The organism is Pseudomonas sp. CYM-20-01 (assembly GCF_023169845.1).
In the GTDB taxonomy this organism is placed as follows: Bacteria; Pseudomonadota; Gammaproteobacteria; order Pseudomonadales; family Pseudomonadaceae; genus Aquipseudomonas; species Aquipseudomonas azotoformans.
This window is the reverse complement of sequence record NZ_AP025169.1, coordinates 55,872-113,542: the sequence shown is the minus strand read 5'-3', so window position 1 is coordinate 113,542 and position 57,671 is coordinate 55,872. Positions and strand designations below refer to the sequence as shown.

Here is a 57,671-nt window from a genome sequence, read left to right as displayed (position 1 = left end):
CTTCAGCGGGACCAAGCGTGGGGCAATCATGTTTTCGGGGCGCAGGATGTCGTCGAGCATGGCGTCGTCGAGCAAGCCTTCTTCGCGCACCAACTCCAGCACGCCACGCCCGCTTTCGAGGGCGATACGGGCGATGCGGGTGGCGTTTTCATAGCCGATGTACGGGTTCAGCGCAGTGACCAGGCCGATGGAGTGCTCCACCAGTTCGCGGCAGCGGGCTTCGTTGGCGGTGATGCCGACGATGCAGTGCTCGCGCAGCATGTCCATGGCGCGTTGCAGCAGGCGGATCGAGTCGAAGATCTTGAACGCGATCAGCGGCTCCATCACGTTCAGTTGCAACTGGCCGCCTTCGGCCGCCATGGTCAGGGCCAGGTCGTTACCGATGACCTGGAACGCCACTTGGTTCACGGCTTCCGGGATGACCGGGTTGACCTTGCCGGGCATGATCGAGCTGCCTGGCTGGCGTGCCGGCAGGTTGATCTCGTTGATGCCGGTGCGTGGGCCGCTGGACAGCAGGCGCAGGTCGTTGCAGATCTTCGACAGCTTCACCGCGGTGCGCTTGAGCATGCCGGAGAACAGCACGAAGGCGCCCATGTCGGAGGTGGCTTCGATCAGGTCGGCAGCCGGCACGACCGGCTGGCCGCTGATCACCGCCAGGCGCTGTACGGCCAGGGCCTGGTAGCGCGGGTCGGCGTTGATGCCGGTACCGATGGCGGTGCCGCCCAGGTTCACTTCGGTCAGCAACTCAGGCGCCAGGGTTTTCAGGCGCGCCAGGTCTTCCCCCAGGGTGGTGGCGAAGGCGCGGAATTCCTGGCCGAGGGTCATCGGCACGGCGTCTTGCAATTGGGTGCGGCCCATTTTCAGCACATGGCTGAATTCGACGCCTTTGGCGGCGAACGCCTGGATCAGGCTGTCGAGGCTGGCCAGCAGCGCGTCATGGCCCAGCAGCAGACCCAGGCGGATCGCGGTCGGGTAGGCGTCGTTGGTCGACTGCGCCATGTTCACGTCGTTGTTCGGGTGCAGGTATTGGTACTCGCCCTTGTTGTGGCCCATGGCCTCCAACGCGATGTTGGCGATGACTTCGTTGGCATTCATGTTGGTTGAAGTGCCAGCGCCGCCTTGAATCATGTCCACCACGAACTCTTCGTGGAAATCGCCGCGGATCAGACGGGCACAGGCTTCGCTGATGGCAGCGTGCTTGGCTTCGCTGAGCTGGCCCAACTCGCGGTTGGCGTCAGCCGCCGCTTGCTTGACCATTGCCAGACCGACCACCAATTTCGGGTAATGCGAAATCGGAACGCCCGAGAGGCGGAAGTTGTTCACCGCTCGCAGGGTCTGGATGCCGTAATACGCTTGAGCCGGTACTTCGAGTACGCCAAGCAGGTCTTTTTCGGTACGGAAAGATGCAGCGGAGGACATGACGGAAATCATCTCGATATGGACCCGGAACTGGCCGGAACGCTGCGAATGCTAGGCTTGTAGAACTTTTTGGGCCAATGCTGTTAAGCACTGGCCTATGCACAAACGGCATAATGTGAGTGTGACCCGGTTATCATGGCGGGCGTGTGTGCCAAAATGGTGCGTACCCACGGGAGGCAGTAATGAACCTTGAGAGCAAATGGCTGGAAGACTTCAGCGCCTTGGCGGCGACCCGCAGTTTTTCCCAGGCAGCGGAGCGGCGCTTCGTCACCCAGCCGGCGTTCAGCCGACGCATCCGCAGCTTGGAGGCCGCGTTGGGCCTGACCCTGGTCAACCGCTCGCGCACGCCGGTGGAGCTGACGGCGGCGGGCCAGTTGTTCCTGGTCACCGCGCGCACCGTGGTCGAGCAGCTCGGTGAAGTGCTGCGCCATTTGCATCACCTGGAAGGCGGGCAGGGCGAGGTCATGCAAGTGGCGGCGGCGCATTCCCTGGCCTTGGGCTTCTTTCCGCGCTGGATCGCGCAACTGCGCAACGAAGGCCTGAACATCGCCACCCGGCTGGTGGCTACCAACGTTGGCGACGCCGTGCATGCGCTACGCGAAGGCGGTTGTGACTTGATGCTGGCGTTCTACGACCCCGACGCCGCGATGCAGATGGATTCGGAAATCTTCCCGTCGTTGCACCTGGGCAACACCGAAATGCTCCCGGTGTGTGCCGCCGACGCCGACGGCAAACCGCTGTTCGACCTGGAAGGCGAGGGCAGCGTGCCATTGCTGGCCTACAGCGCCGGCGCGTTTCTCGGTCGCTCGGTGAATTTGCTGCTGCGCCAGCGAGCGCTGCGCTTTACCACCGTGTACGAAACCGCCATGGCCGACAGCCTCAAGAGCATGGCCCTGGAAGGCCTGGGCATCGCCTGGGTGCCGCAGTTGAGCGTGCGCGCCGAGCTGGCGCGGGGTGAGCTGGTGGTGTGCGGCGGGCCGCAATGGCATGTGCCGCTGGAAATCCGCCTGTACCGCTGTGCCTTGGTACGCAAGGCGAACGTGCGGTTGCTGTGGCGCAAGCTCGAAGGCGGGGCGGCGAGCCCCGCCGTATAGCCGTCCGTCAATCGAACTGGCTCAGGTAGGTGCGGATATTGTCCCGGTTCTTGTCGCTGAACCGGTAGGCGTTGCCCCTCAGGAACGAGAAAAAGTCACGATTCTTCATCAGGGTTTCGTGCCACCAGCCATTGAAAATATTGTCGCCGTCTTTATGCAGCGCGCCGAGCATATGCCCGACTTCATGGGCTGCGATGCGGTATGACGTTGTCGCGGCAATGCCGAAGCTTCCACGCACATTAGCAATGCCGGCGACTCTACTGTTGATGTTGTCACCTGTCAGCAGTAGGTACAGGTCAAGCGGTGAATGGGTGGTCGAAAGGTTTTGCAGGTACTGGAGCACCGTTTTTTTCCAGGCAGAGCTTCTCTTTTGTTCGTCCCCTTTGTAATTGAAATCGATTAAAGCAACTGGCCCGGTTTCCTGATGGAAGGTGATCATGACTGTCCGGCCGGACAGGTCTTCCAGCTCGGTTTGCAGCCAGGAAAAATAATCTTCGCGCAGGGACGACAGCCGGCTATCGCCGTGCAAATCACGATGGATGTAGACGTTCAGGTTGATCGGCTTCGGCGCGGCAGGTTCAGGAATGGGCGCTGGGCGGGGCGGCAGTTTTCGTTCAAACGCCGCGATGGCGGGTGTCGTGTGGTCTTTGAAGGTGCTTTCAAGGGTCATCAATGACCTGAGGTCCGAGGCGGCCTCGATGTGACGGTTGATCCAATTGGCCTCCTGGAAATGCCGAGGCTGCGCCCATACCCACGCGTGCCGGATGTCTCGGCGTTGCTGGTTGATCAGCGCCAGGGTCACGTCCTCATAGAAGTGCGGGCTGAACACCATCGGTGACAGGCTGACGTGATCGTCCCGCAGCCCGTGCCTGGCCAGCTCTTCCAAGCGCTGGAGTTGATTGCGGTCGATACACGGCAGCAGACGGTGGAGGCTGGTCTCGCTCAACTCGGCAATCAGGTGGGCCCTGAGCAGGGCCGGCGAGTAGAACGCCTGCAACTTGAGCCCGGGCACGTAAAGGACACAGGGGTTTTGACCGGGTACTGCGCTGGCAGGAGTGCGGGTCATCAGGAAGGCGCCGTACAGAGGGATGTGCGCCTGTTGTTCTTCATCCTGAAACGCGATGCGGTAGAGATGGCAACCGGAAATATGCCCAGGCGACGCCAGAAGCGTGATCAACGCGACACTTTCATGGTCCAGCGAACCATCTGCCAGCCTGAGCGATGCCGCACACTGAAGTTGGGCCGCGAAGGCTCGGGCCACGTACGCCTGGTTGGTCATGTCGGCGTAGGGGTGCTGGGCTTGCCAGAAGTCGGCGAGGTCACTCAGGTAGAACTCGATACCCTGGAGGTTCTGCAGGGCTATCTTTAATCGCGTCTGGCAGTCGGACGGCAGGGCTTGCAAGGCGTCTGCTCCGGGGGTGTAGAACACTGCCGTACTGGCGTCGTAGGTCGAGGGCAGCGCGTTGAACAGAACGAGGTTGTGGTAGAGCTCGTACAAGGTTTGTTGCGGGGTAGCGTCCGATGGCGGGCAGGCGAAGAAGATGCAGTCCAGTTCGGGCGTGGGCAGGGAGTGCGTGAGTACCTGGGTCAGCAGCTTAAGCGCACTGACTGGACGGGTTGGCATATGACCAAGGGTGTAAGTGACGTTTTTGTTCAGCGACCTCAGCAATGTGGCCGTTTCGGGCGGTGTCAGGTTGAGGATGTCGTGGGGCGCGGGTAGGGTGCGGTAATACTCGACCGATGCAGGCATGGGGCAGTCCTTGTCCTTGGGGAAGTCAGTGGGGTGTGTCGCTGCCCACGATAAGGCTGGGTCCTGCCATTGCCTGTCGGTGTCATAGGCAAATGCGGTAGTGGCATTCGATGTTGGCGGGGTGAAGTTTCCATGTTCTTGAAAGTCCGCCGGGTTGACCTGCAAGTCAGTAAATCTGCCGCTTTGGCGCTTAAGACAGATGGTCATCCCAGGGGCTGTTTATCTGGATTATTACGGTATACTGCGCGGCCTTCGGCCGGTCCAACCGGCCTTAATTCGTACACCAAGCCACGCCGGATTTCCCGCGTGGCTTGTTGTTTTTTGACGCGCCTGCGGGCGCCCAGAGAGAAGAGGCACGACGATGAGTGCATTGGTTGGCGTGATCATGGGCTCCAAGTCCGATTGGTCCACCCTTAGCCACACCGCCGATATGCTGGAAAAACTCGGCATTCCCTACGAAGTGAAAGTGGTCTCCGCCCACCGCACTCCGGATTTGCTGTTCCAGTATGCCGATGAAGCAGAATCCCGTGGCATCGAGGTGATCATCGCCGGTGCCGGTGGTGCAGCGCACCTGCCGGGCATGTGTGCGGCCAAGACCCACCTGCCGGTGCTCGGTGTGCCGGTGCAGTCGGCGATGCTCTCGGGCGTGGATTCGCTGTTGTCCATCGTGCAAATGCCGGCCGGCATCCCGGTGGCGACCCTGGCGATTGGCAAGGCCGGCGCGATCAACGCCGCCCTGCTGTCCGCCAGCATCCTGGGCGCCAAGCACCCGCAGTTCCACGCGGTGCTGAAAAAATTCCGTGCTGAACAGACAGACAGCGTGCTGGACAATCCAGACCCACGCATCGCCTGAGGTGGTTGACGATGAAAATCGGTGTAATCGGTGGCGGCCAACTGGGCCGCATGCTGGCCTTGGCGGGAACCCCGCTGGGGATGGACTTCGCTTTCCTGGACCCGGCGCCGGACGCCTGCGCGGCGGCCTTGGGTGAGCACTTGCGCGCTGACTACAGCGACCCGGACCACCTGCGCCAACTGGCCGACGAAGTCGACCTGGTGACCTTCGAATTCGAAAGCGTCCCGGCCGAAACCGTCGCGTTCCTGTCGCAGTTCGTCCCGGTGTACCCGAGCGCCGAAGCCCTGCGCATCGCCCGCGACCGCTGGTTCGAGAAGAGCATGTTCAAGGACCTGGGCATTCCGACCCCGGCCTTCGCCGATATCCAGTCCCAGGCGGACCTGGATGCCGCCGTCGCCAGCATTGGCCTGCCGGCTGTGCTGAAAACCCGTACCCTGGGTTATGACGGCAAGGGCCAGAAAGTCCTGCGCACCGCTGCCGATGTGGTCGGCACCTTTGCCGAGCTGGGCAGCGTCGCCTGCCTGCTGGAAGGTTTCGTACCGTTCACCGGTGAAGTCTCGCTGATCGCCGTGCGTGCCCGTGATGGCGAAACCCGCTTCTACCCGTTGGTGCACAACACCCACGACAGCGGCATCCTCAAGCTGTCCGTGGCCAGTACCGATCACCCGTTGCAGGCCCTGGCCGAAGACTATTCCAGCCGTGTGCTCAAGCAGCTGGATTACGTCGGCGTGATGGCGTTCGAGTTCTTTGAAGTCGACGGTGGCCTCAAGGCCAACGAAATCGCCCCACGCGTACACAACTCCGGGCACTGGACCACCGAAGGCGCCGAGTGCAGCCAGTTCGAAAACCACCTGCGGGCGGTGGCGGGCTTGCCGTTGGGCTCCACGGCCAAGGTCGGTGAGAGCGCCATGCTCAACTTCATCGGTGTGGTGCCACCCGTGGAAAAAGTCATCGCCATCGACGACTGCCACCTGCATCACTATGGCAAGGCCTTCAAGGCCGGGCGCAAGGTCGGTCACGCCAACCTGCGCTGCAAGGACCGCGCGACGCTGCAAGCGCAGATCCTCAAGGTTGAAGCGCTGATCGCCGAGCAATAAGGCAAGTCCGACGGGAACCATTGGTGACCGTCGTCTCTCTGATTGCAGGATGCCAAAGCCTGACTAGGCTTTGGCATAGCTCACCTACATTCAGAGGGAAATGCCATGGGTATCATCGGAACCATCTTTATCGGCTTGATCGTCGGCCTGCTCGCGCGTTTCCTGAAACCAGGCGACGACAGCATGGGCTGGATCATGACCATCCTGCTGGGCATCGCAGGTTCGTTGGTCGCCACTTACGGTGGCCAGGCCCTGGGCATCTACCAGGCAGGCCAGGGCGCCGGCTTCCTCGGCGCGCTGATCGGCGCCATCGTGCTGCTGGTGATCTACGGCCTGCTGAAAAAGAAATGATCTAAGCGACGAAGCTCTCTGCGCTGCGCAGGCGCAGGGAGCTAGAATGCTCGCCACCTGTACTTGTCGAGCCTCTCCATGCGCCGTCTTTTGTTAACACTCCTCCTGCTGGGCCCTGGCCTGGCGCACGCTGGCGAACTGCCGGAAACCGACTGGCTCGACCTGATGCCGCTGTCGGATCAAAAAGCCCTCGAAGCCATGCCCGAGATCGACCACAACTCTCCCGAAGCCCAAGGCACATTCACCGACAAGGGTGGCCTGAAGCAGAGCAAGGGCTTGCCGGCGGTGATGTACTCAACCAAGACCGTGGCGGCCATGAATGGCAAGGACATCCGCATCGGCGGCTATCCGGTGCCGTTGGAAACTGATACCAAAGGCCGCAGCACGTTGTTTTTCCTGGTGCCGTACCCAGGCGCGTGCATCCACGTTCCGCCTCCGCCGCCGAACCAACTGGTGTTGGTGCGCTATCCCAAGGGGCTGAAGCTGGATGATATCTACACGCCGCTGTGGGTCACGGGCACGTTGAAGGTGGAGAAGGTCAATAACGATCTTGCCGATGCGGCCTATGCGCTGGATGCGGGGAAAGTGCGGGTGGTCAAGGAATCCGATCTTTAAAGGGCAACATATAACCAATGTGGGAGGGGGCTTGCCCCCGATAGCGGTCTACCAGTAGCCGTTGTGCTGACTGATCCACTGCTATCGGGGGCAAGCCCCCTCCCACATTTTGATTGGCGTTCTTACAGGGCGACAGCGCTGATCCTCACACCCAAGGTGTGGCTTTCGCCGGGCGCCAGGCTCACCACATCGTCCAGCACATTCGCCGTCTCGATGCACAGCATGCCCGGCCAGCCATCATCGGCCATGTCATCAAACGCCTTGGCACGTTCGGTCCAGGGGTTCCAGATCACCGTCGACTTTGAGCCCTCGGCAGTGAGCTGGATGCGGCGCTGCCAGTCTGTGTCGACGATGTTCAACTGGGACGGCGTATCGAGGTAGATGCGATCGGTCTCGGCAGTGAAGCGCAGCTGGCCGGATTGCACCTTCTCGGCCCAGCCGTCCGCGGTATCGATATACGTCACGCCGTCCAGCCCATCGACCTCTACATTGCGCACATCGCTCACCGCAAAGTAGGTGTGCAGCGCCTGGCTGAGGGTTACGGTGTCAGCGCCACGGTTATGACTGGTCAGGCGGATATGCAACTGATCGTCCAGCAGCAGGCTCAGTTTCAGGTCGACCTGGTGCGGCCAGCCCGGAAAACCGCCCGTCGGCACCGGCAGTAGCAAATCCACCCGTAGCGCATGGCCTTCGAGTTCCGTCGCAGCCAATTCCCAGAGTGCCGTACGCACAAAACCGTGGGCGCCGGCCGGCTGGTCGCTCTGGCGCATCGCCTTGACGCTCTGCGGGTTGCGGTCGAACACGCCAAACCACGGCCAGCACACCGGTACGCCGGTGCGAATGCCCTTGCCCTGCTTGAACACCGCTTCAGGGTTCGGCCAGATCAGCGGCTGCTCGCCGTCGCGCTGGTAACTGAATATATGCGCGCCCTGTTGGGCCACCATCAGTTCCGCGCCGTTGTGGCGGATGCGCCAGCAGTCCAGCTCGTCGATTTTCACGGTTTCAACGTGGGGCGTCGGCATAACAAAGCACTCTCAATAGCAGGCAGTGGGGCAGTTGACCGTCAAAACCCGGCGAGGTTTAACGTGCGCGCGATGGAACCGAGCGCGTGCGGCCGCTGCCGTCGATGGCGACGAATACAAATACCGCCTCGGTCACCTTGCGCCATTCGCTGGACAGCGGGTCGTCGCTCCACACTTCGACCATCATCTGGATCGAGCTGCGGCCGATTTCCAGAGCCTGGGTATAGAAGGACAACTGCGCGCCGACGGCCACCGGCACCAGGAACGCCATGCGATCAATGGCCACCGTGGCGACACGCCCGCCTGCAACCTTGCTGGCCATCGCGGTGCCGGCCAGGTCCATCTGCGCGACCAGCCAACCGCCGAAGATATCGCCGAAACCGTTGGTTTCACGCGGCAGGGCGGTGATTTGCAGGGCGAGATCGCCTTGCGGGATAGGATCTTCTTGTTCGAGTTCGATCATGCCAAGGGTGCCTCTGACCCGTAACGCTTCATGGGTATTTCAAGTGGATAGCCGTCTTCGAAAAAAACGTTTCAGCACCAACATACACCGCGTGATGCGTTTCTCGTAAGGCGTACTAAAGGGAAACTCTGCCAAATCGGCTGGTGGGTGCCCAACGACGTTTTGGCACAGCAGCCCCTCAAGACTGGGGGTCTTGCGCTTGCACGGGCCGAGTATATCGAGACCCCGGCGCCACGACGACCTCTGGGCGCTCATTTGGTCGGCAAATAACGGCTGTATCGCGGCTTTTTCCGGCAACTGTGCTTCTGTGCGCAGATAAAGCGTAAAAATGCGGAATATTTCGCGCTGTTGAACTGTTATTCGCTCAACGCTGTGCTTTTTCGAGCGATTTGCTATCTTGCCAAGCCTGCCGCAAGTCCCGGGCTTGCCGTCCCGACTACTATAAGAGAAGCCTTGCCATGTCCTCCGTGCCCGCAAGCAGTGCGCAACCGTCGCGCCCGCTGACCCGCAACGACTACAAAACCCTGTCGCTGTCTGCCTTGGGCGGGGCGTTGGAGTTTTATGATTTCATCATTTTCGTGTTTTTCGCCACCGTGGTCGGAAAACTCTTCTTCCCGGTCGACATGCCCGAATGGCTGCGCATGATGCAGACCTTCGGCATCTTTGCCGCCGGTTACCTCGCGCGCCCCTTGGGCGGCATCATCATGGCGCACTTCGGCGACCTGCTGGGCCGCAAGAAAATGTTCACCCTGAGCATCTTCATGATGGCCGTGCCGACCCTGATCATGGGCCTGCTGCCGACCTACGCGCAGATCGGCCTGTGGGCACCGGTACTGTTGCTGCTGATGCGCATCATCCAGGGCGCGGCGATCGGCGGTGAAGTGCCAGGCGCGTGGGTGTTCGTCTCCGAACACGTACCGCCACGGCATATCGGCTATGCCTGCGGCACCCTGACCAGCGGCCTTACCGCCGGGATCCTGCTGGGGTCGCTGGTGGCCACCGCCATCAATACTATCTATAGCCCTGAGCAGGTCTCGGATTTCGCCTGGCGTATCCCGTTCCTGCTCGGCGGTGTATTCGGCCTGCTGTCGGTGTACCTGCGCCGCTGGTTGCATGAAACGCCGATCTTCGCCGAGATGCAGCAACGCAAGACCCTGGCCGCTGAGCTGCCATTGCGCGCGGTGCTGCGCGACCACCGTGGCGCCATCGTCTTGTCGATGTTGCTGACCTGGTTGCTGTCCGCTGGTGTCGTGGTGGTGATCCTGATGACCCCGACTGTGCTGCAAACCGTCTACCACTTCAGCCCGACCGTTGCGCTGCAGGCCAACAGTCTGGCCATCGTCACCCTCAGCCTCGGCTGCATCGCTTCGGGCGCCCTGGCCGACCGCTTCGGCGCGGGCCGTGTGCTGGTCGCTGGTTGCGCACTGTTGCTGGCCACATCCTGGACGCTGTATCACAGCCTCATGGCCCACCCAGACTGGCTGTTCCCGCTGTACGCACTGACCGGCCTCTTTGTGGGCACCATCGGCGTGGTGCCCTACGTGATGGTCAAGGCTTTCCCGCCCGTGGTGCGTTTCAGCGGTCTGTCGTTCTCTTACAACGTGGCCTACGCCGTATTCGGCGGGCTGACGCCGCTGGCGGTGTCGCTGCTGATGAAGGAGAGCCCGATGGGCCCGGCCTACTACGTTGCCGCCCTGTGCTTGATGGGGATGGTGGTGGGTAGGTATCTGTGGAAGCGTTCGCGCTAAGCCATGGGTGATGATCGTTCCCAGCCCTGGGAACGATCACGTTTCAACGTATTTCCAAGCCTTCACCTCTCCCTCCCAGGCCCCGTGCCTGCGCGCTTTTTTGTGTTGTCGTTGAATAGTGGCCTTTCATCTAATTGTCACATTCCAGACATAGAGTGTTCACACGGCCTCCCGATACTTGGCCCCGATCCAATTATCCCAATCTGCTAGGAGCAAGGCATGAAACTGAAACGTTTGATGGCGGCAATGACTTTTGTCGCTGCTGGCGTTGCGACCGCCAACGCGGTGGCCGCTGGTGTTGATCCGGCAATCCCGGCGTACGTCAAGACCACTGGTGTGTCGGGCAACTTGTCCAGCGTTGGTTCCGATACCCTGGCTAACCTGATGACCCTGTGGGCCGAGGGTTACAAAAAGGAATACCCGAACGTCAACATCCAGATTCAAGCTGCCGGCTCGGCCACCGCGCCACCTGCGCTGACTGAAGGCACCTCCAACCTGGGCCCGATGAGCCGCAAGATGAAGGACACCGAACTGGCGGCCTTCGAGCAGAAGTACGGCTACAAGCCAACCGCGATTCCGGTTGCCGTGGATGCCCTGGCGGTGTTCGTGCACAAGGACAACCCGATCCAGCACCTGACCATGGAACAAGTCGACGCGATTTTCTCCTCGACTCGCCTGTGCGGTGGCAAAGCCGACGTGAAAACCTGGGGCGACCTGGGTGTGACCGGCGATCTGGCCAACAAGCCGGTGCAACTGTTCGGTCGCAACTCGGTGTCCGGCACCTACGGCTACTTCAAGGAAGAAGCCCTGTGCAAAGGTGACTACAAGCCAAACGTGAACGAACAACCCGGCTCGGCGTCGGTCGTGCAGTCGATCAGCTCCTCGCTGAACGGCATCGGTTACTCGGGCATCGGCTACAAGACCGCCAGCGTGAAGACCGTGGCCCTGGCCAAGAAAGGCAGCACTGACTTCATCGAAGACAGCGAAGAAAACGCCCTGAACGGCAAATACCCGCTGTCGCGCTTCCTCTACGTGTACGTCAACAAAGCTCCGAACAAGCCTCTGGCCCCGCTGGAAGCCGAGTTCGTGAAGCTGGTTCTGTCCAAACAGGGCCAGGAAGTTGTCGTGAAAGACGGCTACATCCCACTGCCAGCCAAAGTCGCCGCCAAGGCCCTGGCTGACCTGGGTCTGAAAGAAGGCAACTGATTGCCTCTGCGGGGCCGGCGTACCGGCCCCGCATCCGAATTTTCTAGTCCGCTGCCAGCCTTGCTTCGCGGCGGATTTGTTGCGTCACTGCACTGTCATCTTTCTGTCATACAGGATCGCTAGGGTGTGCGCATGAATGATCTGGCCAATTCCACCATGACGACGACTTCTCCCCCCAAGCGCATTGACTTCAATACGCCTGAGTTGCAACGCAAGCGCCGCATTCGCGCGCTCAAGGATCGCCTGACCCGTTGGTACGTGCTGGTCGGCGGCCTCGCCGTCCTCGGCGCCATCACCCTGATTTTCTTCTTCCTGGCTTATGTGGTCGCGCCACTGTTCCAGGGCGCCTCGTTGACCAAGGAAGACGCCCTGACCCCGGCCTGGATCCAGGACGCCGGCAAGCCGCTGATGATCTCCCTCGAAGAACAGAACCAAGTCGCCATGCGGGTTTCCGACAAGGGCCAGGCGCTGTTCTTTAATGTCGAGACCGGTGCCGAACTCAAGCGTGTCGACCTGCCCCTGCCCGCCGGCACCAGTGTTGCTTCTATCGGCGAAGACCAACCCGGCAGCCCGCTGGTGATCCTCGGTCTGTCCAACGGCCAGTCCCTGGTGTTCCGCCACACCTATAAGGTGTCCTACCCGGACGGCAAGAAAACCATCACCCCCGCGATCGAATACCCCTACGGTGAAACGCCGATCGTGCTGGATGACGCCGGCCGCCCGCTGGAACACGTGGCCCTCAACGCCACGGACTCCTCCCTGGTGGTGGCAGGCTCCGCCGGTTCGCACTTGAACGTGCTGTCCCTGAGCCGCGAAGAAAACATGATGACCGGCGAAGTCACCAGCGAGCAGAAGCGTATCGAGCTGCCGCAAATGACCGAGCCGGTGAAGGCGATCTTCATCGACCCGCGTCAGCAATGGCTGTACGTGATCAACGGCCGTGCTTTGGCCGATGTGTTCAGCCTGCGCGACAAGAGCCTCAATGGACGCTACAAACTGCTGGAAGATGGCAATGCTGAAGTCACCGCGAGCACCCAGCTGGTGGGCGGTATCTCGCTGATCATCGGTAACTCCAAGGGCGGCCTGGCCCAGTGGTTCATGGCCCGCGACCCGGATGGCGAGCAGCGCTTCAAGCAGATCCGTACCTTCCAGATGGGCGCCACGCCGATCATTGAAATCACCGCCGAAGAGCGCCGCAAAGGCTTCACCGCCCTCGACGCGTCCGGCAAGTTCGGCGTATTCCACAGCACCGCTCACCGCACTTTGCTGGTGGACCCGGTGGTCGACGGCCAGGGCGTGTTCGGCCTGTCACCACGAGCCAACCGCGTGATCGTGGAGGCGGGCGGCAAGCTGCAACCACTGATGCTCGACAACCCGCACCCGGAAGTGTCCTGGAGCGCGCTGTGGAGCAAGGTCTGGTACGAAAACTACGACGAGCCTAAATACGTCTGGCAGTCGACCGCCGCCAACACCGACTTCGAACCCAAGATGAGCCTGGCCCCGCTGACCTTCGGCACCTTGAAGGCCGCGTTCTACGCCATGCTGCTGGCCGCGCCACTGGCCGTTGCCGCCGCAATCTATACCGCCTATTTCATGGCCCCGAGCCTGCGCCGCAAGGTCAAGCCGGTAATCGAACTGATGGAAGCGATGCCGACGGTGATCCTCGGCTTCTTCGCCGGCCTGTTCCTGGCGCCGTATGTGGAAGGGCATCTACCGGGGATTTTCAGCCTGTTGATGCTGTTGCCGATCGGCATCCTGGTGGCCGGCTTCATCTTCAGCCGCTTGCCTGAATCCCTGCGCCTGCGTGTACCGGATGGCTGGGAAAGCGCGATTTTGATCCCGGTGATCCTGTTCGTGGGCTGGCTCTCGTTGTACATGAGCCCGTACCTGGAAACCTGGTTCTTCGGCGGCGACATGCGCATGTGGATCTCCCACGACCTGGGTATCACCTACGACCAGCGCAATGCCCTGGTGGTCGGCCTGGCCATGGGTTTCGCGGTGATCCCGAACATCTACTCCATCGCCGAAGACGCCGTGTTCAGCGTGCCACGCGGCCTGACCCTGGGTTCCCTGGCCCTGGGCGCCACGCCGTGGCAGACCATGACCCGCGTGGTCATCCTCACCGCCAGCCCGGGCATCTTCTCGGCGCTGATGATCGGCATGGGCCGTGCTGTCGGTGAGACCATGATCGTGTTGATGGCCACCGGTAACACCCCGGTGATGGAGATGAACCTGTTCGAAGGCCTGCGCACACTGGCGGCCAACGTCGCGGTGGAAATGCCCGAGTCGGAAGTGGGTGGCAGTCACTACCGCGTACTGTTCCTCTCGGCGCTGGTACTGCTGCTGTTCACTTTCATCATGAACACCCTCGCCGAGCTGATCCGTCAGCGTCTGCGCAAGAAATACTCTTCGCTTTAAGAAAGGTAGAAGTCTGTGAAACAGAACTCCCTGAATGGATGGTTCAAGAGCGGCGCCCCCGGTGTCTGGATCAGCGGTGGCGCGGTGTCCATCGCGGTCATCATGACTATTGGGTTGCTGGCGGTGATTGCCGTGCGTGGCCTGGGCCACTTCTGGCCGGCCGACCTGATCCAGGCCAACTACAGCGTGCCGGGCCAGGCAAACCATATCGTCATCGGCGAAGTGGTGCAGAAGGAAGAAGTGCCCCGCGAGCGCCTGAAAAGCGCCGGCCTGCCGGTGCCGGACCAAGGCCCGGAGTTCATGACCCGCGAGCTGATCAAGGTCGGCAACCGTGACCTGAACGGCAACGACTTCACCTGGATCGTCGGCGAGTGGCTCAAGGACCAGACCACGCCAGCGAATCTCATGACCATCGAGCGGCGTGAGTGGGGCAACTTCTACGGCACCCTGGTCAACGTCAAGCAGGATGGCAAGGTCATTGCCGAAGGCGAGGCTGCCTGGCCGGAGCTGCAGGCTCGTGTGGACCGCGTCAACAAGCTGGCTGCCCAGCTCAAGACTCTGGAGAAGTCCGACATCGGCGCGATCAACGCCGGCCTCGAACGTATCCGCCTGCATGGCCGCAAACTGGAACTGGAAGGCAAGCTCGACGCCGCCGCCCAGGCCGATATGGACGCCGACCGCGCCGAGCTGAATGCCCGTTATCAGGACATCGAAGCCCGCCTGGCCGACCTGCACGCCCAGTTCAACCGCGACGCCCTGACGGCACGCGATGCGAACGGCAAGGAAGTGGAAATCGGCATCGGCAAAGTGGTGCACGCCTACCAGCCAAACGCCATGGGCACCATCACCAAGATCGGCTTCTACTTCAGCAAGGTCTGGGAATTCCTCAGCGATGACCCACGGGAAGCCAACACCGAAGGCGGGATCTTCCCGGCCATCTTCGGCACCGTGATGATGACCCTGATCATGGCGATGATCGTCACTCCGTTCGGCGTGCTGGCGGCGGTGTACCTGCGTGAATACGCCAAGCAGAACGCCCTGACGCGCATCATCCGTATCGCCGTGAACAACCTGGCCGGTGTACCGGCCATCGTCTACGGCGTGTTCGGCCTGGGCTTCTTCGTGTATGTATTGGGGGGCTCGGTTGACCGGCTGTTCTTCGCCGAAGCCCTGCCGGCACCGACCTTTGGTACGCCGGGCCTGTTGTGGGCCTCGCTGACCCTGGCGCTGCTGGCGGTGCCGGTGGTGATCGTGGCCACCGAAGAAGGCCTGGCGCGGATTCCCCGCACCGTGCGGGAGGGCTCCCTGGCGCTGGGTGCGACCAAGGCGGAAACGCTGTGGAAGATCGTGCTGCCGATGGCCAGCCCGGCAATGATGACCGGCATGATCCTCGCTGTGGCCCGCGCCGCCGGTGAAGTGGCGCCGCTGATGCTGGTGGGCGTGGTGAAACTGGCGCCGTCGCTGCCGCTGGACGGCAACTACCCGTACCTGCACCTGGACCAGAAGATCATGCACCTGGGCTTCCATATCTATGACGTCGGCTTCCAGAGCCCCAACGTCGAAGCCGCGCGGCCGCTGGTGTACGCCACCGCGCTGCTGCTGGTGCTGGTGATCGCCACGCTCAACTTGTCGGCGGTGTGGATCCGTAACCACCTGCGCGAAAAGTACAAGGCGCTGGATAGCTGATTTATAAGTGAACGCAGAATAAATGTGGGAGGGGGCTTGCCCCCGATAGCGGCGGATCAGAAACAGATGTGCTGACTGACACACTGCCATCGGGGGCAAGCCCCCTCCCACACAACAGCACAGGGAGCATCCCATGCAACAAGACACCCACACCCACGGCATCAACATGTCTGCCCTGGGTCGCGACAAGCAGAGCCTGAGCCTGGCCCAGGAAACCGTGGCCATCGAAGTACCGGGCCTGAGCCTGTACTACGGTGAAAAACAGGCGCTGTTCGACGTCAGCATGAACATCCCCAAGCAGCGCGTGACCGCCTTCATCGGCCCGTCGGGCTGCGGCAAGTCCACGCTGCTGCGTACCTTCAACCGCATGAACGACCTGGTGGACGGTTGCCGCGTGGACGGTGCCATCAACCTCTACGGCACCAACATCTACCGTAAGGGTGAGGATGTGGCCGAGTTGCGTCGCCGCGTGGGCATGGTGTTCCAGAAGCCCAACCCGTTCCCCAAGACCATCTACGAAAACGTGGTCTACGGCTTGCGCATCCAAGGCATCAACAAGAAGCGCATCCTCGACGAAGCGGTTGAGTGGGCCTTGAAAGGCGCGGCGTTGTGGGACGAAGTGAAGGACCGCCTGCACGACTCGGCCCTCGGCCTGTCCGGCGGCCAGCAACAGCGCCTGGTGATCGCGCGCACCATCGCCGTGGAGCCGGAAGTGTTGCTGCTCGACGAACCCTGCTCGGCACTCGACCCGATCTCGACGCTGAAAGTCGAAGAACTGATCTACGAGCTCAAGTCCAAGTTCACCATCGTTATCGTGACCCACAACATGCAACAGGCGGCGCGGGTTTCCGACTACACCGCGTTCATGTACATGGGCAAACTGGTGGAATTCGGCGACACCGATACCCTGTTCACCAATCCGGCGAAGAAGCAGACCGAAGACTACATCACCGGTCGCTACGGCTAGGAAGCTGTGGTTCTGATTGCACTGACGCTGCGGTTCTCCGCACCTTACCGGACGCTCCAAGGACGCCAACATGATTAGCAAAGAAGGCCTTACCCACCACATCTCCGCGCAGTTCAACGCCGAGCTCGAGGAAGTGCGCAGCCACCTCCTGGCGATGGGCGGGCTGGTGGAGAAGCAAGTCAACGATGCGGTCACCGCGCTGATCGAGGCCGACTCGGGCCTGGCCCAGCAAGTGCGTGAGATCGATGACCAGATCAACCAGATGGAACGCAATATCGACGAAGAATGCCTGCGCATTCTCGCCCGTCGCCAGCCGGCGGCGTCCGACCTGCGGTTGATCATCAGCATCTCCAAGTCGGTGATCGACCTGGAACGCATCGGCGACGAAGCCACCAAGATCGCCCGCCGCGCTATCCAGCTGTGCGAAGAAGGCGAAGCGCCACGCGGTTACGTGGAAGTGCGCCACATCGGTGACCAGGTGCGCAACATGGTGCGCGATGCGCTCGACGCCTTTGCCCGCTTCGACGCCGAACTGGCCCTGTCGGTGGCCCAGTACGACAAGGTCATCGACCGTGAGTACAAGACCGCGCTGCGTGAGCTGGCCACCTACATGATGGAAGACCCGCGCTCTATCTCGCGGGTCTTGAGCATTATCTGGGTGCTGCGCTCCCTGGAGCGGATTGGCGACCATGCGCGCAATATCTCCGAACTGGTGATCTACCTGGTGCGCGGCACTGACGTACGGCACATGGGCCTCAAGCGCATGAAGGCCGAAGTTGAAGGTTCTGTCGATCAAATCCCTAATGTTCCGGGCGTACCTGACGATAAGTAAGGTTGCCCGAGAAATTAACGCCCGGCCTTTGGTCGGGCGTTTTTGTTTGCGGGCGCGAATTTTTCAGCGAGGGGACACAAGAAAGTCCCAACGTGACTGCAGAGTTTTTGGCAAAATGCCATCAGTCAGGCGTCTTGCGTGCCGAAGTTTTTATAGGATGAAGGGTCGATGAGTAAAGTCAGTGTATTGGTGGTGGATGACGCCTCGTTTATCCGCGACCTGGTGAAGAAGTGCCTGCGCAATTACTTCCCCGGGATCAAGCTTGAAGACGCGGTGAACGGCAAAAAGGCCCAGGCCATCCTGATGCGCGAGACCTTCGACCTGGTGCTGTGCGACTGGGAAATGCCGGAGATGTCCGGCCTTGAGCTGTTGACCTGGTGCCGCGAGCAGCCTCACCTCAAAGCCATGCCGTTCGTGATGGTCACCAGCCGTGGCGACAAGGAAAACGTAGTCCAGGCTATCCAGGCCGGGGTTTCAGGCTACGTCAGCAAACCGTTCACCAACGAACAGTTGCTGAACAAGGTCAAGCAGGCCCTGCACAAGATCGGCCGCCTCGACGCCCTGGTCGCCAGCGCGCCGACCAAGATGAACTCGGCGTTCGGCAACGATTCCTTGAGCGCCCTGACCGGCGGCAAACCCGAAGTGGCACGTGCGGCTCCTGTTGCTGCTGCGCCTGCGCCTAACAAAGGCTTGCTCAACAGCCCACCGGTGCAGGCCCCGGTAGCGGCTGCGCCGGCGGGTGGTCGTGGCCAGGGCCAATTGCGCCTGTCCAGCGGCACCCAGCAATGCGTGATCAAGGCGCTGAGCATCAAGGAAGCGCTGCTGGTGGTGCGTCGCGGCGAAGTCCTGCCCCAGGTACTGGAAAGCGCCGTGCTCGACCTGGAACAAGGCGACAACGCCGAAGTGGCCCGCCTCAATGGCTACCTGCACGCCATCGTCGCCTTTGAACCGAAGCCGGACAGCGATTGGCTGCAACTGACCTTCCGGTTTATCGACCAGGATGCGCAGAAGCTCGACTACATCTCCCGCCTGATTGCGCGCGGTACAGCACAGAAGCATTTTGTGCCGGGTGCGTGACTCCCTGATTGCCGGGAATCGACCGACTGTCTGATTCCCGGTGCCTGTCTTGATTTATATCTGTTTCGATATAGTCTCTCGATAACGCTCCGGTGTTATCGAGCCTTTGCTATGCCTTGAAACAAACCTCCACGTCCCTTGGCCGAATCGTCGATTACGCTTTTTCTTTCCATGAAAGGAGAAGAGAAGCCAATGCCAAGGCACAAGGATGTGGTGTTTCTAGGAAGCTCGCTCAAGGATCTCAAAGCGTTTCCGCTCGATGCTCGGAGGGCAGTGGGTTTTCAGTTGGATCTCTTGCAGCAGGGTGAGCAACCCTTTGACTGCAAGCCGATGAAGACCATTGGGAGGGGCGTCAGTGAGATCCGGATCACTGAAGAATCGGGTGCTTTTCGGGTGTTCTATGTGGTCAACCGGCCAGAGGCCATCTATGTGTTGCACGCGCTGCGCAAGACCTCACAGAAAACCGAAGGGCGTGATATCGAGCTGGCTCGCGCCAGATTGCAGGAGTTAGGGTGAGCCCATGGCAAATCAAAAAGTTTACGGCGAGCGTTTCAGCTCTGTTTGGGACGCTCTGGAAGAGACACCCCAGCAAGCTGCCAATATGCGGCTGCGTTCAAAATTGCTTTTGGAGCTGTGCCAAACCATTCGCAGCTGGGAGCTTTCTCAAAAAGATGCGGCGCAAAGACTGGGGATCAGTCAGCCCCGACTTAACGACGTTCTCACGGGCAAGATCGACAAACTCTCCCTGGATGCCTTGGTCAATTTGTCGGCGGCTGCCCAAATGAACGTGGATATTTGTTTCAACGGGCTGCCTGCCTGAAGTTGTCATCAAACCGCGCTAACCTGCCGTTCAGTCATCCCGGCAGGTTCACGCCATGCTCATGCGCTTTTTGCTGTGCTGCGGGCTGGCAATGGTCGCTATGTCGGCCCAGGCCATGACCCTCTACAAATCCGTCGATGCCAATGGCCTGGTGTTTATCAGCGACCGGCATACGCCTGGCGCCCAGGTGTTTGTGATCCAGGAGCGCAAGGTTGAGCGACCGATGCTTGTCGTGCCCGGGCCCAATCGTGCACAACAAGCCTACCGCTACCCCTTGCCCTGGCGTGGCGGCCCCTTCCGCATGACCCAAGGCCCCAACGGCAGCTTCAGCCACACCGACGCCAAAAGTCGCTACGCCATGGATATCGCCATGCCCGAAGGCACGCCGATCATTGCGGCGCGCAGTGGAATGGTGGTGAAGACCGAAAACGCGCAGGCCGGGCGAGGCAGCGATGCGTCGGGGAATTTCGTGAGGGTGCGCCACGACGACGGCACCGAGGGCGTGTACCTGCACCTCAAGCAAGGTTCGGTCAGCGTCCGGGTCGGTCAGCGTGTGGCGGTGGGCAGTCCGCTGGCGCTGTCGGGCAATACCGGCAACAGCAGCGGGCCGCATCTGCATTTTGTGGTGCAGCGCGCCACCGAGGCGGGGCTGGTCTCGATTCCGTATGAGTTCAACCAGCCGGTCGGTGCATTGCCCAACTTTGCATTGGGCAATTGACGGTCAATCCAGCAGCAGCACCTTGGCCAACACGATCTTCGGCCCTTTCATCTTCTTGATGATGATGCGCAAACCTTCAACCTCCAGCACTTCCTCCTCTTCCGGCACCCGCTTGAGGGTGTCGTAGATCAGGCCGGCGAGGGTTTCGGCTTCGATGTGGTCCAGGTCCACGCCCAGCAGGCGTTCGACCTTGAACAGGGGCGTATCGCCACGTACCAGCAGCTTGCCCGGCTGATAGGCCAGGATGCCGCGCTCGGCCTTGCGGTGTTCGTCCTGGATATCGCCCACCAGTACTTCCAGCACGTCTTCCATGGTGAGGTAGCCGATGATCTTGCCGTCGGCTTCTTCCACCAGGGCGAAGTGCGCGCCGCCTTTGCGGAACTGCTCCAGCAGCTGCGACAACGGCATGTGCCGCGACACACGCTCCAGTGGGCGGGTCAGCTCGGCCAGGTTGAACGACTCGGGGATGTGGTCCAGGGCCGCCAGTTCCAGCAGCAGGTCCTTGATGTGCAGCAGGCCTACGAACTCGTTGCGCACTGCGTCATACACCGGGTAACGGCTGAACTTGTGACGACGGAACAGCGCGAGGATTTCCTTGAGCGGGGCGTTGAAGTCCAGGGTCACCAGGTCTTCCCGGGAGTTGGCCCAGTCCACCACTTCCAGCTCGCCCATTTCCACGGCGGAGGCCAGTACACGCATGCCTTGGTCGCTCGGGTCCTGGCCACGGCTGGAGTGCAGGATCAGCTTGAGTTCTTCACGGCTGTAATGGTGCTCATGGTGTGGGCCGGGCTCGCCTTGGCCGGCGATGCGCAGGATGGCGTTGGCGCTCGCGTTGAGCAGGTAGATCGCCGGGTACATGGCCCAGTAGAACAGGTACAGCGGCACTGCTGTCCACAGCGACAGCAACTCGGGCTTGCGAATCGCCCAGGATTTGGGCGCCAGCTCGCCGACCACGATGTGCAGGTAGGAAATCACGAAGAATGCGGCGAAGAACGACACGCCCTTGATCACTTCCGGCGACTCGACGCCCACGGCGCCCAGCAGCGGCTCGAGGATATGCGCGAAGGCCGGCTCACCGACCCAGCCCAGGCCCAGGGAGGCGAGGGTGATACCCAGCTGGCAGGCCGACAGGTAGGCGTCGAGCTGGCTGTGCACGGTGCGCAGGATCTGCCCGCGCCAGCCGTTTTTGTGGGCGATGGCCTCGACCCGGGTGGCGCGCAGCTTGACCATGGCAAATTCCGCCGCAACGAAGAAACCGTTGAGCAGTACCAGGACCAGTGCAAAAAGAATCATGCCGAAGTCGGCGAAGAGTGTCGCGAGGGTGATACCAGGGGAAGGGTCCATGATGGGGTTTTGCAGGTTCCGTATGTTCAGTAAGGGGTGGCAGGTGGGCCTGAAAGGCAGGCGCAAGTCGGCCAATGTAGCGGCTGACGGGGCGCTTGCCTAGTGCCCACTGCCGGGCGGGGCTTGGAATGCACTCTCTAAAACAACACCGGTCCCCTGTGGGAGGGGGCTTGCCCCCGATGGCAGTATGTCAGGCAGCGCATTCATATCTGACCCGCCGCCATCGGGGGCAAGCCCCCTCCCACATTTAGGCCCGTGGTGTATTTGGATTACTCGTCGTTGCTGAGGGCTCGCGAACGCGTCATCTGCGCCGGCGGAAAATGGCAGGTAAACGTGCTGCCATGTCCCAGCACGCTGCTGATTTCCAGGCGTGCGCGGTGGCGCAGCAGCACGTGTTTGACGATCGCCAGGCCGAGCCCGGTGCCGCCGGTGTTGGAATTGCGGCTGGAGTCGACACGGTAGAAACGCTCGGTCAGGCGCGGCAGGTGCTTGGCGTCGATGCCGATGCCGGAGTCCTGCACGCTCAAGTGCGCGCCTTGGTCGTCGGCCCACCAGCGGATGCGGATATTGCCTTTGTCCTGGGTGTATTTCACGGCGTTGAACACCAGGTTGGAAAACGCGCTGCGCAACTCACCTTCGCTGCCCTTGAGCAATACGGTCGGGTCGGCTTCCAGGGTGATCTGTTGCCCGCGTTGGCCGGAGAGGGCCTGGGCATCGTTCTTGATGGTCTGTAACAGGCTTTGCACGGCCACCGGGTGGTTGTCCGACGGGTAATCAGTCGCCTCCAGCTTGGCCAGCAACAGCAGGTCGTTGAGCAGTGTCTGCATGCGCGAACCTTGCTGCTGCATTTGTTGCAGGGCCCGGCTCCAGCGTGGGTTGATCTCGTCGACGTTGTCCAGCAGCGTCTCCAGGTAGCCGCAGATCACCGTCAGCGGTGTACGCAACTCGTGGGAGACGTTGGCGACGAAGTCCTTGCGCATCTGTTCCAACTGATGGATGCGGGTGACGTCGCGCACCAGCATCAGGTGTTCATTGTTGCCGTAGCGCGTCAGGTACAGCTGGATGCGTACGCGGTCATTGGTGGGCGAGGGGATTTCCAGGGCTTCTTCGTAGTTCTCCTGTTCGAAGTACTCCTTGAAGCGCGGGTGGCGCACCAGGTTGGTCACCGGCTGGCCGCTGTCCTGGGGCGTCTTGAGGCCCAGCAGGGTTTCGGCGGCGCGGTTCCACCATTCCAGGTTGCCGTCGCTGTCGAGCATGATCACCGCGTCCTTGAGCGCGGCGGTGGACTCCTGCACCCGGTCGATCACCGCTTGCAGGCGCCCGCGCACACGCTGGTCGCGGCGTTGCAGGTGGTAGATGCTGTCGAACACCTCGCCCCACAGGCCGTAGCCATCGGGTGGCGCTTCGTCGGGTTTGTGCTGGCGCAACCATTCGTGCAGGCGCAGCAGTTGCTTGAGGGTCCAGCCCAGGTACAGGGCAATGCCGACTGCCAGGCTCCAGCCGTAATAGCCGCTGACCAGGCCAACCAGCAGGCAGCCGGTGATCAGCAAAAGCATGTGGCGGATCAGGGTGCCATGCCAGTTTTGGTTCACTTGAACATGCGTCCTTGTCAGCTGTTAAGTCAGGCTCTTGAGTCCGGATGCGGTTGGCTCAGCCCTTGGTAGAGAAACGGTAGCCGGTACCGCGCACGGTTTGTACCAGATTCTCGTACGCATCGCCCAAGGCTTTGCGCAGGCGACGGATATGCACGTCCACGGTGCGCTCTTCCACATACACGTTGCCGCCCCACACCTGGTCCAGCAATTGGCCACGGGTATAGGCACGTTCCTGGTGGGTCATGAAGAATTGCAGCAGGCGGTATTCGGTGGGGCCCATCTCGGCCGGCTTGCCGTCGATGGTCACGCGGTGGCTGATCGGGTCCAGCAGCAGGCCGCCGACTTCAATCGGCGCTTCGCCATCGGTAGGCCCGGCACGGCGCAGTACGGCTTTCAGGCGTGCGACCAGTTCCCGTGGGGAAAAAGGCTTGGTGATGTAGTCATCGGCACCCACTTCCAGGCCCTGGATCTTGTTGTCCTCTTCGCCCTTGGCGGTGAGCATGATGATCGGGATGTCCCCGGTCAGTTCGTCACGCTTGAGGCGGCGGGCCAGTTCGATGCCGGAGGTGCCGGGCAGCATCCAGTCCAGCAGAATAAGGTCCGGCTTGCGGTCGACGATAATGGCATGGGCCTGCTGGGAGTTCTCCGCCTCCAGGCAGTCGTAGCCGGCCATTTCCAACGCAACGGCGATCATCTCGCGGATGGGCGCTTCGTCGTCAACAATCAGAATGCTCCTGCCAACCATGCTCGAAAATCCTCTTGTCATTTAACTGTCTTGCGCCGCATTAGATAACGGAATTATTGCAGTCGTGTGACAGTAATTTAGTCGCTCGGGCAATTCCCGCCTCTCTGGACTACGCTTTGAGTCCGAATCCTGACAACCACAAAAGGAAGGTTCCGATGACTTACAGCACGATTTCCTGGAAAGCCCTGCTGGTGACGGCGGCATTGACGCTGCCGGGCCTGGCGTTCGCGGCGGAGCCGGCGATGACCAAAGACGGGATGCTGGTGGATCACAAGGGCATGACGCTCTACACCTTTGCCAAGGACGCCGATGGCAAGTCCATGTGCAACGACAAGTGCGCCACCAACTGGCCCCCACTGATGGCCGAATCCACCGACAAGCCTATGGGTAAATGGACCGTCATCACCCGTGACGATCAAAAAAGCCAATGGGCATACAGCGGGAAGCCGCTCTATACCTTCATCATGGACAAGAAAGCGGGCGACATGACCGGTGAGGGCAAAATGGACGGGGCCTGGAAGGTCGCCAAACCTTGATCACGCGGCGCCACTGAAAGCATCGGGGGCAAGCCCCCTCCTACAGGCGAACACATTCCAACTGTGGGAGGGGGCTTGCCCCCGATGAGGTCGCGACAGCCGGCACAAAAACCTCAGCGAAACGCGTAATCCAGCACAATCCCGACAAATATCGCCAACCCCGCCCAGTGGTTGTGCAGGAACGCCTTGAAGCACTTCATGCGGTCCTTGTCCCGGGTATACCAGAACTCCCAGGCAAAACAGCCCGCCGCGGCCACCAGACCCAGGTGGAACCAGCCACCCAACTCGAATCGCGCACCCGCCAGCAACAGGCACACCAGCGACAGCCCTTGTAGCGTCAGAATGATCACGCGATCGGCATCACCAAACAAAATGGCGGTGGATTTCACACCGATCTTCAAGTCGTCATCCCGGTCGGTCATCGCGTAATAAGTGTCGTAGCCGACCGTCCAGAGCAGATTGGCGATATAGAGCAGCCACGCGGTGGCAGGCAGGCTGCCGGTCTCGGCGGTGAACGCCATCGGCATGCCCCAGGAAAACGCCGCCCCCAACACCACCTGCGGGTAATAGGTGTAGCGCTTCATGAACGGGTAGCTCGCCGCCAGCGCCAGGCCACCGAGGGACAGCAGGATAGTGGTGGCGTTGGTCAGCAGCACCAGCAGGAAACTGATGCCCATCAGCACCGCAAAAAACACCAGTGCCTCTTTAGAAGTGATCTTGCCGCTGACCAGTGGGCGTTGCTCGGTGCGCTTTACGTGGCCGTCGACCTTGCGGTCGGCCCAGTCATTGATCACGCAGCCGCCGGCGCGAGTCAGCACCACGCCCAGCACGAAGATCACGATATTGATTAAAGAGGGCGAGCCTTTGCCGGCGATCCACAGCGCCCACAGCGTCGGCCACAACAGCAGGTAGATGCCGATGGGCTTGTCCATGCGGGTCAACTGAATGAAATCCCAGGCCCTGGGGTTCAGGTGGTTCAGGGACTTGAGCAGACGTTGATACATCAGCAATTCTCCGGATGGGCGTGCAGAGCGTGCCAGAAACTGGGCAAGAAGACCTCCGCGACCAGCACGCTCAGTGGCCCGCGATCAAAGCGTGAGCGGCGTGCCCACAGCCCGTCGACCTGATCGGCCGCTGGCAACCAGTGCCGAGGGTAATGGCACACTTCGATGGCCTGGCGGGTGAAGGCCTGGTCACAGAACAGCAGTTCGCCCAGGGACCGGCTGCCCAACTCATCCATATGCAGGCCGTCGCCCTGCAGAGCGCCGCGTGCGGCCACACTGCGTGCGAACACCCACGGCTGGCCATGCCCACGCAGATACACCTCGCGCACCCAACCGATACTGGCCGGCGCCAGCGCCAGGGCGGCACATTCGTCATCGCGTAGCGGCTGCCAGCCTTCGAACAGTGGCGTGACGCTGAAACCGTCGTTGGACAGCCACGTCAACCGCCGCGTCAGCGAGTCTTCGTTGAACAGCCAATTGAGGGTCAAGGACGTGGGTACAGGGGCCAGGAGGCTCTGGGTCAACCATTGGCAAGCATCGGCAGGGTCGATTGAGTGCGGCACGGTGAGTCAGTATCGGCAGCAAAAGAGGCGGCGAGCTTACCATGGCGATCAGGGTTTTTGCCGGACGCAACCGGCTGTTTGCGTCGATCATGCTTGCATCTGCCGGCCACGATCAGTACAAAACGCCCTGAGCCGTACGGCAACGCGGGTCTATCGACCGTCGGCCAAGATGCCTGGACCCTGAGGAAGCAAGTAATGAAGAAGTGGCAATGTGTCGTCTGTGGGCTGATCTACGACGAAAAGGATGGCTGGCCGGATGACGGCATTCTGCCTGGCACCCGTTGGGAAGATGTCCCGGAAGACTGGCTGTGCCCGGACTGCGGCGTGGGCAAAATGGATTTCGAAATGATCGAAATCGGCTGATTCTCGATTTTCAGAAAAGTATTACAAGGAGAAAGGAATGAACGCACCTGTCGTGATCATCGGCACAGGGTTGGCCGGTTACAACCTGGCCCGGGAGTTTCGCAAGCTCGACAGCGAGACCCCATTGCTGCTGATCACTGCCGATGACGGGCGCTCCTACTCCAAGCCCATGCTCTCCACCGGCTTTGGCAAGAACAAGGAAGCCGATGGCCTGAGCATGGCTGAACCCGGCGCCATGGCCGAGCAACTCAAGGCCGAAGTGCGTACCCATACCCGCGTCAGCGGCATTGACCCCGGCCACAAACGCCTATGGATCGGCGAAGAAGCGGTGGCCTACCGCGACCTGATCCTGGCCTGGGGCGCGGAAACCGTGCGTGTGCCGGTTGAAGGCGATGCGGCTGAACTGATTTTCCCGATCAACGACCTTGAAGACTACGCACGCTTTCGTGCCGCCGCTGCCGGCAAGCGCCGCGTGCTGCTGCTCGGCGCCGGCCTGATCGGCTGCGAGTTCGCCAATGACCTGATCCTGGGCGGTTATGAAATCGACCTGGTGGCGCCGTGCGAGCAGGTCATGCCGACCCTGCTGCACCCGGCCGCCGCTGCTGCGGTACAGGCAGGCCTTGAAGGCCTCGGCGCGCGCTTCCACCTGGGCCCGGTGCTCAATCGCCTGCAACGCAACGCTGATGGCCTGGAAGCCCACCTGTCGGACGGCGAAGTGATCGCCTGCGACCTGGTGGTCTCGGCCATCGGCCTGCGCCCCCGCGTCGACCTGGCCGCCGCCGCGGGCCTGCAGACCAATCGCGGGATCATGGTGGACCGCCACCTCAAGACCTCCCACGCCAACATCTACGCCCTGGGCGACTGCGCCGAGGTCGACGGCCTGAACCTGCTGTACGTGATGCCGCTGATGAGCTGCGCCCGCGCCCTGGCTCAGACCCTGGCCGGAAACGCCACCGCCGTCAGCTACGGCCCAATGCCGGTGACCGTGAAAACCCCGATCTGCCCGCTGGTGGTGTCGCCACCGCCACGAGGCACCGAAGGTGTCTGGAGCGTCGAAGGCGAGGGCGCCGACATCAAGGCCCTGTGCCGTGACGCCAGCGGTCGCCTGCTGGGTTACGCACTGACTGGGAGCGCCGTGATGGAAAAACTGGCCCTCAACAAAGAACTTCCGCCGTTGCTGGCGTAAATACCGGTCGTTCTGTCGGAATAAGCACGTTTTTCCCTCCAGAAAGGTCGCCGCTAGACTGGCGGAGCGTGCGAGGGCATGCCATCCTCACTCCCGTCTGCCGCAGAGTAGAGCCTGCGGCGCTTTGGGCGCTGCTCCAGAAGAGAGCAGCACGGACATAACAACAAAAAACCGTCAAAGAGGCTTCACTTATGCGTAAACCAGAACTCGCAGCCGCCATCGCTGAAAAAGCCGATCTCACTAAAGAACAGGCCAACCGCGTCCTCAACGCCGTTCTCGAAGAAATCACAGGCGCCCTGCACCGCAAGGACAGCGTCACCCTGGTTGGCTTCGGCACCTTCCTGCAACGCCACCGTGGCGCTCGCACTGGCAAAAACCCTCAAACCGGTGAGCCGGTGAAAATCAAGGCCAGCAACACGGTTGCGTTCAAGCCGGGTAAATCGCTGAAAGACACTGTTAACGCGTAAGAGCGTTACCGTCTCGAAGGGGGCGGGGTGGTAGGAAAAATGGGCACGCCGACGGGGTTGGGTGCCCATTTTTTGTGGGGCACCCCGTAGCCTTTTTTGGGATTTCAGGCTACCCATTCGTTTTCGGTACACCATTGCTTCACATCGGCGATCAGTTGTTCTGAAACCGGCTGAAGATTGGGGAGCTTTTTTTCGTATTTTTTAATGCTCTCAACAAAAAACTCAAAAAACGCTGCGCCGATTAATTTACGTTGAGCGGCCTTATCCTTTTTGTACGGGATGAAATCTTCCTCGTCCATAGCGATGTCCAGGCCGAACATTTTGTCTTTGGTGTAGTAACGGCAAAATGTTTTCCGCTCGAGCCCCTGAGGCAGGCATCGCATGCAGACTGCAAGTTCCCAGTCGAGGGAGGGATATTTCTTCTCAAGAATCTCACTCAAGCCATTTAGCTCGTCAGTGATTTCAAAGACTTTTGTCCAGCTGGGTGAGTCCGATGTTGTATCGACTCGCATAAAGTAATCCTCATCTCAGTGTCTGCACTTGTTACCTGGAGGCAGTTTTCCTCGGCGTTTGAAATACTTTCCGATTTTTAGCCTTTCCCATACTTGCATGTTGCCTTTCGTGGGGGCCGCCATCACGCGTTTGTAAGCGAGGTTGTTAGCTTTGAGCCACTTTTGCGTGTATCGCCTGTTCGGATTGACAGTTTCACCGACTTTCCAGACTTCACCTTTCTTCAAATAAACTTTACCAACTGGCTTTTTATGGCCCCACGCCATTTCATCATAAAGGCCATCTTTCTTCGCAATCAGATAGTAAAGCTCGGGGGCCAGACCCCATGGATCAATCCAGGATATTGGATTGGGGGCGTACTGGTAAAAATTGAGCCCACCATCAAACCCAATCGGATCCGGCGTAGTAAACCGCCCCACATCCGGATCATAAAACCTGAACGTATTGAAATGCAGCCCCGTCTCCCGATCCAGGTACTGCCCCTGGAACCGCAGATTCTGCTCTTCAATGTAATAAGGCTCGCGCACTTCCTCCAGTGTGTTGCCCCACACCCGATAAGTCGCCTGCCAGACGCTGTGCCCATCGGCCTCGGTCAGTTGTTCGGGCAACCCGTTCAGGTCGTTGTGGTAGTAGCGAATCTTCTGCAACGGGCCAAGGCCGTCGACGCGGGCCAGCGGTTCGTAGCCGTCATCGTCGTAAACATAGAGGCTGGTCTGGCTGTGTTTATGCTCCTGCAACAACCGCAGTCCATCCCACACAAACTGCGTTTCTCCCAGCGGATACCCGTCACGGCCATGCTCGGTTTTTTCGATGCGTCGGCCCAGTGGGTCATAGGTCATTCGCACGACGCTGCCGTCATCGTTACGCACTTCAACCAAGCGGCTTTCAGCATCGTAGGCAAACCGCTGCACGCCCCGTTTGGCGCTGCGTTTTTCAATCGTGCGGCCAAACGCGTCATAGCGATAACGCTTGTCCTGATAGGTCAGCAGCTTGTTATGCACCACCAACCCCGCGCCAGCCTGCGGGCCGTCCAGCAAGTTGGCGGCGGCGTCGTAGGCGAAGGTTTCACGCTGGCCGTGCAGGCTGTCTTGGCTGGCGATGATGCGGCCGGTGGCGTCGTAGTGCAGCAGTTGGCGGTGTTGCGTGGCGGGCTGCTGGTCGAGTTTGCCGATCAGGTTGTCGGCGGGGTCGTACTCGAACTGTTTTTGCGCCGCAGCGGGCAGCAAGGTGGATTGACCGGCGTGACGACGCTGACGTGCGCGCAGGCGGCCGCTGCGGTCGTATTCGCTGCGGGTGCTGAGCTGGCCCTGGGTACGCAGCACTTCGCGGTGCAGGCGGTCGCGTTCGAAGTCGCTGATGACCTGGCCGTCGAGGTTGATCTGGTGCAGGTGGCCGCTGCCATAGTACAGGCGATTGAGCCAGCGGCCGTCCGGCAGTTGGGTCTGGATCAGGTTGCCGAGCTCGTCGTAGTGGTGGTGCAGGCCGCCTGCCGAGCTTTGTTCGGTCACCAACTGGCCGAGGGCGTCGTAGGCGAAGCCCAGGGCCTGGGCGTTGCCTTGCAGGTCGGTGAAGGTGACAGCAGTGAGTTGGTCGAGCTCGTCGTAGCGGTACTCGGTGCGGCCATCGTCCGTGGTTTTGGTCACCAACCGGCCGACCGCATCGCGTTCGAGTCGATGCACGATAGGCGCGGGTGGTATGTCGGGCACCAACGCCAGGCCATTGCCGTAAGGCGCGGGAACGGCCGTCAGCGTCGTGACATTATCCAACGCGTCGTAATCGTAGCGCTTGGCGCTGCCATCGAGGTCTTGCTGCTCAACCAGCCGATCGCCAGCGTCCCACGCGAAACGATATCGCTCGCCGTTCTCATTGATCAGTGCCTGCAACCGCCCATAGCTGTCATAGCCGAACTGCACTTGCCGGCCATGGGCATCGATGCGCTGGCGTACCTGCCCGCGACGGTTGTGCTGGTACAACGTGGTATGTCCGGCCGGGTCGGTGTAACCCACCAGTTGCCCGCTCGTATCGCGCTGGTACTGCTCGATACGACCGTCTGGCAACTGGGTGGTGAGCAAGCGCCCCTGTGCGTCATAGCTGAATTGAGTGCGTTCGCCGAGAGCATCGGTGATGACCTGCAGATAGCCGCGCTCGTCATAGCTGAAACGCGTCGGGTAACCCGAGCAGTCGGTATGCTCGACCAGTTGCCCGAACGGATTCCAGCGCAGCTTTTTGCTTTTGCCGGTGGCATCGATGATTTCCACGACCTGACCGTGGTCGTCATAGCGGTAGCGGGTGACGTAGCCCAGCGGATCGGTTTCGGCGATGCAGTTGCCGCGCTGATCGTAGCGATACGCCCAGCTATTGTCGGCGGCGTCGGTCTCCACCAGTGGCAGTGCCCAGTGCTCAAGCCACAAGGTCGAATCGCTGCGCCCTAGCGGGTCGGTTTCGCCGATCAGGTTGCCGGCCTCGTCATAGCTGTATGCAAAGCGCCCGCCCAGCGGATCAGTGGCACTGAGCAACTGGCGCTCGTCGTTCCATTCGAACAGCCAGGTGTGGCCGAGATTGTCGCTGTATCGAATGATCTGGTGTTGGGTGTTCCAATGCCGGGTACTGACGCGTTGCAGGCCATCGGTAATTCGCGTGATACCGGCCTGCAAGTCATAGTCGAACTGGTAGGCGTCGCCTTCGTCGGTCCAGTGCCGCACCACGCGCCATTCCAGGTCTTCAACCAAGGCCCACTCATAGAAGCAGCGCAATCCGGTGGGCAGTTGATGCTCCACCATCCGCTGGCCACTGTCGTAGGCGAAACGCCGCTGGACCTGGCCAGTGGTATCGCGCACTTCAGCCAGGCTGCCCTGCGCGTCGAAGCCATAGCTGACGAGCACTTCGCGGCGCTGATCGGGGTACAGGCGTTCGATGCGCGCCAACTGGCCCTGATCACGGATCAACTCAACCTGCACCAGGTCGAAGGTATCGCGCAGTCGCACCAGTTGCCCGGCGGCGTCGTAGTCGACATGGATGCGGTTGTCATTTCGGTCGCCGAGCTGGCTAAGGCGCAGCAACGACGGGTTGGCAGAGGGTTCAAACAAGCGATACAACCCGTCATCGCTTTCGATCAGCAACTGCCCATTGAGATGTCGCCGCACGGCCAGCCCTTCACCCGCGCTGAACACGGCGCCGCCCAAGGGAATCGAGCCCATGTCGATGGGGCGGCCTTGTTCATCGGTGTAGACCAGTGTTTCGCCGCCATCGGGGTGAGGCTGGATGTCGACGCACACTTCATACGGCACGCTCCAGCCTGCGCCGAAAAGACTGCCCGTGCGTGCGTCGCGGCTGTTGTAGAAGCGTTGCCAATCAATCGGCAGGATGCCGGGCAGGACGAAATCCAGCTCATCATCGCCGCCCAGCACCTTCGCGCCGGTGGCCGCATGCACCGGATTCGAAGAGCCCATCGCTGCGTTCGCCACGGCCCCCATCGCGCTGCTGACCGCCATCGACGTAGCGCCGCCGATCAACATGCACGGCAACTTGCTGAAAAACTTGCCCTTGCCGCCCTTGAGCATCAACAGTGCCGTGACCGCCAGCCCCACGCCCGGCGTCTTGCCACTGCGAATCTCGCGCACCACCACCGAGCCACCGCCAATGGTCACGTTGGAGGAAATCAGGCCGGACGACACCACCGTTGCATCGCAGGTGCTGCGATCACCGCTGCGCACTGCCGGTTGGCCATTGATCATGACCTTATCCGAGCCCTCGGCCAGGAACTGCGGAGGCATAGGGGGGTGCTTCATGCACACCACCAGGTCCAGCGGCTTGGGCACGGCGCCCGGCGCCGGGGTTGCAACCGTGGGGCGCCACATCTGCGAGAAGAAACTTTCGGCCATATCCAGATAGCTGGCTTCCGGCTCGGGTGTGGGTTCTTCCAGTTCGGTCCCGGCCGGCGCGACATGGGAACTGATCGCCCCGGCGGCGCGGGCGGCCGGGATGTTGTTGGTGAGAGTGTCGGTGGCGCCGGTAAGAATATTGGCCTGCACCGTGGGCGGAAACAGCGCGTTGGCGAACGTATCGCATAAATTCGTCAGGCCTTTGTCGGCCCCGGTCTTGCTCATGGCCAGGCCGACAATCGTGCCCACCACTGCACCAAGCAGGAAACAGCCAAGCCCACCGGTGGCGACGGTAATCCCAGTGGCGGCGACGACAGCCGCCGTCGCCACAGCCGTGATCGCGATATTGGCCGCGACCTCCAGCACCCCGCCAAGGATGTCCGCCATCATCGAGGTGTGAGTCAGCGCATCGCCCATCCGGGCAGCCCAGAGTGCATCAGACAAGGACTGCACTCCTGTGTCTGATCGAATTGAACGCACAACTTTCCATAGTCGCCGTGTCCTTGAGTGTTATGGCATACGCATCAGTGCTGTCTTCAACCGTTTTATCAGCGTGGGACTTTCCAGGCATTCCAGCGGGGTGAGGTTGTCCAGTGCCGGAACCTTTTGCCCGATCCACCACAACCCCTCTTCAAGGCCTCGTTTCCCACGCAGTATCACTGCCAGGTCGAGATGGCCGCCCAAGGCCTTGGCCAGTTCACGCGCATCGTCGTCAAGGTAGTCCTCTTCATACAAGGCCACTGTGCTCTGCCAGTCCGCGTCACCCGGGTATTCGTTTTCCAGTCGTTCCATGTTCAAAAACCTGCAAAGGAGATCAAGTTGCTGCCGGTCGGGTTGCGTGCCGATGGCGCCAGGATTCCATCATAGCCGTTGGCCTTGGCCCAATTGCCGATCTGATGGGTCTCGGTGTACTTCGAGCCGGTGATGCTTTTAAGGCTGACCCCTAGCTGTTTGCGCACATCGGCGCGGGTCAGATCCAGGACATTATTGAGCTGCACTTTCTTGCTGACCAACACCCGTTTGGACAGGTCGACCTTCCAGTGCGTGACCTCGCCCAGCGCGGTTTTCCGTGAGTTCGCGCCATACACCCCGCCGACGCCTTTGGTGGTGTAGCGGTGGGTGGACTCCACATTCCACTTGTGTGCCTGCCAAGTGGTCCCGATGCGCCCCGGTTCCTCGAACCGATACACGGTGCGACTGACCTTGCGCCCCTTGGGTGGGCTGGAGCATTTCATCAGGCCCAACGGGTCAATCCAGCTCAGCGGGTTGGGCGCATATTGGTAGAGATTCAGGCCGCCGGCCAGACCGATGGGATCGGGTGTGGTGAAGCGCCCGATATCCGGGTCATAAAAGCGCAGAGTGTTGTAGTGCAGCCCCGTTTCCCGGTCCAGATACTGGCCCTGGAAACGCAGGTTCTGTTCTTCGATGAAGTAGGGTTCTCGGCTTTCCTCGACGGTATTGCCCCAGACTTCATAGCGCGCTTGCCACACCGTATGGCCGTCGCTCTCGGTGAGGCGTTCGGGCAATCCGTTGAGGTCGTTGTGGTAGTAGCGGATTTTTTGCAGGTGACCCATGCCGTCGACACGGGCCAGTGGTTCGTAGCCCTCGTCGGCATAGATATAGAGGCTGGTCTGCTGATTGCAGTGCTCCTGCACGAGTTGCAACGCGTCCCAAGTGAAACGTGTCTGGCTGCGCTGAACACCGTTGCGGTCGTAGGTGGTCTTGGCGGTGCGTCGGCCCAGCGGGTCATAGGTCATGACGACCCGGGAGCCGTCATCGTTATGCACCTGTGCCAGCCGTTGCTCCGCGTCGTAGCTGAAGCGCTGGGTGCCGCGCCGAAGGCTGCGCTTTTCAACCATCCGGCCAAAACCGTCATAGCGGTAGTGTTTGTCCTGGTAGGTCAGCAATCGGTTGTGGGCGACCTGTCCTGAGCCATCCAACAGGTTGGCGGCCGGGTCGTAGCGGAAGGCTTCCCGTTGGCCCAAGAGGTTGTCCTGGCTAGCCAGAATGCGGCCGGTGGCGTCGTAATGCAGCAATTGGCGGTGTGCCGCGCCGGGCTGGCTGTCGTAGCGTTCGACCAGTTGGTCGCTGTCGTCATAGCCCAGGCGTGTCTGCGCCGGTGGATGTAACAGTGAATGGTCCGGTTGGCGGCGCTGGCGGGCGCGCAGACGTCCACTGCGGTCATATTCGCAACGCGTGCTGATGCGGCCCTGGGTGCGCAGCACTTCGCGGTGCAGACGGTCGCGCTCGAAGTCACTGATGACCTGCCCATCCAGGTTGACCTGATGCAAGTGCCCGCTACCGTAGCGCAGGCGGTTGAGCCAGCGGCCGTCGGGAAGGCGGGTCTGGGCCAGGTTGCCCAATTCGTCGTAGAGATGCTCCAGGCAACCGGCGGCGCTTTGTTCAAGGGTCAGCTGGCCGAGGGCGTCATAACCGAAGCCCAGGGTTTGCTGCTCGCCGTCGTGGCCTGTAAAGGTGATGGCTGTGACTTGGTCGAGCTGATCGTAGCGGTACGTCGTGCAGCCATCCACGGTGCGCTTGGCGATCATCCGGCCAGCTGCGTCCCGCTCCAGATCATGAATGATGGCGGGCTCGGTGTCGGACGATGCGAGGGTTTCTACCTGTGTGACATTGTCCAGCGGGTCGTACGTGTACCGTTTCCGGCAGCCGTCCAGGCGCTGTTCGAGGGTCAGGCGATCACCGTCGTCCCAGTCGAATCGGTAGCGCTCGCCATTTTCGTTGGTCAGGCTGTGCAGGCGGCCATAGGCGTCGTGGCTCAACTCCACACGGCGGCCATGGGCGTCGATGCGTTGGCGCAACTGGCCGTTCGACGCATGCTCAAAGCGCGTGGTGTGGCCGGCAGGGTCGCTGTAGCCGATCAACTGGCCGCTGACGTCACGCTGATAGTGCTCGTTGCGCCCATCGGGCAACTGCTTGCTGATCAGGCGGCCCTGGTCGTCATACTTGAAGGTGGTGCGTTCCCCGAGCGCGTCGGTACTGGCCAGCAGCAAGCCTCGCTTGCAGTAGCTCAAACGGGTGGTCAGGCCCGTACAGTCGGTGTGCTCGGTCAATTGACCCAGTGGGGACCAGCGCAAGGTCTTGCGCTTGCCGCTGGCGTCGATGATCTCCCTGACCTGGCCGTGTCCGTCATAGTGATAGACCGTGCGGTTGCCCAGCGGGTCGGTTTCGCGAATGCAGTTGCCCCGCGAGTCGTAATGGTACTGCCAGGTATTGCCCGCGGCATCGGTCTCCGCCAGTGGCAGCGCCCAGTGCTCCAGCCACAAGGTCGATTCACTGCGCCCCAGGGGGTCGAGGGTCTCAGTCAGGTTGCCGGCATCGTCGTAGCTGAACTGATAATGCCCACCGAGAGGGTCGGTTGCGCCCAGTAGTTGGCTTTCATCATTCCACCGGAAGGCCCAGGTTCGCCCCAGTGCATCGGTGGACGCGATGATCTGGTGTCGCTCATCCCAGTGTCGAATGCTGACGCGCGCCAGCCCGTCGGTGATACGGGTGATGCCGGTGTCCAGCGCATAGTCGAATGTGTAGGTGTCCCCGGCCTCCGTCCAATGCCGCACAACACGCCATTCACGGTCGTCAACCCTGGCCCACTGATAGAAGCAACGCAGGCCGCTGGGCAATTGATGCTCGACCATGCGCTGCCCGGCATCATAGGCAAAACGGCGCTTCACGTGCCCGTCGGACTGGCGTACAGCGGCCAGGTCGCCACGGACGTCGTAGGCGTAATGCATCAGTACTTCACGGTGGTGGTCGGGATACAGCCGTTCGATCCGGCTGACGCGCCGGGGCCAAGTGCTGTCGTAGGTCAGCTCGACCCTGACCACGTCAAAGGTGTCACGCAGGCCCAGCAGGCGACCATCGTCGGCATAGTCGAGGTGGATTCGGTTGTCGTTGCGATCTCCCAGTTGGCTCAGGCGTAGCAACGATGCGTCCTGTGGCGCCGGATCGAATAGCCGGTACAAGCCGTCTGCGCTTTCGATCAGCCACTGGCCGTTCAAGTGACGCTTGACGCTGAGGCCTTCGCCAGCGCTGAACACGGCACCGCCCAAAGGGATCGAACCCATGTCGATACGTCGACCCTGCTCGTCGATGTACAACGCGTAGTCGCCCCCTTCAGTGTGAGGCAGCAGCTGCACGCTGACTTCATAGGGCACACTCCAGCCGGCACCAAACAAGCCATCGCGGCGTTCATCTCGGCTGTTGTAGAAACGCTGCCAGTCGATGGGCATGATTCCGGGCAAGGCGAAATCCAGCTCCTCGGGACCGCCCAGCACCTTGGCCCCCGTGCTCGCGTGCACCGGGTTGGAAGAGCCCATGGCGGCGTTGGCCAGTGCGCCCATGGCCTGACTGACCACAAACGAATTGACGCCTGCCAGCAGCATGCAGGGAAGGTTGCTGAGGAACTTGCCTTTACCCCCCTTGAGCATCATCAGTGCGGTGACGGCCAGGCCAACCCCCGGCGTCTTGCCGCTGCGGATCTCGCGCACCACGACTGAGCCGCCGCCGATAGTCACATTGGGCGAAATCAGCCCCGACGACACCACGGTGGCATCGCAGGTGCTGCGGTCACCGCTGCGTACCGCCGGTTGACCGTTGACCGTGACCTTTTCCGAGCCTTCGGCCAGAAACTGCGGCGGCATCGGCGGGTGTTTTGTGCAGGTCACCACGTCCAGCGGTTTAGGGACTGCACCTGGCGCTGGCGTGGCGACGGTGGGGCGCCACATTTGCGCAAAGAATCCTTTGGCCATGTCCAGGTAGCCGGGCTCTTCGCTCTGTTCCGGTGCTGGCGGCGTTTCGGTTTCGGTGCCCGCAGGTGCAACGTGGGAGGGCACGACGCCGGCCGCGCGCGCAGCGGGCAAGGCGTTGATCAGTGTGTCGGTGGACCCGCTGAGGATCGTGGCCATGACCGAGGGAGGGAACAGCGCGTTGCCGATTCCTTCGCACATGGCGCTCAACCCCTTGTCGGCCCCAGTCTTGCTCATGGCGACGCCGACGATGACGCCGACGACCGCCCCCAGTACGCAGGCGCCCAGTCCACCGGTCGCGACGGTAATGCCGGTAGCCGCCACCACCGCAGCGGTCGCCAATGCAGTAATCGCCACATTGGCCGCCACCTCCAGCACGCCGCCGAGGATGTCCGCCATGACAGAGGTGTGGGACAGCCCATCGCCCAGGCGCGCAGCCCAGAGCAGTGCGTCAGACATGCAAAGGCCGCTTCACTGGGGGACGTCGAACACGAGCGAGCCCTTGATCGTCGACCAATGCGCCGCCTCGGCATCCCCGAGCTTGTCGGCTTTCACGTAACTCAAGGCAAGCATCTTGCGCGTACCCGGTAGCACTAGCGCCAGTTGATACTGGAACACCTTGTCATTGCCCTTGTTGAACTGGCTGCGCAGCTCAATGCCTTCGACCTCTTGCGCGGCGCCCAGGCGCACATCAACGCCCGGCTGATAACGCAGATCCTGTACCTGTTTTTCCAGGCGCTGGAGCTGGTCATTGAAGTTGCTGTGCAGGGTTTCACCCTCGGCGAGCAGGCTACGGCTGACGATCAGGGAGGTGCCCAATTCAGGGAACTTGAGGATATTGATCGTCGCGTCCTGCAACTCGCTGGCGGGCAGTTGAAACTGGAATTCGTTGATTCGATACGTCATGAGAACAGGTCTCGTCAGGAGCTTTTAGGCGCGGGGAACGCGGCTTTGATATTGGCGTCGATGGCGGCTTTCTGGCCCTGGCCATCGGGTGTGGCGCCGGGGCCGCCACCGTTGTTCAGGTGCAGCACGCCGCCGGTGTTGAACTCGGCGTCGCCGCTGGCATAGAAGCTGATCTGCACGCCGGTGAGGTTGATCTGTCCGCTGGCGTTCAACTCCAGGATGCTTTCGCCGCACACCAGCCGCAGGTTTTCGCCCACTTCGATGACGTAGCTCTGGCTGATGCTGTCAGTCTTGCGCTGGCCCACCGAGAGGATGTCTTCCTGCTTGACGATGCGCAGGCGGTTGTTGCCGATGGTCACCGTCTCGTTGTGGCCGATGCTCTTGTTGCGGTCATGCCCCACCGAATGGCTCTCATCCACCTCGACCACGATGTCCTGGTTGCGCTCGGCATGGATATATAACTGCTCCAACCCCTTCTTGTCCTCCATGCGGATTTCATTGAAGTTGGCCGGCGTGCCGCCCTTGCTCGAACGGCTTTTCATGCCGCTCTGGGTGGCGTTTTCCGGCAGGTCGTAAGGCACGGTCTGCTCGGCGTTGTACACCCGCCCGGTGATGATCGGTCGGTCGGGATCACCTTCCAGAAAGCTCACAATCACTTCCTGGCCGATCCGTGGAATCTGCATCGAACCCCAGTTCTTGCCGGCCCAGGATTGCGACACGCGAATCCAGCACGAGCTGTTCTCGTTGGATTGGTCGTGGCGGTCCCAGTAGAAGTGCACCTTCACGCGGCCGTATTGGTCAGTCCAGATTTCCTCGCCCTTGGGGCCGACCACCAGCGCGGTTTGCGGGCCTTTGACGATGGGCCGATGGGTGTTGGCCAGCGGACGGAAGCTTTGCTGGGCGTCGATGCAGGTAAGGCTGCTTTCGAACTGTGCCGAGCCCGAGCCGCCGCCGCTTTCCAGGCTTTCCTGGACGATGTAGTAGCGGCAACCGACGATCAGGTATTCGCGGTTCTGGTCCTGGCGGCTGAAGCCGGTGAGGCTGAACAAATGCCCCGAACCCAACCCCCGCGCATTGCCGCTGAACTCGATCTGTTCATGCAGGGTTTGCAGGGCTTCGATGCGGGTGCGCGCGTAATGTTCGCCGTCTTCGCTTTGCACGTAGGTGCCGGGGTAGTCGTACAGCGGGTAGTCGCCGGCGGTGTGCGGGCGCGGCATGGCCGAGCGCACGTCGATGCTGGCGCTGGGGCGCTGGAAGTCGTAGTCGTTGAGTTCCAGCGAACCGGGCTGCACCTCCTGCGCCAGGTGCCAGTTGTGCATGTGGTCGCGTTCGCGCTGCTGTTCGTCCTTGGGGTAATACGGGATCGACGCGTAGCCCGGCACCGTGGTGTGGGCGCCGTAGGCATCGGCCAGCACCAGCACATGGCGGTCTTGCTCGTGGCGGAAGAAGTAGTAGATGCCTTCCTGTTCCATCAAGCGGCTGACGAAATCGAAGCTGGTCTCGCGGTACTGCACGCAGTATTCCCACTCGCGGTACGGCCGGCTCAGGGCGTCTTCGAAATCGGAAAAGCCTAGGTCGCGAAACACCTGCTTGATGATCTGCGGGATGCTCAGGTTCTGGAAAATCCGGCAGTCGGAGGTACGGCTGAGCAGCCACAGCCACGGACGCAGGGTCACCTGGTAACTGGCGAACTGGCCCTGGTCGATGTTCTGGCTGCACCGCGCGACGATGCCGTGGAAGTGCCGTTCACCGCCGTCCGCCAGTTGCAGGCCCACGCTCATGGGTTTGCCGAGCAACTGGTTGAGGTCGATGTTGGCGTCCAGGGACGTCAGTTGCAGCTCGTAACTGAACAGCCTGCCCAGCTCTTCGCCGCCGCCCATTTCATTGAGCAGCAGCACATCCGGCCCGAGGGGGCTGGTGATCTTGGCCAGGCGTGAGGCTTGGTTGAATAGCATCGGTTAACCCGTAAATGACTTGATAACTGAAGAAACCGAATCAAGTGTGGGAGGGGGCTTGCCCCCGATAGCGGTGTATCAGGTTAGAAATTTCTGGCTGACCCGACGCCATCGGGGGCAAGCCCCCTCCCACAATTTTAATCACATTTCGACAGGTCAATCGCTGAAGTCGTAATGCAGCTCGTTATCCCGGCTGCTGATGCGCACACCCGCCAACGCCTTGCCCTCCAGCATGCGCGTGAGGAACTCACGGCTCATGTCCGGCAGAAGGCTGTTGGTGAGGATGGTATCGATCATGCGCCCGCCGCTTTCGGTTTCGGTGCAGCGCGAGACGATCAGGTCGACCACCGCGTCGTCGTAGTCGAAGGCCACTTTGTGAGTGTTCTCCACACGCTTCTTGATGCGGTTGAGCTGCAGGCGGGTGATCGCCTTGAGCATCTCGTCGCTCAGCGGGTAGTACGGAATGGTCACCAGGCGGCCGAGCAGGGCTGGCGGGAAGATCTCCAGCAGCGGCTGGCGCAGGGCCTTGGCGATTTCTTCCGGCTCAGGGATGTTCGCCGGGTCTTTGCAGACGTGGGAAATCAGCTCGGTGCCGGCGTTGGTGGTCAGCAGGATCAAGGTATTCTTGAAGTCGATCACCCGGCCTTCGCCGTCTTCCATCACGCCCTTGTCGAACACCTGGAAGAAGATCTCGTGCACGTCCGGGTGGGCTTTTTCCACTTCGTCCAGCAGCACCACGCTGTAGGGCTTGCGCCGCACCGCTTCGGTCAGCACGCCGCCTTCGCCGTAGCCGATGTAACCCGGTGGCGCGCCCTTGAGGGTCGACACCGTGTGCGCCTCTTGGAATTCGCTCATGTTGATGGTGATGACGTTCTGCTCGCCGCCGTACATGGCTTCGGCCAGGGCCAGGGCGGTTTCGGTCTTGCCCACCCCCGAGGTGCCGGCGAGCATGAACACACCAATCGGCTTGCTCGGGTTGTCGAGGCCGGCGCGGGAGGTCTGTATGCGCTTGGCGATCATCTGCAGGGCGTGGTCCTGGCCGATGATGCGTTTCTTCAGGTGTTGGTCGAGGTTGAGCACCGTCTCCAGCTCATTACGCGCCATGCGCCCCACCGGAATGCCGGTCCAGTCGGCGACCACCGAGGCCACGGCCTGGTAATCCACGGTGGGCAGGATCAGCGGGGTTTCGCCTTGCAGTTCGGTGAGGCGCTGTTGCAGGTCGACCAACTGAGCACGCAACTCATCGTTGCCGCTGTCCACAACGCCTGCTTTTTCGCGCAGCGTTGCACGGGTCGCCAGCAACTCATCGACCAGGGTTTTCTCTTCGGCCCAGCGGCTTTCCAAGGTCGCCAGACGCTCACGCTCAGTATTCAACAGCGCCTCGGTGTTGGTCTGGCGTGCACCAATCGCAATACCGATGGCATGCTCACGCGCAATGATCTGCAACTCGGTTTCCAACGCCTCGATACGACGACGGCTGTCGTCCACTTCCGCCGGCACCGCGTGCAGGCTGATGGCGACGCGGGCGCAGGCGGTGTCCAGCAGGCTCACGGATTTGTCCGGCAACTGGCGCGCCGGGATGTAGCGGTGGGACAGCTTCACCGACGCTTCCAGAGCTTCATCGAGGATCTGCACCTGGTGGTGTTTTTCCATGGTCGAGGCCACGCCGCGCATCATCAGCAGCGCCTTGTCTTCCGACGGTTCGGCGACCTGCACGACCTGGAAGCGGCGAGTAAGGGCCGGGTCTTTCTCGATGTGCTTCTTGTACTCGGCCCAGGTGGTGGCGGCCACGGTGCGCAAGGTGCCACGGGCCAGGGCCGGCTTGAGCAGGTTGGCGGCATCACCTGTTCCGGCGGCGCCACCGGCACCCACCAGGGTGTGGGCTTCGTCGATAAACAGGATGATCGGCTTGGGCGAGGCCTGGACGTCTTCGATAACCTGGCGCAGACGCTGTTCGAACTCGCCTTTCATGCTGGCGCCGGCTTGCAGCAGGCCCACATCGAGGCTGCGCAGTTCCACGTCTTTCAAGGCTGGCGGCACGTCGCCGGCGACAATGCGCAGGGCGAAGCCTTCGACCACGGCGGTCTTGCCCACGCCGGCTTCACCGGTGAGGATCGGGTTGTTCTGACGGCGGCGCATAAGGATGTCGACCAGTTGGCGGATCTCTTCATCGCGGCCAACAATCGGATCAAGCTTGCCGCTGCGCGCCTGTTCGGTCAGGTCGACAGTGAAGCGCTTGAGCGCTTCCTGCTTGCCCATCGCACTCGGCGCCATCGCGCCGCTGGCTTCGCCCGGCACGGCGCCGGCGTTGAAACCGTCGCTGGCGCTGAGCGCGTTTTCCGGCGAGTCGCCCACGTATTCATCAAAGCGTTCGCTCAGGGCCTCGGCCTTGATCTTGTCGAATTCGGCGGACAAACCCAGCAGCGCGTGACGCAGGCTCGGCGTTTTCAGGATGCCCAGCACCAGGTAACCGGTGCGCACCTGGCTTTCGCCGAACATCAGGCTGCCGTAGACCCAGCCGCGCTCGACGGCTTCTTCCACATGGGACGACAGGTCGGTGATCGACGTCGAGCCACGCGGCAGGCGGTCCAGCGCTTCGGTAAGGTCACGGGCCAGGCGTGCAGGCTCGACGTTGAACTGGCGGATGATGCGGTGCAGGTCCGAGTCCTGCAGTTGCAGCAACTGGTGAAACCAGTGGGCCAGTTCCACATACGGGTTGCCCCGCAGTTTGCAGAACACGGTGGCGGCTTCGATGGCCTTGTAGGCCACGCTGTTGAGTTTGCCGAACAGTGCGGCGCGACTGATTTCACCCATGCTCTGGATTCCTTGAGGTGGTGGCGTGGTCGGCGTAGTGCCGGGCCAGGATTAGGTCGTTGGCGTCATGCTCGGGTTTACCGAGCCAGGTGTTGAAGCCCAGGCGGAACTGGCCGTTGAGTTGCAGCGCCGGGACTTCGGGTTGTTGCAAAACCAGGTTCAGGTCCCAGTCCAGTTCATGGCCCAGGTACTCGGCCACCCACGCCACCAGTTCGTTGAATGGCTGGTGGCCGGGCAGCATGCCCATGTAGTCATCCAGCGTGAGCGGGCCCAGGCGGATGCGGAATTTGTGCTGGCGGTCCCACACGAAGCTGCCCAGGCAAAAGTCCACGCCCAGGCGGTTGGCGCTCACACTCACGCGGCTGCGTTCGGGCAGTTCCAGCCATTGGCCGACGTACTCTTCGATCTCTACCGGCAGGCCGAAATACTCGCTGAGAATCGCCTTCAGGCCGTCCGGGTAGCGGGTTTGCGCCGACAGGTGGCCGCTGTAGTGCAGCTTGGCGGTATCCGGGATCAGCCCCTGATTCAGCAGGCTCGGCATGCCCCGGCCGCTCAGCGCGGCGAGGCGTGCCGACCAGTAGTCATCCTCCGGGCGGTCGTGGCTGACCGTTGGCCGCGCCTCGGCCCAGGCCCGGTAGAACAGGCTGAGCAGGCGATGGTGGAACACATCCAGGAACTGCTTGCTGGTGCTGTCGGCATTGTTGCGCTGACGCTCGCGCACGTACTCGGTGATGTGCAGCGGCAACGGGCCGTTGGGGCCGCCAAGGCCGAAGAAGAACTGCTCCAGGCGCGCCGGCTTGCCGTCGCCGCCGGGGTCGACCGAGGCCAGCGTAGCCGGGGCGAAGGTGCAATCGGCCTGTTGCCCCAGGCGCAGCGGGTCATCCGCCAGGCGCAGGGAATGGCCCAGGCGCGGCAGCTCCGGCGATTCGCACTCGATACGCCGCAGCGCCTGGAAGAAATCGTATTCCCAGGGCTCCTGGTGCATCGCATCCAGGGTACTCACAGGGTCGGACGACGTCCGGGCTTGGCTTTCCATCGCATGATCTCGCCGCGTTCGGTGGTACGGATCACCGTCTCGGTAAAACTGTTGATCGACACGTAGCGTGCCAGGAAGCGTTCCAATACCGCACCGAGCAGGAACACGCCGGTGCCGCGAAACGCGTTTTCATCGAATTCCAGGGTGATCTCCAGGCCTCGGCCGAACACGATCGGGCCGGGCATCGGCAGGCGTCGAGTCACGGCTTTGCTACTGACGTCGCGCAGGCCTTCGATCTGCAATTGCAGCGCGGCGTCGTTGCTGTCGCCGTACAGGCGCAGCAGTTCGCGCAAGGCGCCGGCGCCCTGGCCCTGTTCGCTCAGGGACAAATAGTTGAGCGAGAGCTGGCTGATCAGGCGCCAGGCCTTGGCGTCATGCGCGTGGCTGGGGCGCGGGCGGCTCGGGCCTGCCACGCAGCGCACCGACAATACCGGCGCGCTGTCGGCCAGGGTGAAGTCGGTCTTGCCGTTGCCCACGCTCATGAACAACGGCAGATCGCGGTTGGTGCACAGCGCGGTCACGCCGAGCTGGCGCAGATCGTGGCGGTACGGCGACTGCCGGCTGTCCACCAGGCTGACAAAGGTTTCGCTGCCCACATAGGTGGAGCGCGGCCCGTTGCGGCGCTGGTCGCTGGACAGTACGCGCGGCTCGCGGCGCACGGTGTAATAGGCCTGGTCACGGCCATAACGCGACGGGTCGCGCACCGCGTAGAACGGCAAAAACGGTTGCTCCGGCCCGGTGCCGTGGCCGGTGATGCCGCTCAAGGAGTGAATCTCGAAATCCATCGGCCGCGTGCGGTCGGCGATCACATGGTGCTCGTTGACCCGGTCGGACAAGTGGATCCGGTCCACGCGCTTGGGAAACAGGTTGATTGCCGGGGTACAGAACGGCAGGAACTGCGCTGCCCCGACGCTGCCTTCAAGGCTCGGTTCGTGGCGGTCGAACAGCACAATCAGTTCCAGCTCCTGGCCGTCACAACGCTTGACCGCACGGCTCAGCTCGGCGAACTCGACGAACAGGAAGCGGTGGGGCAGGGCGAAGTATTCCTGCAGCAGGCGATAGCCCTGGAAGGCCCGCGCCACCACCGGCATGGCCGCGTCGGCGTCGTCGAAGCCTCGGGAGCGCAACGCGTCCTGGGGCAGGCGCTCGACCCAATCGCCACCCGGCTTGCGCGCAAACACCGCGCAGGCGTTGCCCAGCAGTTGCTCGTAGAGGCGGAAGGGTTGCTCGTCGGCGCCACTGAGGTACAGCGGCAGATTATCCAGGTCGAGGCTGTTGAACGGCAGCTCGGCACCGGTGCGCAGGGTCAGGCGCAGGCCGGCCTTGGCTTTCGGCTCGCTGGCGGCCAGGCGGCCCAACACAGCGGCGGGGTTGCCGAAGTACTCGGCGTTGCTCACCTGCAACGGCCACAACGTCACCGGGTGCGCGGTGCGGTACTCGCAGCAGGTCTGGGTTTCGCGGCCCAGCGCAGCGCGCAATACGGTGTCGCGAGGCAGCGGGAAACCACTGGCCAGCGAGCCTTCGTCCGGGTCGGTCTGCAACTGCACCACCGTCATCGACGGTGTCGGTGCCAGGTAGTGCGGGTAGGCGATTTCCAACAGGTTGTGGGTGAAGGTCGGGTACTCGGCGTCGAGCTTGAGCTGCACGCGGGCCGTGAGGTAGGCAAAGCCTTCGAGCAAGCGTTCGACGTACGGGTCGGCGCAGTCCATACCGGACAGGGTCAGCCGACTGGCGATCTTCGGGTATTCCTTGGCGAACTCCGCGGCGCTTTCGCGCACGTGGTGCAGTTCCTGGTTGTACAGCTCCAGCAGGCGCGGGTTCATGGGCGCCTCCGCTGGTCGGCATTGACCACGCGTACGTGGCCGGATTCCAGGTCGAGGTCGGTTTGCAGCAACAGGCGCAACGGCACCGGCTGGGCCCACAGGTCGCCTTCGATCTCGAAACTCAGGGCGTTGTGGTTCATCTCGCCATGGCCGACACGGGCTTTGACACGCAGGGTGTGGCGCAGAATGCGCGGCTCAAAGGTGGCGATGGCCTGGTAGATCAGGGCTTCCAGCGCCTTGATATCCACGCTGGAAACACTGTTGCCCGCCAGCGCCGGCAGGCCGTAATTGACCACCGAGGTGCCGGCCGGGGTGTGCAGCGTGGCATCGGCATCGAGCAACGACGTGGTGTTGAGCAGCCACGCCAGGTCACGCAGTACCGAGGCTTTCAATTGGGTCAGGGACAGCACGCGTTTGTCGGCGCTTTCCTTGGGGTTGGTTGGATCGTCGTCCGTCAGCCGGTCCAACAGGGACGGTTGCAGACGGTCGCGGGAAGCGATTTCAGTGATCACCAAAGCAGCTCCACGGACGGGTTGCGAGAGGGACAGAGGACGTATGGCCGTGGCGCGATGCCACGGCCATAAAGGCTATCAGCGCTTGGTGTTGGAACGGATGTTCCAGCCAAACTTGATCGCGCCGCCGTCTTTGGTGCCGTCGGCTTTCTGCGGCTGGTAGTCGACCATCACTTGGGCGAAGTTCAGGGTCACGTTCTCGGTCAAGCGGTCATCGGTGCCCGAACCGCCGGTGCTCAGCGAGGTGACCAGCACTTCCTCCAGGTTGATCACCATGTACTCGACCTGGCTTTCGCCACCGGCCTTGCGCACGGTCAGCTTGACCTTGTCGATGTGCTTGCCGCTGGCGCAGTGCATCATCAGGTTCGGCGAAGCCTTGTCGACGTATTTGGTCAGCGACAGGTCCTGGATATTCACCTTGCCCGCGCCGCCACCGCCGCCCACGTGCATGTTGCCGGACTGGGCCATGCCCCAGCTCCAGTTCAGCACGTCGATTTCGTCCTTGTGGGCCTTGTCCATGGACTCGCCCTTGATGTCGCCGATCTTGATGAAAATATCAACAGCCATGTTTTCTCCCTGTGTGGCGTGGGCCACTGAATTTGATTAACTCCAAATGGGCAGTGCTTTTGTGTGGGAGGGGGCTTGCCCCCGATGCAGGCACCTCGGTGTGTCAGTTACACCCCGGTGATGCCATCGGGGGCAAGCCCCCTCCCACAGAAGAGCTAGCTCATCGGTGGTTTAGGCGCTTTTCGCCGAAGGCAGCTTCGATACCAGGCGCAGCGACACCGTCAGCCCTTCGAGCTGGTAGTGCGGACGCAGGTAGAACTTGGAGTTGTAGTACCCCGGGTTGCCTTCGACTTCTTCCACGATCACTTCGGCGGCAGCCAATGGGTGCTGGGCCTTGGTGGTTTCGGTGGAGTGCGCCGGGTCACCGTCCACGTAGTTGAGGATCCAGTCCTGCAACCAGCGCTGCATCTCGTCCTTCTCTTTGAAGGAACCGATCTTGTCGCGCACGATGCACTTCAAGTAGTGAGCGAAACGGCAGGTGGCGAACAGGTACGGCAGGCGCGCGGCCAGGTTGGCGTTGGCGGTGGCGTCCGGGTCATCGTATTCGGCCGGTTTCTGCAACGACTGCGCGCCAATGAACGCGGCGAAGTCGGTATTTTTCTTGTGCAGCAGCGGCATGAAACCGTTCTTCGCCAGCTCCGCCTCACGACGGTCGCTGATGGCGATTTCGGTCGGGCACTTCATGTCCACGCCACCGTCATCGGTCGGGAACGTGTGGGCCGGCAGGTTTTCCACTTCGCCGCCAGACTCGATGCCACGGATGCGCGAGCACCAGCCGTAGTGCTTGAACGAGCGGTTGATGTTCACCGCCATCGCGTACGCGGCGTTGGCCCAGGTGTACTTGGAACTGTCGGCACCGTCGGTGTTTTCTTCGAAGGCGAAGGCCTCCACCGGGTCGGTCTTGGCACCGTACGGCAGGCGCGCCAGGAAGCGCGGCATGGTCAGGCCGATGTAGCGCGAGTCTTCCGATTCACGCAGCGAACGCCAGCCGGCGTATTCCGGGGTGGTGAAGATCTTGGTCAGGTCGCGCGGGTTCGACAGCTCTTGCCACGAGCCCATGCCCATCACGGTCGGCGAAGCGGCAGCGATGAACGGGGAGTGCATGGCGGCGCAGACTTTCGACAGTTCGCCCAGCAGTTCCACGTCGGGTGGCGACTGGTCGAAGTAGTAGTCGCCCACCAGGCAGCCGTAGGGTTCGCCGCCGAACTGGCCGTATTCTTCTTCGTACATCTTCTTGAAGATCGGGCTCTGGTCCCATGCGGTGCCCTTGAATTTCTTCAGGGTCTTGTGCAGGTCCGGCTTGGAGATGTTGAGCACGCGGATCTTGAGCTGCTCATCGCTCTCGGTGTTGTTGACCAGGTAGTGCAGGCCACGCCAGGCGCTTTCCAGCTGTTGGAAATCCGGGTGGTGGATGATCTGGTTGACCTGGGCGGTCAGCTTGGCGTCGATGGCAGCGATGATCGATTCGATCGACTTGATCGCGTCATTGGACACCAGGTCGGTTTGCGCCAGGGCCTGTTCGGCCAGGGTGCGCACGGCAGTTTCCACGGCTTCGCGGGCGCGCTCGGTCTTGGGCTTGAACTCTTGCAGCAGCAGGTTGGCGAACTCGCTGGCTTCCTCGGTCTGGGTGCCCAGGATCTGGGAGCCTTCGCGGGCGGTATTGTCAGTCATGATTACTGGTCCCCTGCAGGCTTAGGCGCGCTGGCAAGTGCTTGCAGCAGTGCCGGGTCCTTGATCGCCTTCATGATGATTTCTTCAGCGCCAGTCTTGCCGTCCATGTAGGTCAGCAGGTTGGCCAGCTGGGTGCGGGCTTCGAGCAGTTGGTTCAGCGAGTCGACCTTGCGGGCCACGGCGGCCGGGCTGAAGTCGTCCATGCTTTCGAAGGTGATGTCCAGGCTCAGGTTGCCTTCGCCGGTCAGCTCGTTGGGGACGTGGAAGGCCACGCGCGGCTGCATGGCCTTGAGGCGCGAGTCGAAGTTGTCGACGTCCACTTCAAGGAACTTGCGGTCGGCCACCGGCGCCAACGGCTCGGCAGGCTTGCCGGCGAGGTCGGCCATCACACCCATTACGAAGGGCAGCTGGACTTTTTTCTCGGCGCCGTAGAGCTCGACGTCGTACTCGATCTGCACTCGAGGCGCACGGTTGCGCGCGATGAATTTCTGAGAACTTTGCTTCGCCACGTTGCTGCTCCTGGTCGCTTGAGCGACGGTGTTGTTACTGCACAGTCGGATGGCTTACTCGCCGTCCGGCCCGCGCAGGTTTTCAAATTGGGACATGCCGTCGGGAATCAGATTGCGCACGATGGCCGCAAAGTCGGCATGCACCAGATTCTTTGCCCGGTTCAACAGTACCGGCAGCGGGCTCGAAGGCTCGTGCCGGGTGTAGTACGCAAGGATCTTGTCGAGGCTGCGCAGCACATCGTCGCGGCTGGCGATATCGCCAACGGGACGCGGTGCTGCGAGGGCGGCGGCGAAGTCGGCCGAGGGGGCATTGTCGTCACTGACAGCCTCGGGTTCGCTGCTGCCGGCGGCGCCGGGCACCGCTTGGTTGAGTATCTGCAACGCCTGCTTGAGCGGTTGCTTCAAGGCACTGAGGTCCACGCCCTGGGCGGAACCGACCTGATCGTTGACCTGTTGTTCGATGGCTTCGCACGCCGCACGCGCCGCGATCAGCGCGTCGCGGGTGGCCTGTATCTGCTCGGGGTCGCTGTCGAGGAACGCCGCGTTGAGCTGCTGCGCGCCGAGTTGTTCATCGGGGAAGCTCAACAGGCCACTGGCGTTGAGCGCGGCGCGCAGGCTCACGGGGCCGAAGGTGCGCGAGCGCGTGAGGATGCTTTCGCGCAGCAGGCGGATATTGGTGTCGCAGGTCAGGCCGGTGAGGGCGTTGATGCGTACGGTGGGGTCGTTAGCGTCGTCGGCGTCCAGGCGCGGGTGCAGGTCGGACCAGTAATCACGCAGCAACGCATCGATCAGCGTCAGCGCTTCGGCCAGGCCGGCCACGCCTTGGAGGGCGAGGGCGCTTTGCAGCAGGAAATGGGTGATGCGCAGGTCTTTGCTGCGCGCGAGCAAGTCGAGGCTTTGCTGCTGGATGCTGCGCCATTCCGGCGGTTCAGCGGGCAGGATCGAGTCGCCCATGCTGCGCTCGGGTTGGCCCTTGGCATCACGCTCCAATTGCAGAAATTGCGCGTCATATTCCATGTCTTCGCCACAGGGCGAAGTCGCGGAAACGGCGGTGAGCAGCAACGGCACATCCACTGAATTTGATCTCCCTATCAGCCCGTTAGATGGCGGGCAATTCATGCATTAGTTGCGCAAGGAACTTTGCATGTTTTCTTGGTCATATAAGCAAGACGCCACTAATGTGCCATCACTGGTATTCAAGAAGTTGTGCATTTTTGGTGTAGTACTTATGCCTTGTCAAGGTAAGCTATTCGCCCTCTGTGACAGATGTGCGGTGCTTAACAACCTGCGCGACTAGTGGGTCGAACGACGTACCGGGACAGGATTTTTGTCATAGAGCCCAGTTAAGATCAGCGATCATGCTGGTATTGGCAGGTTTTGGACGGTCGATTGCTCGACCTGATGGGGATATCCCGGGAAGCGCTGTCCCGGGAATCGACCGCGCGCGAAGTATCAGCAAGGAGGCAAGATGTCGCTGTGTTTGACTATCACTAGTTATCACAAGATTACCCCTGGGCAGTGCTCCGAAAAGTCCATGAATCAGGGCTCGATGGCTATCGGCCGCAGCTCGGATAATGACTGGGTATTGCCTGATCCTGAGCGTCTGGTCTCCTCGCAGCACTGCGTTATTCAATACAAAGATGGCCGTTATTATTTAACCGATAACAGTACCAACGGCGTGGAGTTGGTTAACGCCGGTATTCGTTTGCGTAGAGGTAACAGCGAGCTGTTGCAGGATGGCGAGCTGATCCGCATCGGCGATTACGAGATCCAGGCGCGTATCGATTTCAACGTACAGGCCGTCGACAGCCAGCCGTTTGCCGGCGAGGCGCCGAACAGTTTCGAAGCGCTGATGGGTGCCGTGTCGAATAAGCCCGTGCCTGTTTCCACCCCTGTGATCGCGCCGCAGTTCCAGGGCGCTTCATCGATGGACACGCTGCCGGACCTGTTCGACTTCCTCAGCCCCACCGCTGTGCCGCCGCCCACCGTGGCGGATCATGTGCCTTCCGAGCAACATGACTTCCGTCCACCGACGCCAGTGGCCGTGCCGGTAGTGACACCGCCGGTGGTGTCGGGCGCGGTGATTCCCGAAGACTGGGACCTGTTTGGCGACACGCCAGCACCCGTCGTCAGCGCTGCGCCACTACCTGCGCCACCACCGGTCATCCAGCCGCCCCCCGTGGTCGAGCCCTCGCCCCCCGTGGCCGACAGCCAGCAACCGGACCTGCTGCAAGCCTTCCTGCGCGGCGCGGGCCTGGATCAACTGCGCCTGGACAAAGCCCAGGCCGAGGCCCAGATGGAAAACATCGGCCGCAGCTACCGTCTGATGGTCGAAGGCCTGATCGACGTGCTGCGGGCCCGTGCCAGCCTCAAGGGCGAGTTTCGCATGCAGCAGACCATGATCCAGCCGGCAGAAAACAATCCGTTGAAATTCGCCCCGAATGCCGACGAAGCGTTACTGCTGCTCCTGCGCCACGGCAACCAGGCGTTTATGGCACCCGACCTCGCCGTGCGCGACAGTTTCAACGACCTGCGTGCCCACCAGTTGGCGGTGATGGCCGGCGTGGAAGCGGCGATCAAGCACCTGCTCAGTCGCTTCGAACCGGCCCAACTGGAAGAGCGCATGGGCAAGCCCGGCGGGCTGTCGAGCCTTTTCAATGGCTCGCGCCAGGCCCAGTACTGGCAGCAGTTCACCGAGCTCTACAGCAATATTTCCCGCGAGGCCCAGGAAGATTTCCAGGACCTGTTCGGCCGCGAATTCAGCCGAGCCTACGAAGAACACAGCGCACGACAGCGACGCTGAACCGCAGCACATGGATTTAACGGATAGCTAATTACGTCATTGAGGACGCAGGATGATTCCCAGGTTTTTACTCGCAGTCGCCACCGTGTTTCTGCTGACGGCGTGTGCCAAAGACGCCGTCAAACCCGAAACAGCCGCCGAGGCCGAAGTGGATACGGCCGCCGTCGAGCTGCACTTTCATGCGATCAGCGGGCTTAACCCCGGCGCCAACGGCCAGGCCGCCCCGGTGCGGGTGCGCATTTTCGAACTGAAAAATGCCGCCACCTTCGCCCGCTCCGATTACTTCGCCCTGGCCGACCGTGCGCAATCCACACTGGGCCTGGACCTGCTGGACCAGGACGAAGTGATGGTGCAACCCGGCGAGCAACTGAGCATCCAGCGCGACCTCGACCCGTCCACGCGCCAGATCGGCTTGCTGGTGGGCTATCGCGAGTTGGATCGTGCGCAATGGCGTACGGTGCTCAACGTGCCCGCGCGCCAGTACACCGAATACCAGATCAGCCTCGATGTGCGTGCTGTGCGCGCCGACGTCGTGGCCACCCCATCCAGCCCTGCCCAATAAGAAGCAATCGGAGCCCCCATGTCCTGGAACAATCGCGTGGTCTGGTCGGAAGGCATGTTCATCGGAACGCAGCACTTCCAGCAGCATGACCGTTACCTGGAAAACCTGATCGATGCCCGCAGCCGCCCGTTGTCCGCAGGCGCCTGGGGGTTTTCCGAGCTGCTGATCGACCAGGGCCTGCTGGCCCAGGGCAAGCTGGCGATCGTATCGGCGCGTGGCCTGTTGCCCGACGGTACGCCGTTCAATATCCCCCAGGATGACCTGGCACCAAGCCCGCTGAACATCGACGACAACCTGCGCGACGGCCTGGTGTACCTAGCCCTGCCGCTCAAGCGCGCCGGCGCCCGCGATACCGTGGATGAAGGCGAAGCCCTGGAGGCTGCGCGTTATGTGAGCCAGGTGCGCGAAGTGCGCGATGACAACGCACCCTTCGAAAACCGCGCCCCGGTGGCCGTGGGTTCCCGCGCCCTGCGCCTGCTCACCGCCCAGGATGGCATCAGCGATTACGCCGCCGTGGGCCTGGTGCGCATCAAGGAAAAACGTGCCGACCGCGCATTGGTGCTCGATGACACCTACATCCCGCCGGTATTGGATGTGGCCGCGAGCAAACCGCTCACCGCCTTTCGCAGCGAACTGCTCGGCCTGCTGCACCAGCGCGGCGAAGCTCTGGCGGGGCGGGTGGTGGCATCGGGCGCCGGTGGCGCGTCGGAGATTGCCGACTTCATGCTGCTGCAACTGGTCAACCGTGCCCAACCGCTGGTCCAGCATTTGAGCCAGTTGAGCCCGTTGCACCCGGAGCGCTTCTTCAGCGAGCTGGTCAGCCTGGCCGGCGAGTTCTCGACCTTCTCCACCTCCGGCCGTCGCCCCCAGGAATACCCGCAGTACCAGCACGACGACCTGGCCCTGAGCTTCGCGCCGGTGATGGCGGCATTGCGCGAAGCGCTGTCGATGCTGATCGACAGCAAGGCCACGCCAATCCCGATTGTCGAGAAAGCCTACGGCGTGCACGTGGCGATGCTGGCCGACAAGACCCTGCTCGACAACGCCAGTTTCATCCTGGTGGTGCGCGCCGATGTGCCCGGCGAAACCCTGCGCGCACGCTTCGGCCAGCAGAGCAAAGTCGGCTCGGTGGAGCACATCCGCGACCTGGTCAACCTGCAACTGCCGGGCATCAGCCTGTTGCCGCTGCCAGTGGCGCCGCGCCAATTGCCGTATCACGCAGGTTCGACCTATTACGAGCTGGATCGCGGCAGCGAGGCCTGGCAACAGCTGGGCAATTCCGGCGGTTTTGCCTTCCATATCGCCGGGCAGTTCCCGGGCTTGAACCTGGCCTTCTGGGCGATCCGAGGATAATCCGCGATGCATCCCAATGATGATGACCGCACCCAGTTCATGCCGCGTCCGGGTGGCCGGGCGCCGGAACCTGTGCGTGCCGAACCTTCGCCGCTGGCCATGCCGGCCGCGCCGATGCTCACCGGCAAGAGCCACGGCCTCAACCCGCTGGAAAGCGCCGCCGGCCCTTTGCTGGCGCTGCTGACGCGCCTGCGCAACACCATCGCCCACCCGGCGCCGGCCAGCCTGCGCGCACAGCTGTTGGCCTACCTGCGCCAGTTCGAAGAGCGTGCCGAAGCCGCTGGCATCGCCCGTAACGAAGTGCTGCTGGCGCGTTACGCGCTGTGCACCGCGCTGGATGAAGCGGTATTGAGCACGCCCTGGGGCAGTACCAGCGACTGGGGCAAACAGAGCCTGCTGATCACCGTGCACAACGAAGCCTGGGGCGGCGAAAAGGTCTTCCAACTGTTGGACCACTGCCTGCAAAGCCCACGGGAACGTCTGTATCTGCTGGAGCTGTTGTACCTGTGCATGTGCCTGGGGTTCGAAGGCCGCTACCGCGTGATGAACGACGGTCGCAGCCAGCTGGAGAGCCTGCGCGAGCGCACCGCCGCAGCCATTCGCAGTGCGCGTGGCGAGCATGAGCGTGAGCTGTCGCCGCATTGGCGCGGCGTGACCGTGGCCCGCGACCGCCTGGCGCAGTTCATGCCGCCGTGGATCGCCGTGGCCATCGGTGTCGCGCTGCTGCTGGCGTTGCTGTTTGGCCTGCGCCTCAAGCTGGCGGCGGATGCCGAACCGGTGTTCAAGCATATCCATGCCCTGGGCGAGATCCCGGTGCAGGCCATCGACCGTCCTGTGGCGCAACCCAAAGTCATCGAGCGCCCGCGCCTGGCTGGCTTCCTGGTGGAAGACATCAAGGCCGGCCGCGTGGCGGTGGAGGATGCGGTCGACCGTTCCGTGGTGACCATTCGTGGCGATGAGCTGTTCGCCTCCGCCAGTTCCAGCATCGTCGACGACTACCAGCCGCTGATGCTGCGTATCGCCGATGCCATCCGCAAGGTCAAGGGCCAGGTGCGGGTGACCGGGCACAGCGACAACCGCCCGATTGCCACGTTGCGCTTCCCGTCCAACTGGGCGCTGTCCGAAGCGCGGGCCAAGTCGGTGCTGGAGATCCTGGCGGCCAAGACCGGCCAGGCCGAGCGCTTCAGTGCCGAAGGGCGCAGCGACACCGAGCCGGTGGCGACCAACGCCACCGCCGAAGGCCGTGCCCGCAATCGTCGGGTTGAAATCACCGTATTGGCGGAGGGCGTCGAGTGAAGGCGTTTTTCAGTTTCATGATTCGCTGGGTGATCCCCGTGCTGGGTTTGATCGCCCTGAGCCTGATCATCTGGTTTGTCGGGCCGTTGCTCGACGTGCTGGTACCAGAAGGCCGGCGCTGGGCGTTGATCATCCTGGTGTTCGCGGTGTGGCTGGCCTACCGCGTGTTCCGCATTATCCAGGCCCGCCGTCAGGCCGCTGAAGTGATGCGCAGCCTGGCCGCCGAAACCCCGGCCGACCCCAACAGCGTCGCCACCGCCGAAGAGCTCACCACCCTGCGCCAGCGCATGGACGAGGCCCTGGCCCTGCTGAAAAAGGCCAAGCTCGGTGGCGATGAGCGCCGCAACCTCTACGAGTTGCCGTGGTACGTGATCATCGGCCCGCCGGGTTCGGGCAAGACCACCGCGCTGGTCAACTCCGGGCTGCATTTCCCGCTGGCCGCGCAGTTGGGCGCCGGTGCGGTGCGCGGCGTCGGCGGTACGCGTAACTGTGACTGGTGGTTTACCGATCAAGCGGTGTTGCTCGACACCGCCGGCCGCTACACCACCCAGGACAGCAACTCCACGGTGGACAAAGCCGCCTGGCTGGGCTTCCTCGATCTGCTGAAAAAACAGCGCTCACGTCGCCCCATCGATGGTGCGTTCATTGCCATCAGCCTGTCGGACCTGTTGCTGGGCACCGACGCCGAGCGCGCCGCCCACGCCGCTGCCATCCGCCTGCGTATCCAGGAGCTGTACACCCAACTGGGCGTGCGCTTCCCGATCTACCTGATGCTGACCAAGCTCGACCTGGTGCCGGGCTTCATGGAGTTCTTCGATAACCTGAGCAAGGAAGAGCGCGCCCAGGTGTGGGGCATGACCTTTGCCCTGGACGATGGCAAAAACAGCGACAGCCCATTGGCACACCTGCAAAGCGAGTTCGCCGGGCTGGAACAGCGCCTCAATGAGCGCCTGGTCGAACGCCTGCAACAGGAACGCGACCCGGCGCGGCGCGACCTGATCTATGGCTTCCCGCAGCAGTTCGGCGCCTTGAAGGATTGCTTGCAAAGCTTCCTCGAAGGCGTGTTCAAACCCAATGCCTTTGAAGAGCGCGTGTTGCTGCGCGGCGTGTACTTCACCAGCGGCACCCAGGAAGGCAGCCCGATTGACCGCCTGATCGGCGCCATGGCCCAGAGCATGAACCTGGACCGCCAGCATTTGGCGCGCCAGAGCGGCACCGGGCGCAGCTACTTCATCGAAAAACTCTTCACCGCCGTGGCGTTTGCCGAGCGTGGCCTGGTGGGGGTGAACCCGAAGGTCGAGCGTCGGCGCAAGTGGATTGCGCGGGGTGTGCTGGCCGCCACTGTGGCGTTGGTCGTGGTGGTCAGCGGTTTGTGGTGGGTGAGTTATCGCGCCAACCAGGCCTACATCGCCCAGGTCGACCAGAAGGTCGCGCCGCTGGGCCAGGCCGTGCAGAACCTGAGCCCGGCGCAGCGCGAAGTGCTCGCCGTGCTGCCGTTGCTCAACGCCGTGAAAAACCTGGCGGGCGATTCGCCGAGCTGGTCCGAAGGCCTGGGGCTGTATCAGGGCGATATGCTTGAAGCCGAGTCTGCCAGCGTCTACCGCAAGCTGCTGATCGCGGTGTTCGCGCCACGCCTGGTGACGCGCATCGAAGAACAACTGCACGGCGGCGGCAATTCCGACTTCCTCTACGAAGGCCTCAAGGCCTACCTGATGCTGGCTGACGCCGAGCATTACGACCCGGACTTCATCAAGGCCTGGATCGCCCTGGACTGGGACCGCAACCTGCCCCGCGACCTGCCGGCGGATCAGCGCCAGGCATTGGCCGGGCACTTGCAGTCGCTGTTCGAACGCCACCCGCCGAACGCGCGCCTGGATCAGCGGCTGATCGACGACCTGCGCCGCCAGTTGCAACAACTGCCGGTGGCCCAGCGCGTATATGACCGGGTCAAGCGCCAGAAACTGCCCGAGGGCATCCCGGACTTTCGCCTCAACGAAGCCGCTGGCCGTGACGCCGCGCTGGTGTTCAGCCGCAAAAGCGGCAAGCCGCTGGGCGAGCCGTTGAGTGGGTTCTTCACCGCCAAGGGCTATCGCCAGGCGTTCCTGCTGAGCAGCCTGAACCAGACCGGCACCCTCGCGGAAGAACAGTGGGTGCTGGGGCAGGAGCAGGCCGACCAGCAGAACGTGGTGAGCCTGGCCGCCGATGTGCGGCGCCTGTATTTCCAGGATTACCAGCGCCAGTGGGATGCGTTGCTGGCGGACATCGACTTTGTGCCGATCACCAGCGTGGCCCAGGCGGCCGATGTGCTGCGGGTGATTTCCGGCCCGACCTCACCGCTGAAAAAACTGCTGGTGGCGGTGGCCAAGGAAACCGACCTGCAAGCCGAAGAGCGCCAACTGGCCGCCAAAGGCGTGCCGGTGGAAGGCGGCGTCGACAAGCTCAAGGAGCGCCTGGGCAGCCTGCTCGGCCAGGAACAACCGACTGCCAATGCGCCTGCGGCGGCGGAGGACCCGGTGACCGCGCACTTCGCCCAGCTCAACAGCATCGTCAGCAAGAACGAAGGCGAACCGGCGGCCATCGACGGCCTGCTCACCGACATGAATGCGTTGTATGTGCAGGTCAGCGCCATGGTCGGGGCCAGCGGCGATGCGTTGCTCGGCGAGGCGAAGAACCAGGCGGCGGCTGCGGCCACGCGAGTCAGCCTGAATGCCGAGCGCCAGCCACCGCTGGTGCAGGGCATGGTCAAGTCGGTGGTCAACTCCACCACCAAC

The 57,671-nt window shown here is 62.0% G+C and carries 47 protein-coding genes (2 of these 47 cut by a window edge); 24 read left to right on the top strand and 23 right to left on the bottom strand.

Translation table 11 applies throughout. The annotated features are described in order from the left end of the window. Window positions 1-1,419 carry the 5' portion of an aspartate ammonia-lyase gene (gene aspA, locus M2497_RS00505; protein WP_025854459.1) on the bottom strand. The gene continues 6 nt to the left of window position 1, outside the view, so only the first 1,419 of its 1,425 coding nucleotides appear in the window; the start codon lies at window positions 1,417-1,419; its stop codon lies off the left edge, out of view. Window positions 1,420-1,601: 182 nt separating this feature from the next. Here aspA and M2497_RS00500 point away from each other — a divergent pair, with 182 nt between their 5' ends. After that, the gene (locus tag M2497_RS00500; RefSeq protein WP_248485397.1) at window positions 1,602-2,513 is read left to right on the top strand and encodes a LysR substrate-binding domain-containing protein; all 912 of its coding nucleotides are present in this window, start codon (window positions 1,602-1,604) and stop codon (window positions 2,511-2,513) included. A 7-nt stretch (window positions 2,514-2,520) separates the two neighbouring features. On the opposite strand, the gene M2497_RS00495 is transcribed toward M2497_RS00500, so the two are convergent. Then, window positions 2,521-4,263, bottom strand: a complete 1,743-nt coding sequence (locus M2497_RS00495; protein ID WP_248485395.1) for a hypothetical protein — start codon at window positions 4,261-4,263, stop codon at window positions 2,521-2,523. Window positions 4,264-4,624: 361 nt separating this feature from the next. Between M2497_RS00495 and purE the strand changes: the two genes are divergently transcribed. The 4 genes from purE (at window position 4,625) to M2497_RS00475 (ending at window position 7,179) form a co-directional block, all read left to right on the top strand. After that, entirely contained in the window at window positions 4,625-5,116 is a 492-nt protein-coding gene (purE, locus tag M2497_RS00490; RefSeq protein WP_003176980.1) for a 5-(carboxyamino)imidazole ribonucleotide mutase, read from the top strand. Between the two features lie 11 nt (window positions 5,117-5,127). Beyond that, on the top strand, window positions 5,128-6,213 hold the full coding sequence (locus M2497_RS00485; protein ID WP_248485393.1) for a 5-(carboxyamino)imidazole ribonucleotide synthase: 1,086 nt from the start codon (window positions 5,128-5,130) through the stop codon (window positions 6,211-6,213). 105 nt (window positions 6,214-6,318) lie between these two features. Next, window positions 6,319-6,564, top strand: coding sequence for a GlsB/YeaQ/YmgE family stress response membrane protein (locus M2497_RS00480; protein WP_058424295.1), 246 nt, complete (start codon window positions 6,319-6,321; stop codon window positions 6,562-6,564). 78 nt (window positions 6,565-6,642) lie between these two features. Next, entirely contained in the window at window positions 6,643-7,179 is a 537-nt protein-coding gene (locus M2497_RS00475; protein ID WP_248485391.1) for a DUF3299 domain-containing protein, read from the top strand. Between the two features lie 122 nt (window positions 7,180-7,301). On the opposite strand, the gene M2497_RS00470 is transcribed toward M2497_RS00475, so the two are convergent. After that, window positions 7,302-8,201, bottom strand: a complete 900-nt coding sequence (locus M2497_RS00470) for a D-hexose-6-phosphate mutarotase (protein WP_248485390.1) — start codon at window positions 8,199-8,201, stop codon at window positions 7,302-7,304. A gap of 58 nt (window positions 8,202-8,259) precedes the next feature. Further along, window positions 8,260-8,664, bottom strand: coding sequence for an acyl-CoA thioesterase (locus M2497_RS00465; RefSeq protein ID WP_003176975.1), 405 nt, complete (start codon window positions 8,662-8,664; stop codon window positions 8,260-8,262). Window positions 8,665-9,122: 458 nt separating this feature from the next. Between M2497_RS00465 and M2497_RS00460 the strand changes: the two genes are divergently transcribed. The 10 genes from M2497_RS00460 (at window position 9,123) to M2497_RS00415 (ending at window position 20,136) form a co-directional block, all read left to right on the top strand. Next, window positions 9,123-10,412, top strand: coding sequence for an MFS transporter (locus M2497_RS00460; RefSeq protein ID WP_248485389.1), 1,290 nt, complete (start codon window positions 9,123-9,125; stop codon window positions 10,410-10,412). Between the two features lie 219 nt (window positions 10,413-10,631). Then, complete coding sequence (locus M2497_RS00455; RefSeq protein ID WP_016978637.1) at window positions 10,632-11,618, top strand: phosphate ABC transporter substrate-binding protein PstS; 987 nt, start codon at window positions 10,632-10,634, stop codon at window positions 11,616-11,618. A 384-nt stretch (window positions 11,619-12,002) separates the two neighbouring features. Then, on the top strand, window positions 12,003-14,036 hold the full coding sequence (locus M2497_RS00450) for an ABC transporter permease subunit (RefSeq protein ID WP_248488282.1): 2,034 nt from the start codon (window positions 12,003-12,005) through the stop codon (window positions 14,034-14,036). A 15-nt stretch (window positions 14,037-14,051) separates the two neighbouring features. After that, window positions 14,052-15,722, top strand: a complete 1,671-nt coding sequence (gene pstA, locus M2497_RS00445) for a phosphate ABC transporter permease PstA (protein WP_248485388.1) — start codon at window positions 14,052-14,054, stop codon at window positions 15,720-15,722. A 133-nt stretch (window positions 15,723-15,855) separates the two neighbouring features. Beyond that, complete coding sequence (gene pstB / locus M2497_RS00440; protein WP_025856391.1) at window positions 15,856-16,689, top strand: phosphate ABC transporter ATP-binding protein PstB; 834 nt, start codon at window positions 15,856-15,858, stop codon at window positions 16,687-16,689. A gap of 70 nt (window positions 16,690-16,759) precedes the next feature. Continuing rightward, on the top strand, window positions 16,760-17,521 hold the full coding sequence (gene phoU / locus M2497_RS00435; protein WP_058424288.1) for a phosphate signaling complex protein PhoU: 762 nt from the start codon (window positions 16,760-16,762) through the stop codon (window positions 17,519-17,521). Between the two features lie 168 nt (window positions 17,522-17,689). Further along, entirely contained in the window at window positions 17,690-18,598 is a 909-nt protein-coding gene (locus M2497_RS00430; RefSeq protein WP_248485387.1) for a response regulator, read from the top strand. A gap of 192 nt (window positions 18,599-18,790) precedes the next feature. After that, a complete protein-coding gene (locus M2497_RS00425) occupies window positions 18,791-19,114 on the top strand; it encodes a type II toxin-antitoxin system RelE/ParE family toxin (protein WP_248488281.1) in 324 nt (107 codons plus the stop codon). 4 nt (window positions 19,115-19,118) lie between these two features. Continuing rightward, on the top strand, window positions 19,119-19,418 hold the full coding sequence (locus M2497_RS00420; protein WP_058424285.1) for an XRE family transcriptional regulator: 300 nt from the start codon (window positions 19,119-19,121) through the stop codon (window positions 19,416-19,418). Between the two features lie 55 nt (window positions 19,419-19,473). After that, window positions 19,474-20,136: a peptidoglycan DD-metalloendopeptidase family protein gene (locus M2497_RS00415; RefSeq protein ID WP_248485386.1), complete on the top strand. Its 663-nt coding sequence runs from the start codon at window positions 19,474-19,476 to the stop codon at window positions 20,134-20,136. 3 nt (window positions 20,137-20,139) lie between these two features. Here the strand turns inward: M2497_RS00415 and M2497_RS00410 are convergent, their stop codons facing one another. The 3 genes from M2497_RS00410 to phoB form a co-directional block, all read right to left on the bottom strand. Then, entirely contained in the window at window positions 20,140-21,480 is a 1,341-nt protein-coding gene (locus M2497_RS00410) for a hemolysin family protein (protein WP_058424283.1), read from the bottom strand. 269 nt (window positions 21,481-21,749) lie between these two features. Beyond that, window positions 21,750-23,036 carry a phosphate regulon sensor histidine kinase PhoR gene (phoR, locus tag M2497_RS00405; protein WP_248488280.1) on the bottom strand — a complete coding sequence of 429 codons (1,287 nt, stop codon included), beginning with the start codon at window positions 23,034-23,036 and terminating at the stop codon, window positions 21,750-21,752. A 94-nt stretch (window positions 23,037-23,130) separates the two neighbouring features. After that, on the bottom strand, window positions 23,131-23,820 hold the full coding sequence (gene phoB, locus M2497_RS00400) for a phosphate regulon transcriptional regulator PhoB (protein WP_003176964.1): 690 nt from the start codon (window positions 23,818-23,820) through the stop codon (window positions 23,131-23,133). A gap of 155 nt (window positions 23,821-23,975) precedes the next feature. Here phoB and M2497_RS00395 point away from each other — a divergent pair, with 155 nt between their 5' ends. Beyond that, complete coding sequence (locus M2497_RS00395) at window positions 23,976-24,356, top strand: hypothetical protein (RefSeq protein WP_071494653.1); 381 nt, start codon at window positions 23,976-23,978, stop codon at window positions 24,354-24,356. Window positions 24,357-24,469: 113 nt separating this feature from the next. Here M2497_RS00395 and ubiA read toward each other — a convergent pair whose 3' ends face one another. Together ubiA and M2497_RS00385 are read right to left on the bottom strand one after the other, a co-directional pair. Next, window positions 24,470-25,360 carry a 4-hydroxybenzoate octaprenyltransferase gene (gene ubiA / locus M2497_RS00390; protein WP_248485385.1) on the bottom strand — a complete coding sequence of 297 codons (891 nt, stop codon included), beginning with the start codon at window positions 25,358-25,360 and terminating at the stop codon, window positions 24,470-24,472. Then, window positions 25,360-25,923, bottom strand: coding sequence for a chorismate lyase (locus tag M2497_RS00385; protein ID WP_248485383.1), 564 nt, complete (start codon window positions 25,921-25,923; stop codon window positions 25,360-25,362). Before M2497_RS00385 ends, ubiA begins: the two co-directional genes overlap by 1 nt. A 195-nt stretch (window positions 25,924-26,118) precedes the next feature. Between M2497_RS00385 and M2497_RS00380 the strand changes: the two genes are divergently transcribed. The 3 genes from M2497_RS00380 to M2497_RS00370 all read left to right on the top strand — a co-directional run bounded on the left by M2497_RS00380 (window position 26,119) and on the right by M2497_RS00370 (window position 27,939). After that, complete coding sequence (locus M2497_RS00380; protein WP_015886569.1) at window positions 26,119-26,286, top strand: rubredoxin; 168 nt, start codon at window positions 26,119-26,121, stop codon at window positions 26,284-26,286. 37 nt (window positions 26,287-26,323) lie between these two features. Then, the gene (locus M2497_RS00375) at window positions 26,324-27,472 is read left to right on the top strand and encodes an FAD-dependent oxidoreductase (protein ID WP_248485381.1); all 1,149 of its coding nucleotides are present in this window, start codon (window positions 26,324-26,326) and stop codon (window positions 27,470-27,472) included. A gap of 191 nt (window positions 27,473-27,663) precedes the next feature. Next, window positions 27,664-27,939, top strand: a complete 276-nt coding sequence (locus M2497_RS00370) for an HU family DNA-binding protein (protein WP_003176958.1) — start codon at window positions 27,664-27,666, stop codon at window positions 27,937-27,939. 104 nt (window positions 27,940-28,043) lie between these two features. Here the strand turns inward: M2497_RS00370 and M2497_RS00365 are convergent, their stop codons facing one another. The 14 genes from M2497_RS00365 to tssA all read right to left on the bottom strand — a co-directional run bounded on the left by M2497_RS00365 (window position 28,044) and on the right by tssA (window position 49,960). Beyond that, the gene (locus M2497_RS00365; protein WP_058424277.1) at window positions 28,044-28,451 is read right to left on the bottom strand and encodes a hypothetical protein; all 408 of its coding nucleotides are present in this window, start codon (window positions 28,449-28,451) and stop codon (window positions 28,044-28,046) included. 15 nt (window positions 28,452-28,466) lie between these two features. Next, window positions 28,467-32,774 carry an RHS repeat-associated core domain-containing protein gene (locus M2497_RS00360; RefSeq protein ID WP_248485379.1) on the bottom strand — a complete coding sequence of 1,436 codons (4,308 nt, stop codon included), beginning with the start codon at window positions 32,772-32,774 and terminating at the stop codon, window positions 28,467-28,469. A 66-nt stretch (window positions 32,775-32,840) separates the two neighbouring features. Beyond that, on the bottom strand, window positions 32,841-33,122 hold the full coding sequence (locus tag M2497_RS00355) for a hypothetical protein (protein WP_058424275.1): 282 nt from the start codon (window positions 33,120-33,122) through the stop codon (window positions 32,841-32,843). 2 nt (window positions 33,123-33,124) lie between these two features. Next, entirely contained in the window at window positions 33,125-37,552 is a 4,428-nt protein-coding gene (locus M2497_RS00350; protein ID WP_248485378.1) for an RHS repeat-associated core domain-containing protein, read from the bottom strand. A gap of 12 nt (window positions 37,553-37,564) precedes the next feature. Continuing rightward, window positions 37,565-37,999: a DcrB-related protein gene (locus M2497_RS00345; RefSeq protein ID WP_071488101.1), complete on the bottom strand. Its 435-nt coding sequence runs from the start codon at window positions 37,997-37,999 to the stop codon at window positions 37,565-37,567. Window positions 38,000-38,013: 14 nt separating this feature from the next. Continuing rightward, window positions 38,014-39,954, bottom strand: coding sequence for a type VI secretion system Vgr family protein (locus M2497_RS00340; RefSeq protein ID WP_248485377.1), 1,941 nt, complete (start codon window positions 39,952-39,954; stop codon window positions 38,014-38,016). Window positions 39,955-40,110: 156 nt separating this feature from the next. Continuing rightward, the gene (gene tssH / locus M2497_RS00335; protein WP_248485376.1) at window positions 40,111-42,768 is read right to left on the bottom strand and encodes a type VI secretion system ATPase TssH; all 2,658 of its coding nucleotides are present in this window, start codon (window positions 42,766-42,768) and stop codon (window positions 40,111-40,113) included. After that, window positions 42,761-43,804: a type VI secretion system baseplate subunit TssG gene (gene tssG / locus M2497_RS00330; RefSeq protein WP_248485375.1), complete on the bottom strand. Its 1,044-nt coding sequence runs from the start codon at window positions 43,802-43,804 to the stop codon at window positions 42,761-42,763. Before tssG ends, tssH begins: the two co-directional genes overlap by 8 nt. After that, complete coding sequence (gene tssF, locus M2497_RS00325) at window positions 43,768-45,627, bottom strand: type VI secretion system baseplate subunit TssF (protein ID WP_248485374.1); 1,860 nt, start codon at window positions 45,625-45,627, stop codon at window positions 43,768-43,770. The genes tssG and tssF overlap by 37 nt, the downstream gene beginning before the upstream one ends. Next, complete coding sequence (gene tssE / locus M2497_RS00320) at window positions 45,624-46,139, bottom strand: type VI secretion system baseplate subunit TssE (RefSeq protein WP_058424463.1); 516 nt, start codon at window positions 46,137-46,139, stop codon at window positions 45,624-45,626. Before tssE ends, tssF begins: the two co-directional genes overlap by 4 nt. A 78-nt stretch (window positions 46,140-46,217) precedes the next feature. Continuing rightward, complete coding sequence (locus M2497_RS00315; protein WP_005792512.1) at window positions 46,218-46,706, bottom strand: type VI secretion system tube protein Hcp; 489 nt, start codon at window positions 46,704-46,706, stop codon at window positions 46,218-46,220. A 171-nt stretch (window positions 46,707-46,877) separates the two neighbouring features. Further along, entirely contained in the window at window positions 46,878-48,377 is a 1,500-nt protein-coding gene (gene tssC / locus M2497_RS00310) for a type VI secretion system contractile sheath large subunit (RefSeq protein ID WP_058424268.1), read from the bottom strand. Window positions 48,378-48,379: 2 nt separating this feature from the next. After that, the gene (gene tssB, locus M2497_RS00305) at window positions 48,380-48,886 is read right to left on the bottom strand and encodes a type VI secretion system contractile sheath small subunit (protein ID WP_010207547.1); all 507 of its coding nucleotides are present in this window, start codon (window positions 48,884-48,886) and stop codon (window positions 48,380-48,382) included. Between the two features lie 54 nt (window positions 48,887-48,940). Then, window positions 48,941-49,960: a type VI secretion system protein TssA gene (gene tssA / locus M2497_RS00300; protein ID WP_248485372.1), complete on the bottom strand. Its 1,020-nt coding sequence runs from the start codon at window positions 49,958-49,960 to the stop codon at window positions 48,941-48,943. Window positions 49,961-50,354: 394 nt separating this feature from the next. Here tssA and tagH point away from each other — a divergent pair, with 394 nt between their 5' ends. The 5 genes in view from tagH to tssM are tightly spaced (at most 52 nt apart) and all read left to right on the top strand, a layout consistent with a single transcriptional unit that may run on beyond the window. Beyond that, on the top strand, window positions 50,355-51,689 hold the full coding sequence (tagH, locus tag M2497_RS00295; protein WP_248485370.1) for a type VI secretion system-associated FHA domain protein TagH: 1,335 nt from the start codon (window positions 50,355-50,357) through the stop codon (window positions 51,687-51,689). Window positions 51,690-51,741: 52 nt separating this feature from the next. Beyond that, window positions 51,742-52,251 carry a type VI secretion system lipoprotein TssJ gene (gene tssJ, locus M2497_RS00290; RefSeq protein WP_248485369.1) on the top strand — a complete coding sequence of 170 codons (510 nt, stop codon included), beginning with the start codon at window positions 51,742-51,744 and terminating at the stop codon, window positions 52,249-52,251. 18 nt (window positions 52,252-52,269) lie between these two features. Further along, window positions 52,270-53,604, top strand: coding sequence for a type VI secretion system baseplate subunit TssK (gene tssK / locus M2497_RS00285; protein WP_248485368.1), 1,335 nt, complete (start codon window positions 52,270-52,272; stop codon window positions 53,602-53,604). Window positions 53,605-53,610: 6 nt separating this feature from the next. Continuing rightward, window positions 53,611-54,900, top strand: coding sequence for a DotU family type VI secretion system protein (locus M2497_RS00280; RefSeq protein ID WP_248485367.1), 1,290 nt, complete (start codon window positions 53,611-53,613; stop codon window positions 54,898-54,900). Then, on the top strand, window positions 54,897-57,671 hold the 5' portion of the coding sequence (gene tssM / locus M2497_RS00275) for a type VI secretion system membrane subunit TssM (protein ID WP_248485366.1). The gene runs 726 nt beyond the window's last position; only the first 2,775 of its 3,501 coding nucleotides appear in the window; the start codon lies at window positions 54,897-54,899; its stop codon lies beyond the right edge, outside the window. The genes M2497_RS00280 and tssM overlap by 4 nt, the downstream gene beginning before the upstream one ends.

Coding starts and splice junctions, on each gene's coding strand:
- M2497_RS00500 (WP_248485397.1), top strand. CDS start 1,602: ATGAACCTTGAGAGCAAATGGCTGGAAGACTTCAGCGCCTTGGCGGCG.
- M2497_RS00495 (WP_248485395.1), bottom strand. CDS start 4,263: ATGCCTGCATCGGTCGAGTATTACCGCACCCTACCCGCGCCCCACGAC.
- purE (WP_003176980.1), top strand. CDS start 4,625: ATGAGTGCATTGGTTGGCGTGATCATGGGCTCCAAGTCCGATTGGTCC.
- M2497_RS00485 (WP_248485393.1), top strand. CDS start 5,128: ATGAAAATCGGTGTAATCGGTGGCGGCCAACTGGGCCGCATGCTGGCC.
- M2497_RS00480 (WP_058424295.1), top strand. CDS start 6,319: ATGGGTATCATCGGAACCATCTTTATCGGCTTGATCGTCGGCCTGCTC.
- M2497_RS00475 (WP_248485391.1), top strand. CDS start 6,643: ATGCGCCGTCTTTTGTTAACACTCCTCCTGCTGGGCCCTGGCCTGGCG.
- M2497_RS00470 (WP_248485390.1), bottom strand. CDS start 8,201: ATGCCGACGCCCCACGTTGAAACCGTGAAAATCGACGAGCTGGACTGC.
- M2497_RS00465 (WP_003176975.1), bottom strand. CDS start 8,664: ATGATCGAACTCGAACAAGAAGATCCTATCCCGCAAGGCGATCTCGCC.
- M2497_RS00460 (WP_248485389.1), top strand. CDS start 9,123: ATGTCCTCCGTGCCCGCAAGCAGTGCGCAACCGTCGCGCCCGCTGACC.
- M2497_RS00455 (WP_016978637.1), top strand. CDS start 10,632: ATGAAACTGAAACGTTTGATGGCGGCAATGACTTTTGTCGCTGCTGGC.
- pstB (WP_025856391.1), top strand. CDS start 15,856: ATGCAACAAGACACCCACACCCACGGCATCAACATGTCTGCCCTGGGT.
- phoU (WP_058424288.1), top strand. CDS start 16,760: ATGATTAGCAAAGAAGGCCTTACCCACCACATCTCCGCGCAGTTCAAC.
- M2497_RS00430 (WP_248485387.1), top strand. CDS start 17,690: ATGAGTAAAGTCAGTGTATTGGTGGTGGATGACGCCTCGTTTATCCGC.
- M2497_RS00425 (WP_248488281.1), top strand. CDS start 18,791: ATGCCAAGGCACAAGGATGTGGTGTTTCTAGGAAGCTCGCTCAAGGAT.
- M2497_RS00420 (WP_058424285.1), top strand. CDS start 19,119: ATGGCAAATCAAAAAGTTTACGGCGAGCGTTTCAGCTCTGTTTGGGAC.
- M2497_RS00415 (WP_248485386.1), top strand. CDS start 19,474: ATGCTCATGCGCTTTTTGCTGTGCTGCGGGCTGGCAATGGTCGCTATG.
- M2497_RS00410 (WP_058424283.1), bottom strand. CDS start 21,480: ATGGACCCTTCCCCTGGTATCACCCTCGCGACACTCTTCGCCGACTTC.
- phoR (WP_248488280.1), bottom strand. CDS start 23,036: ATGCTTTTGCTGATCACCGGCTGCCTGCTGGTTGGCCTGGTCAGCGGC.
- phoB (WP_003176964.1), bottom strand. CDS start 23,820: ATGGTTGGCAGGAGCATTCTGATTGTTGACGACGAAGCGCCCATCCGC.
- M2497_RS00395 (WP_071494653.1), top strand. CDS start 23,976: ATGACTTACAGCACGATTTCCTGGAAAGCCCTGCTGGTGACGGCGGCA.
- ubiA (WP_248485385.1), bottom strand. CDS start 25,360: ATGTATCAACGTCTGCTCAAGTCCCTGAACCACCTGAACCCCAGGGCC.
- M2497_RS00380 (WP_015886569.1), top strand. CDS start 26,119: ATGAAGAAGTGGCAATGTGTCGTCTGTGGGCTGATCTACGACGAAAAG.
- M2497_RS00375 (WP_248485381.1), top strand. CDS start 26,324: ATGAACGCACCTGTCGTGATCATCGGCACAGGGTTGGCCGGTTACAAC.
- M2497_RS00370 (WP_003176958.1), top strand. CDS start 27,664: ATGCGTAAACCAGAACTCGCAGCCGCCATCGCTGAAAAAGCCGATCTC.
- M2497_RS00365 (WP_058424277.1), bottom strand. CDS start 28,451: ATGCGAGTCGATACAACATCGGACTCACCCAGCTGGACAAAAGTCTTT.
- M2497_RS00355 (WP_058424275.1), bottom strand. CDS start 33,122: ATGGAACGACTGGAAAACGAATACCCGGGTGACGCGGACTGGCAGAGC.
- M2497_RS00350 (WP_248485378.1), bottom strand. CDS start 37,552: ATGTCTGACGCACTGCTCTGGGCTGCGCGCCTGGGCGATGGGCTGTCC.
- M2497_RS00345 (WP_071488101.1), bottom strand. CDS start 37,999: ATGACGTATCGAATCAACGAATTCCAGTTTCAACTGCCCGCCAGCGAG.
- M2497_RS00340 (WP_248485377.1), bottom strand. CDS start 39,954: ATGCTATTCAACCAAGCCTCACGCCTGGCCAAGATCACCAGCCCCCTC.
- tssH (WP_248485376.1), bottom strand. CDS start 42,768: ATGGGTGAAATCAGTCGCGCCGCACTGTTCGGCAAACTCAACAGCGTG.
- tssG (WP_248485375.1), bottom strand. CDS start 43,804: ATGGAAAGCCAAGCCCGGACGTCGTCCGACCCTGTGAGTACCCTGGAT.
- tssF (WP_248485374.1), bottom strand. CDS start 45,627: ATGAACCCGCGCCTGCTGGAGCTGTACAACCAGGAACTGCACCACGTG.
- M2497_RS00315 (WP_005792512.1), bottom strand. CDS start 46,706: ATGGCTGTTGATATTTTCATCAAGATCGGCGACATCAAGGGCGAGTCC.
- tssC (WP_058424268.1), bottom strand. CDS start 48,377: ATGACTGACAATACCGCCCGCGAAGGCTCCCAGATCCTGGGCACCCAG.
- tagH (WP_248485370.1), top strand. CDS start 50,355: ATGTCGCTGTGTTTGACTATCACTAGTTATCACAAGATTACCCCTGGG.
- tssJ (WP_248485369.1), top strand. CDS start 51,742: ATGATTCCCAGGTTTTTACTCGCAGTCGCCACCGTGTTTCTGCTGACG.
- tssK (WP_248485368.1), top strand. CDS start 52,270: ATGTCCTGGAACAATCGCGTGGTCTGGTCGGAAGGCATGTTCATCGGA.
- M2497_RS00280 (WP_248485367.1), top strand. CDS start 53,611: ATGCATCCCAATGATGATGACCGCACCCAGTTCATGCCGCGTCCGGGT.